The sequence below is a fragment of the Bradyrhizobium tropiciagri genome, assembly GCF_018130505.1.
Taxonomy (GTDB): Bacteria; Pseudomonadota; Alphaproteobacteria; order Rhizobiales; family Xanthobacteraceae; genus Bradyrhizobium; species Bradyrhizobium tropiciagri_B.
This window is the reverse complement of sequence record NZ_JAFCKH010000010.1, coordinates 56,762-114,308: the sequence shown is the minus strand read 5'-3', so window position 1 is coordinate 114,308 and position 57,547 is coordinate 56,762. Positions and strand designations below refer to the sequence as shown.

Annotated in this window: 50 protein-coding genes (1 of these 50 only partly in view); 24 read left to right on the top strand and 26 right to left on the bottom strand. The window is 65.3% G+C overall.

Annotated features, from left to right (window positions below; translation table 11 throughout):
* Window positions 1–49 precede the first annotated feature (49 nt).
* Entirely contained in the window at window positions 50–256 is a 207-nt protein-coding gene (locus JQ633_RS24795) for a hypothetical protein (protein ID WP_211987712.1), read from the bottom strand.
* Between the two features lie 42 nt (window positions 257–298).
* Window positions 299–1,303, bottom strand: a complete 1,005-nt coding sequence (locus JQ633_RS24790; protein WP_211987942.1) for a 2-dehydropantoate 2-reductase — start codon at window positions 1,301–1,303, stop codon at window positions 299–301.
* Window positions 1,304–1,454: 151 nt separating this feature from the next.
* Between JQ633_RS24790 and JQ633_RS24785 the strand changes: the two genes are divergently transcribed.
* Window positions 1,455–2,066: a YidB family protein gene (locus tag JQ633_RS24785; RefSeq protein ID WP_211987711.1), complete on the top strand. Its 612-nt coding sequence runs from the start codon at window positions 1,455–1,457 to the stop codon at window positions 2,064–2,066.
* A 31-nt stretch (window positions 2,067–2,097) separates the two neighbouring features.
* Entirely contained in the window at window positions 2,098–2,376 is a 279-nt protein-coding gene (locus tag JQ633_RS24780; protein WP_211987710.1) for a GlsB/YeaQ/YmgE family stress response membrane protein, read from the top strand.
* Window positions 2,377–2,495: 119 nt separating this feature from the next.
* Here JQ633_RS24780 and JQ633_RS24775 read toward each other — a convergent pair whose 3' ends face one another.
* Window positions 2,496–3,278, bottom strand: coding sequence for an SDR family NAD(P)-dependent oxidoreductase (locus JQ633_RS24775; protein WP_211987709.1), 783 nt, complete (start codon window positions 3,276–3,278; stop codon window positions 2,496–2,498).
* A 254-nt stretch (window positions 3,279–3,532) separates the two neighbouring features.
* On the opposite strand from JQ633_RS24775, the gene JQ633_RS24770 reads away from it, so the two are divergent.
* Genes JQ633_RS24770 through JQ633_RS24760 form a run of 3 tightly spaced genes read left to right on the top strand, consistent with a single transcriptional unit; the run spans window position 3,533 to window position 6,619 of the window.
* Window positions 3,533–4,600 (top strand): acyl-CoA dehydrogenase family protein, encoded by a 1,068-nt coding sequence (locus JQ633_RS24770; RefSeq protein WP_211987708.1) that lies wholly within the window; start codon window positions 3,533–3,535, stop codon window positions 4,598–4,600.
* 21 nt (window positions 4,601–4,621) lie between these two features.
* Window positions 4,622–5,782, top strand: a complete 1,161-nt coding sequence (locus tag JQ633_RS24765) for an acyl-CoA dehydrogenase family protein (protein ID WP_097671039.1) — start codon at window positions 4,622–4,624, stop codon at window positions 5,780–5,782.
* Window positions 5,783–5,818: 36 nt separating this feature from the next.
* Window positions 5,819–6,619 carry an enoyl-CoA hydratase/isomerase family protein gene (locus JQ633_RS24760; RefSeq protein ID WP_211987707.1) on the top strand — a complete coding sequence of 267 codons (801 nt, stop codon included), beginning with the start codon at window positions 5,819–5,821 and terminating at the stop codon, window positions 6,617–6,619.
* Window positions 6,620–6,892: 273 nt separating this feature from the next.
* Here JQ633_RS24760 and JQ633_RS24755 read toward each other — a convergent pair whose 3' ends face one another.
* From JQ633_RS24755 to JQ633_RS35250, 4 genes are all read right to left on the bottom strand, one after another.
* A complete protein-coding gene (locus tag JQ633_RS24755) occupies window positions 6,893–7,648 on the bottom strand; it encodes a hypothetical protein (RefSeq protein ID WP_211987706.1) in 756 nt (251 codons plus the stop codon).
* Between the two features lie 3 nt (window positions 7,649–7,651).
* Complete coding sequence (locus tag JQ633_RS24750; protein ID WP_211987705.1) at window positions 7,652–8,446, bottom strand: enoyl-CoA hydratase; 795 nt, start codon at window positions 8,444–8,446, stop codon at window positions 7,652–7,654.
* Between the two features lie 19 nt (window positions 8,447–8,465).
* Window positions 8,466–9,671 carry an ABC transporter substrate-binding protein gene (locus JQ633_RS24745; RefSeq protein ID WP_211987704.1) on the bottom strand — a complete coding sequence of 402 codons (1,206 nt, stop codon included), beginning with the start codon at window positions 9,669–9,671 and terminating at the stop codon, window positions 8,466–8,468.
* A 154-nt stretch (window positions 9,672–9,825) separates the two neighbouring features.
* Window positions 9,826–17,952, bottom strand: a complete 8,127-nt coding sequence (locus JQ633_RS35250) for an Ig-like domain-containing protein (protein WP_211987703.1) — start codon at window positions 17,950–17,952, stop codon at window positions 9,826–9,828.
* Window positions 17,953–18,290: 338 nt separating this feature from the next.
* On the opposite strand from JQ633_RS35250, the gene JQ633_RS24735 reads away from it, so the two are divergent.
* Together JQ633_RS24735 and JQ633_RS24730 are read left to right on the top strand one after the other, a co-directional pair.
* Window positions 18,291–19,031, top strand: coding sequence for a thermonuclease family protein (locus JQ633_RS24735; protein WP_211987941.1), 741 nt, complete (start codon window positions 18,291–18,293; stop codon window positions 19,029–19,031).
* Between the two features lie 67 nt (window positions 19,032–19,098).
* Window positions 19,099–20,595 carry a M48 family metalloprotease gene (locus tag JQ633_RS24730; protein WP_433995689.1) on the top strand — a complete coding sequence of 499 codons (1,497 nt, stop codon included), beginning with the start codon at window positions 19,099–19,101 and terminating at the stop codon, window positions 20,593–20,595.
* Window positions 20,596–20,607: 12 nt separating this feature from the next.
* Here JQ633_RS24730 and JQ633_RS24725 read toward each other — a convergent pair whose 3' ends face one another.
* Window positions 20,608–21,009: a c-type cytochrome gene (locus tag JQ633_RS24725; protein WP_211987701.1), complete on the bottom strand. Its 402-nt coding sequence runs from the start codon at window positions 21,007–21,009 to the stop codon at window positions 20,608–20,610.
* A 188-nt stretch (window positions 21,010–21,197) separates the two neighbouring features.
* On the opposite strand from JQ633_RS24725, the gene JQ633_RS24720 reads away from it, so the two are divergent.
* The gene (locus tag JQ633_RS24720; protein ID WP_211987700.1) at window positions 21,198–22,007 is read left to right on the top strand and encodes a transporter; all 810 of its coding nucleotides are present in this window, start codon (window positions 21,198–21,200) and stop codon (window positions 22,005–22,007) included.
* Here JQ633_RS24720 and JQ633_RS24715 read toward each other — a convergent pair.
* Window positions 22,004–23,314: an MFS transporter gene (locus tag JQ633_RS24715; RefSeq protein ID WP_433995688.1), complete on the bottom strand. Its 1,311-nt coding sequence runs from the start codon at window positions 23,312–23,314 to the stop codon at window positions 22,004–22,006. The two genes, JQ633_RS24720 and JQ633_RS24715, sit on opposite strands and share 4 nt — an antisense overlap.
* A gap of 181 nt (window positions 23,315–23,495) precedes the next feature.
* On the opposite strand from JQ633_RS24715, the gene cyoA reads away from it, so the two are divergent.
* Genes cyoA through JQ633_RS24680 form a run of 7 tightly spaced genes read left to right on the top strand, consistent with a single transcriptional unit; the run spans window position 23,496 to window position 30,385 of the window.
* Window positions 23,496–24,665, top strand: a complete 1,170-nt coding sequence (gene cyoA / locus JQ633_RS24710) for a ubiquinol oxidase subunit II (RefSeq protein WP_211987698.1) — start codon at window positions 23,496–23,498, stop codon at window positions 24,663–24,665.
* A gap of 9 nt (window positions 24,666–24,674) precedes the next feature.
* Entirely contained in the window at window positions 24,675–26,684 is a 2,010-nt protein-coding gene (cyoB, locus tag JQ633_RS24705) for a cytochrome o ubiquinol oxidase subunit I (RefSeq protein WP_211987697.1), read from the top strand.
* Window positions 26,681–27,310 carry a cytochrome o ubiquinol oxidase subunit III gene (cyoC, locus tag JQ633_RS24700; protein WP_211987696.1) on the top strand — a complete coding sequence of 210 codons (630 nt, stop codon included), beginning with the start codon at window positions 26,681–26,683 and terminating at the stop codon, window positions 27,308–27,310. Before cyoB ends, cyoC begins: the two co-directional genes overlap by 4 nt.
* On the top strand, window positions 27,307–27,684 hold the full coding sequence (gene cyoD / locus JQ633_RS24695; protein WP_211987695.1) for a cytochrome o ubiquinol oxidase subunit IV: 378 nt from the start codon (window positions 27,307–27,309) through the stop codon (window positions 27,682–27,684). Before cyoC ends, cyoD begins: the two co-directional genes overlap by 4 nt.
* Window positions 27,685–27,728: 44 nt before the next feature.
* On the top strand, window positions 27,729–28,505 hold the full coding sequence (locus tag JQ633_RS24690) for an SURF1 family protein (RefSeq protein WP_211987940.1): 777 nt from the start codon (window positions 27,729–27,731) through the stop codon (window positions 28,503–28,505).
* 28 nt (window positions 28,506–28,533) lie between these two features.
* A complete protein-coding gene (locus tag JQ633_RS24685) occupies window positions 28,534–29,859 on the top strand; it encodes an ATP-binding protein (protein WP_433995692.1) in 1,326 nt (441 codons plus the stop codon).
* Entirely contained in the window at window positions 29,849–30,385 is a 537-nt protein-coding gene (locus JQ633_RS24680) for a response regulator transcription factor (protein WP_211987693.1), read from the top strand. The genes JQ633_RS24685 and JQ633_RS24680 overlap by 11 nt, the downstream gene beginning before the upstream one ends.
* A gap of 134 nt (window positions 30,386–30,519) precedes the next feature.
* Here JQ633_RS24680 and JQ633_RS24675 read toward each other — a convergent pair whose 3' ends face one another.
* Entirely contained in the window at window positions 30,520–30,876 is a 357-nt protein-coding gene (locus JQ633_RS24675; protein WP_249159622.1) for a response regulator, read from the bottom strand.
* Window positions 30,877–31,051: 175 nt separating this feature from the next.
* Between JQ633_RS24675 and JQ633_RS24670 the strand changes: the two genes are divergently transcribed.
* Window positions 31,052–31,294 (top strand): hypothetical protein, encoded by a 243-nt coding sequence (locus JQ633_RS24670; protein WP_211987692.1) that lies wholly within the window; start codon window positions 31,052–31,054, stop codon window positions 31,292–31,294.
* 119 nt (window positions 31,295–31,413) lie between these two features.
* Here the strand turns inward: JQ633_RS24670 and JQ633_RS24665 are convergent, their stop codons facing one another.
* From JQ633_RS24665 to JQ633_RS24640, 6 genes are all read right to left on the bottom strand, one after another.
* Window positions 31,414–32,067, bottom strand: a complete 654-nt coding sequence (locus JQ633_RS24665; RefSeq protein ID WP_433995687.1) for a LysE family translocator — start codon at window positions 32,065–32,067, stop codon at window positions 31,414–31,416.
* A 162-nt stretch (window positions 32,068–32,229) separates the two neighbouring features.
* Entirely contained in the window at window positions 32,230–33,021 is a 792-nt protein-coding gene (locus JQ633_RS24660) for a CarD family transcriptional regulator (RefSeq protein WP_211987690.1), read from the bottom strand.
* 411 nt (window positions 33,022–33,432) lie between these two features.
* Window positions 33,433–33,771, bottom strand: coding sequence for a ferredoxin FdxA (gene fdxA, locus JQ633_RS24655; protein ID WP_211987689.1), 339 nt, complete (start codon window positions 33,769–33,771; stop codon window positions 33,433–33,435).
* A 128-nt stretch (window positions 33,772–33,899) separates the two neighbouring features.
* Window positions 33,900–34,169 (bottom strand): RNA-binding S4 domain-containing protein, encoded by a 270-nt coding sequence (locus tag JQ633_RS24650; protein WP_211987688.1) that lies wholly within the window; start codon window positions 34,167–34,169, stop codon window positions 33,900–33,902.
* 9 nt (window positions 34,170–34,178) lie between these two features.
* Window positions 34,179–37,718: a helicase-related protein gene (locus JQ633_RS24645; protein ID WP_211987687.1), complete on the bottom strand. Its 3,540-nt coding sequence runs from the start codon at window positions 37,716–37,718 to the stop codon at window positions 34,179–34,181.
* A 672-nt stretch (window positions 37,719–38,390) separates the two neighbouring features.
* Window positions 38,391–39,221: a DUF3108 domain-containing protein gene (locus JQ633_RS24640; RefSeq protein ID WP_211987938.1), complete on the bottom strand. Its 831-nt coding sequence runs from the start codon at window positions 39,219–39,221 to the stop codon at window positions 38,391–38,393.
* Between the two features lie 340 nt (window positions 39,222–39,561).
* Here JQ633_RS24640 and rpmB point away from each other — a divergent pair, with 340 nt between their 5' ends.
* The 4 genes from rpmB to JQ633_RS24620 all read left to right on the top strand — a co-directional run bounded on the left by rpmB (window position 39,562) and on the right by JQ633_RS24620 (window position 42,657).
* Window positions 39,562–39,870 (top strand): 50S ribosomal protein L28, encoded by a 309-nt coding sequence (gene rpmB, locus JQ633_RS24635; RefSeq protein WP_211987686.1) that lies wholly within the window; start codon window positions 39,562–39,564, stop codon window positions 39,868–39,870.
* A gap of 215 nt (window positions 39,871–40,085) precedes the next feature.
* Window positions 40,086–40,808, top strand: a complete 723-nt coding sequence (locus tag JQ633_RS24630) for an FRG domain-containing protein (RefSeq protein ID WP_211987685.1) — start codon at window positions 40,086–40,088, stop codon at window positions 40,806–40,808.
* Window positions 40,805–41,908 carry a DUF262 domain-containing protein gene (locus JQ633_RS24625; RefSeq protein ID WP_211987684.1) on the top strand — a complete coding sequence of 368 codons (1,104 nt, stop codon included), beginning with the start codon at window positions 40,805–40,807 and terminating at the stop codon, window positions 41,906–41,908. The genes JQ633_RS24630 and JQ633_RS24625 overlap by 4 nt, the downstream gene beginning before the upstream one ends.
* An 86-nt stretch (window positions 41,909–41,994) precedes the next feature.
* On the top strand, window positions 41,995–42,657 hold the full coding sequence (locus JQ633_RS24620; RefSeq protein ID WP_211987683.1) for an SOS response-associated peptidase: 663 nt from the start codon (window positions 41,995–41,997) through the stop codon (window positions 42,655–42,657).
* 84 nt (window positions 42,658–42,741) lie between these two features.
* On the opposite strand, the gene JQ633_RS24615 is transcribed toward JQ633_RS24620, so the two are convergent.
* Both JQ633_RS24615 and JQ633_RS24610 read right to left on the bottom strand, forming a co-directional pair.
* Window positions 42,742–42,939: a hypothetical protein gene (locus JQ633_RS24615; RefSeq protein ID WP_211987682.1), complete on the bottom strand. Its 198-nt coding sequence runs from the start codon at window positions 42,937–42,939 to the stop codon at window positions 42,742–42,744.
* 45 nt (window positions 42,940–42,984) lie between these two features.
* Complete coding sequence (locus JQ633_RS24610; protein WP_211987681.1) at window positions 42,985–43,452, bottom strand: hypothetical protein; 468 nt, start codon at window positions 43,450–43,452, stop codon at window positions 42,985–42,987.
* 104 nt (window positions 43,453–43,556) lie between these two features.
* On the opposite strand from JQ633_RS24610, the gene JQ633_RS24605 reads away from it, so the two are divergent.
* Together JQ633_RS24605 and JQ633_RS24600 are read left to right on the top strand one after the other, a co-directional pair.
* Window positions 43,557–43,781 (top strand): hypothetical protein, encoded by a 225-nt coding sequence (locus JQ633_RS24605; protein ID WP_211987680.1) that lies wholly within the window; start codon window positions 43,557–43,559, stop codon window positions 43,779–43,781.
* Window positions 43,782–44,092: 311 nt separating this feature from the next.
* Window positions 44,093–45,298: an ABC transporter substrate-binding protein gene (locus tag JQ633_RS24600; protein WP_211987679.1), complete on the top strand. Its 1,206-nt coding sequence runs from the start codon at window positions 44,093–44,095 to the stop codon at window positions 45,296–45,298.
* Between the two features lie 176 nt (window positions 45,299–45,474).
* Here JQ633_RS24600 and JQ633_RS24595 read toward each other — a convergent pair whose 3' ends face one another.
* From JQ633_RS24595 to JQ633_RS24585, 3 genes are all read right to left on the bottom strand, one after another.
* Entirely contained in the window at window positions 45,475–46,437 is a 963-nt protein-coding gene (locus JQ633_RS24595; RefSeq protein ID WP_211987678.1) for an alpha/beta hydrolase, read from the bottom strand.
* 70 nt (window positions 46,438–46,507) lie between these two features.
* Window positions 46,508–49,960 (bottom strand): acyl-[ACP]--phospholipid O-acyltransferase, encoded by a 3,453-nt coding sequence (locus tag JQ633_RS24590; RefSeq protein WP_211987677.1) that lies wholly within the window; start codon window positions 49,958–49,960, stop codon window positions 46,508–46,510.
* A gap of 293 nt (window positions 49,961–50,253) precedes the next feature.
* Window positions 50,254–50,511, bottom strand: coding sequence for a hypothetical protein (locus tag JQ633_RS24585; protein ID WP_211987676.1), 258 nt, complete (start codon window positions 50,509–50,511; stop codon window positions 50,254–50,256).
* 52 nt (window positions 50,512–50,563) lie between these two features.
* On the opposite strand from JQ633_RS24585, the gene JQ633_RS24580 reads away from it, so the two are divergent.
* Window positions 50,564–51,181 (top strand): TetR/AcrR family transcriptional regulator, encoded by a 618-nt coding sequence (locus JQ633_RS24580; protein ID WP_211987675.1) that lies wholly within the window; start codon window positions 50,564–50,566, stop codon window positions 51,179–51,181.
* Window positions 51,182–51,184: 3 nt separating this feature from the next.
* On the opposite strand, the gene JQ633_RS24575 is transcribed toward JQ633_RS24580, so the two are convergent.
* Window positions 51,185–51,604 carry a hypothetical protein gene (locus JQ633_RS24575; protein ID WP_211987674.1) on the bottom strand — a complete coding sequence of 140 codons (420 nt, stop codon included), beginning with the start codon at window positions 51,602–51,604 and terminating at the stop codon, window positions 51,185–51,187.
* Window positions 51,605–51,873: 269 nt separating this feature from the next.
* Here JQ633_RS24575 and JQ633_RS24570 point away from each other — a divergent pair, with 269 nt between their 5' ends.
* Window positions 51,874–53,556 (top strand): phospholipase D-like domain-containing protein, encoded by a 1,683-nt coding sequence (locus JQ633_RS24570; protein ID WP_211987673.1) that lies wholly within the window; start codon window positions 51,874–51,876, stop codon window positions 53,554–53,556.
* Window positions 53,557–53,806: 250 nt separating this feature from the next.
* Here the strand turns inward: JQ633_RS24570 and JQ633_RS24565 are convergent, their stop codons facing one another.
* The 4 genes from JQ633_RS24565 to JQ633_RS24550 form a co-directional block, all read right to left on the bottom strand.
* Complete coding sequence (locus JQ633_RS24565) at window positions 53,807–54,907, bottom strand: LLM class flavin-dependent oxidoreductase (protein WP_211987672.1); 1,101 nt, start codon at window positions 54,905–54,907, stop codon at window positions 53,807–53,809.
* A 216-nt stretch (window positions 54,908–55,123) separates the two neighbouring features.
* Window positions 55,124–56,236, bottom strand: coding sequence for an NADH:flavin oxidoreductase/NADH oxidase (locus tag JQ633_RS24560; RefSeq protein ID WP_211987671.1), 1,113 nt, complete (start codon window positions 56,234–56,236; stop codon window positions 55,124–55,126).
* Window positions 56,237–56,296: 60 nt separating this feature from the next.
* Entirely contained in the window at window positions 56,297–56,998 is a 702-nt protein-coding gene (locus JQ633_RS24555) for a hypothetical protein (protein ID WP_211987670.1), read from the bottom strand.
* A 53-nt stretch (window positions 56,999–57,051) separates the two neighbouring features.
* Window positions 57,052–57,547: the final stretch of an esterase-like activity of phytase family protein gene (locus JQ633_RS24550; protein ID WP_249159621.1), read on the bottom strand. It continues 596 nt past the right edge of the window; only the last 496 of its 1,092 coding nucleotides appear in the window; its start codon lies off the right edge, out of view; its stop codon occupies window positions 57,052–57,054.

Here is a 57,547-nt window from a genome sequence, read left to right as displayed (position 1 = left end):
AAATCGTCTGATCATGGTGTGTGAATGGTCGGCGCCGGAGAGAACCTATCTAGTGTCGCGGATAGCGCTTCTTGTGGTGCGGCTTGACCGGCCGCGTAACCGGCGCCATTTGCCCGCTCGATCTCGCCGACATCGCTGCGCGCTGTTCCTGTAGACGTGCATCATAACCCGGCGACGGCACGACGGTCGGCGGCGCGGCCTCCGCGGTTGTTACGCAAATCGCTGCAATCATCGCCAGTATGACAATCGGTTTCATGGCAACTCCCTCCGATCCGCGACGGTCGCGGTCATCGCTGCGTTACGCTCCACGGATCTGCTCCGGCGTCAGTCCGGGCGAGCCCTTGCCGCCGGCTTCCGCCTTGCGGATCAGGTCGATGATACGGCGCGAAAGCGGCACGTCCAAGCCGCGGCGGTCGGCGATCGCGGTGATGACGCCCTGCAGGTAGTCGATCTCGGTGCGGCGGCCGCGCTGCAGATCCTCCCACATCGAGGAGCGCGCTTCGGGATCGATCTTCATGGTGCGGCCGAGCAGCATTTCGAACAGCCCGTCCGGCAGCCGCAGCAACGATGGCATCCAGCTCGACGGCAGCGGCGTCGGCGACACCGGCTTGATGCCCTCGGCACGCACCGCGGTCAGTCCCTCGGTCATCTGGTCGGCGAACAATCGCCGCCAGTTGCGTTGCGCGAGCTGCTGCCGCAGCGGAATGTCGGCGAGCGCGTTGAGCGCATTGTTGAGATTGACGATCAGCTTGCCCCACTGCACGCCGTCGATGTTGTCGGTCGAGCGGATGGCAAGGCCGGGCACCGACAGGCGGGCCGCGGTTCCAGCATCATCCTGCGCGATCACGATGTCGCCCGAGGTCGAACGGTGAAAGCGGCCGCCGCCGAGCCCGACCACATTGAACGGCACCATGCCGCCGAGCACACTGCGGCCGGCGAGATGCGCGCGCAGCACCGGTACATTGCCGACGCCGTTCTGCAGGCTGACCACGACGGCATCAGCAGGCGCTTTGCGCGCAATCATCTCGGCCATTCCGGCGGTGTCGGCGCTCTTCACCGTCACCAGCACGACCTGCGCGTCCTTGAAAATCGACGGATCGTCCGACAATGTCAGTCTGTCCGCGGCGAGCCGCTGCTCGGTGCCGTCGAAATTGGTGACGTGGAGCCCGCCCGCGGTAATTTCCTGCACCAGGCGCGGCCGGGCCAGCAGCGCAACGCGGCGGCCGGAGGCGGCAAGCATGCCGCCGACGAAGCAGCCGATGCTGCCGGCACCCGCAATGCCGATCGGCCGGTTCTCGTTCATCTGGCCAAACGTCCGTTCATCCAACGATCGATAGCAGACCGCGTCGTGGATGCCCATCGACCCCGTCGTCGCGCCCGCAACGCTGCCTTGTAACCGTCATGGCCCACAGCTATGTTTTGGCAACGGGGCACGGTTGCGGCAGGAGACGATCATGGGTCTACTCGACGTACTCAACGGCATGCAGAACGGCCCGCGCGGTTCAAGCACGCCGAGCTCACAATCCGACAGCTCGAGCGGCGGCATGTCGCCGATGACGATGGCGATCCTGGCGCTGCTCGCCTGGAAGGCCGTCAAGCATTTCGGCGGCAGCGGCCAGCAGCCGACTGAAGCGGCGCCCGCCCCTGCGCCGCGGCCGACGCAGGCGCCGCCGCTGCCCGGCAACGTCACCGCGGGCCTGCCCGGCGGAGCTGGCGGCGGCGGACTCTCCGATCTGCTCAAGGGCGGACTGGGCGGCCTGCTTGCAGGCGGCGCGGCCGGCACCGTGCTGAGCGGCGGCCTCGGCGACCTGCTGAAGCAGATGCAGGACAAGGGCCAAGGTGACGCGGCCAATTCCTGGGTCAGCAACGGCCCCAACAAATCGATTGAACCCGGCGACCTCGCCAACGCGCTCGGCGCCGACCAGATCAACTCGCTGTCCTCGCAGAGCGGCTTGTCACGCGACGATTTGCTGCAGGGCCTCAGCCAGTATCTGCCCGACGTGGTCAATCACCTGACACCGGACGGACGGCTGCCGAGCGGCGACGAGCTGAACGGCCGGCTGTAACGCCGCCTGATTTTATCGGAGGTCGATCAACATGGGCGGCATCATCTGGATCATCATCGTCGGCTTCGTCGCGGGGATCATCGCGCGCTTCCTGTCGCCGGGGCCGAACAATCCGAGCGGGTTCATCCTGACCACCGTGCTCGGGATCGCCGGCGCGTTCCTCGCGACCTGGATCGGCCAGGCGATCGGGCATTACAGCCCGGACCAGGGCGCCGGCTTCATTACCGCCACGATCGGCGCGCTGGTGGTGCTGTTCATCTGGAACCGGCTGGTCGCCGCGCGGGTGATTCCAGACCTAGGCAATAAATAACAGCATTCGCCGTCATTCCGGGGCTCGCGAAGCGAGAACCCGGAATCTCGAGATTCCGGGTTCGATGCTACGCATCGCCCCGGAATGACGGTGCTTCAGTTTAATGGCGGTACTTCAATTCACTGAATCAGATGCATGCCGGCGTCCATGCGGACGAACTCGCCGGTCATGTTGCTCGACGCCGGGCTCGCCAGGAAGCAGACCAGATTGGCAATGTCTTCCGCGGTCGAGGCGACCTTGAGCGGCACCCGCGCCACCACCGCATCGCGCACCTGCTTGGCGCCGGCTTCGCCACGGCCCTTGGTGAACCACGGCGTGTCGATATAGCCAGGGCAGACTGTGTTGACGCGGATCAGCGGCGCCAGCGCGCGAGCCAGCGACTGCGTCATGGTGTTGAGCGCGCCTTTGCTCGCGGCATAGGCGACCGACGAGCCGCCTCCGGAAATGCCGGCGACCGAAGATACGTTGACCACCGCCGACGGCCGGCCCGAGGCCTTCGCGCCGGCTTCGAGCAGCGACCGCGCGGCGCGGACCATCTGGAACGGGCCGATGGTGTTGACGGCATAGATGCGCTGGAAATCCTCCGCGGTGAGACCATCCATGTCGTGATGCGGCACATGCTTGGTGGTGCCGGCATTGTTGATGAGCACGTCGACGCGGCCCCAGCCCTGTGCGGCGGCCGCGATCTTCTTGCAGTCCTCATCGCGCGAGACGTCGCCCTGCACCACGAGCACCTCGGCGCCCTGTTTGCGGCAGAGCTCGGCGGTCGCCTCGGCTTCCGCCTTGCTGTTGGAATAGTTGATGATGATGCGCGCGCCCTCGGTGGCGAGGATTTGCGCGGTGGCGGCACCGAGCCCCGATGCCGACCCCGTCACGATCGCGCACAAACCTTCCTTCGACATCTGCGTTTCCTTGTTGTTGTGAGCCAGATGAATTTTGGTGGCATACCATATCGCGCAGCCACCTCCGTGAAAATCTGCGAAATCCGCACTGCGGAATTAATTCTTCGCATGGCCGACCGCATGCCATCAGCGCAAGTGGCCCTGCGGGCAGTGCTTGTCACGGCTATGGCTTTTCCTCATCATTGAGCGCAAAGACAACACCGCAAGCGGGGTTCGCCGAACGGACCTTGCGCAAATCCAATACGAGGAACGCTGTGGCGGAGAGTGAGAACATCGTCGCCGAGACCGCGGAAAAGATTTTCGCCGATCTCGCGGATGCCCAGACCATCAATCACGACAAGCAGGGCGCGTGGAAAGCGCCGTTGTGGCAGGCGCTGACCGAAGCCGGCCTGCCGCTGTCCTGGGTGCCCGACGATCTCGGCGGTTCCGGCGCCAGCCTCGCCGAAGGTTTTGCCGTTCTCAACGTCGCCGGCCGCCATGCGATCGCTGTTCCGCTGGCCGAAACAATGCTGGCGGGCTGGCTGCTGACGCAGGGCAAGATCGCCTCCCCCGAAGGCGAGATGACCGTGGTGCCGGCCTCTCCGAAAGACCGCGTCACGCTGGCCGCCGACGGCTCGCTTTCCGGCCGCGCCCGCGGCGTGCCGTTCGCGAAAGACGCCAAGCATTTCGCGGTGCTGGCTGATGGCAAGGACGGTGTCTCGATCGCGCTGGTCGATGCCGCGAAGTGCCGGATCGAATCCGGCACCGGGCTCGGCGGTGATCACAGCGATACCGTCACGCTCGACAAGGTTCAGCCGGTTTCGATCAAGCCGGCGTCGAAGGGTTTTAATCAGACCACGCTGATGCTGATGGGCGGCGTCGTGCGTTCGCTGCAGATCGCGGGCGCGCTGGAATCGATGCTCGATATCTCCGTGCGCTATTCCAACGAGCGCGTCGCCTTCGAGAAGAAGATCTCGAAATTCCAGGCGGTGCAGCACAACCTCGCCCGCCTCGCCGGCGAATCCGCCGCCGCACTGGCTGCCGCGACCTCGGCGGCCGACAGCATCGTCAGCGCCAAATCGCTGGATACTGACGCGGTGTTCCTCGAAGCCGCCTCGGCCAAGATCCGCTGCTCTGAAGCGGCCGAGAAGGGCAGCGCCATCGCGCATCAGGTGCACGGCGCGATCGGCTTCACCATCGAGCACATCCTGCACCGCTACTCGCTGCGGGCGCTGGCGTGGCGCGACGATTTCGGCTCGGAGAGCCATTGGGCGGTCGAGCTCGGCAAGCTCGTCGCTATCAGGGGCGCCGACGAATTGTGGCCGCTGGTGGCTTCGCGCTGAGATCAGGATAGAGAAGACATCATGACTGCAGCCCTTCGTTTCGATCCGATCCGCCTGCCGGAAAAATGCGAGCAGCTTCGCAAAGAGGTGCGCGCGTTCCTCGCCGAGGAGATCGCCGCCGGCACCTTCGATCCCTACGCGCCGAACCGCGAAGACAACGACGCGCCGGAATTCTCCCGCCGCGTCGGCGCCAAGGGCTGGCTCGGCATGACCTGGCCCAAGAAATATGGCGGCCAGGAGCGCTCGTTCCTCGAGCGCTACGTGGTGACTGAAGAAATGCGGGTGGCGAACGCGCCGACCCGCCGCTTCTTCGTCGCTGACCGCCAGAGCGGGCCGGTGCTTTTGAAATACGCGCCCGAGCACATCAAGATGGACATCCTGCCGCGCATCTGCCGCGGCGAGGTCTGCTTTGCGATCGGCATGAGCGAACCGAACTCCGGCTCGGATCTGTTCGCAGCAAAGACGCGCGCGACCAAGACCGACGGCGGCTATCTGATCAACGGCACCAAGATCTGGACCTCATCGGCGCACATCGCCGACTACATGATCGCGATCTTCCGCACCTCGCCGCCGACCAAGGAAAACCGCCGCCACGGCCTGACCCAGTTCCTGGTCAAGATGAAGCAGCCGGGCATCCAGGTGAATCCGATCGGCCAGATCACCGGCCAGTTCGAGTTCAACGAGGTCGTCTTCACCGACTATTTCGTGCCCGACGATCACGTGCTCGGCGAAGTCGACGGCGCCTGGAAGCAAGCGACATCGGAGCTCGCCTATGAGCGCAGCGGCCCCGAGCGCTTCCTCGAGACCTATTACGTGCTGACCGAGCTGGTGCGCGCGGTCGGCAAGAACCCGGACACCCGCTCGGCCGAAGGCATCGGCCGGCTGGTGGCGCAGGTCCACACCATGCGCCGCATGTCGGTGTCGGTCGCCGGCATGCTGCAGGCCGGCAAGGAGCCGGTGGTGGAAGCCTCGATCGTCAAGGACATCGGCACGGTGTGGGAGCAACAGCTGCCACACCGCGTGCGCGATCTCGCGGCGTTCGTCGAGGAGACCGCGACCAATCGCGAGACGCTGGAGAAGCAACTCGATTTCGCCATCAAGACCGCGCCCAAGCTGACGATCCAGGGCGGCACCACCGAGGTGCTGCGCGGCATCATCGCCCGCGGACTCGGTCTGCGCTGACCGCGCGGACCTGCACCAATTCAACGAGGATAGATCATGACCAAATACACGGATATCGGCGTCGAGACCCACGGCCATGTCGGCCTGATCGAGATCCGCAAGCCGCCGCTGAATTTCTTCGACGTCGCGCTGATCAACCAGATCGCCGACGCGCTGGAGGAGTTCGACAACAATATCGAGATCCGCGCGTCGGTGCTCGCCGCGCAGGGCAAGGCGTTCTGCGCCGGCGCCAATTTCGGCGATCCGGCCCGCCAGGAGCAGGAGGAGCGCGCCAAGAGCGATCCGGCTTCCAACCTGCCGATCAACCATCTCTATGTTCAGGCGGTGCGCATCTTCCGCAACAAGAAGCCGATCGTCGCGGCGATCCACGGCGCCGCGATCGGCGGCGGTTTCGGCCTTGCCGTCTCGGCCGACTTCCGCGTCGCCTGCCCCGAGGCACGCTTCTCGGCGAACTTCACCAAGCTCGGCTTCCATCCAGGCTTCGGCCTCACCGCGACGCTGCCGGAGCTGATCGGCAAGAACAACGCCGAGCTGATGTTCTACACCAGCCGCCGCGTCACCGGCGAAGAGGCCTATCGCTGGGGTCTCGCCAACGTGCTGGTGCCGCAGGATCAGGTGCGCGATGCCGCGATGAAGCTCGCGCAGGAGATCGCCGAATGCTCGCCGCTCGGCCTGGTCTCGACCCGCGCCACCATGCGCGCCGGCCTCGCCGACCGCGTCCTCGCCGCGACCAACCACGAGCTCGCCGAGCAGACCAAGCTGCGCGCGACGGAAGACTTCAAGGAAGGCGTCAAGGCCACCGCCGAGCGGCGGGTGGCGAACTTCAAGGGGCGGTAGGGCGCGAAGACGGCACGCTCTGCGGGTCGTCCCGGCGAAGGCCGGGACCTATACGCCGCGGCCCGCGGAAGGGGCACAAGCGGAGTTTGCTCGCTCCTTCAACCACGTTCAGTGGTAATGGGTCCCGGCTTTCGCCGGGACGACGCTGGGGAGACAGCGGCGTAGCCCGGATGGAGCGAAGCGCAATCCGGGGGCGGTCTCGCCGCGGAGAGTGCGGTCCCGGATTTCGCTTCGCTGCATCCGGGCTACGGGTCTGCATCCGGGCTACGGGTCTTACGCCGTCAGGCGGAACTTCACACCGCACAAGAAGAACTCATCGCCTGACACGGTGCAGCCTCTGGCCTTCGCCGCGTCCAGCACCTTCGCCTTGTCGGCGACCTTGAACGTCAGTCCGGTCATGATCTCGGCGTCGCCCTGCACGAAGCGGAACGTAGCGTTCGGCAGCTTCACAATCGTGCCGTCGGCGGGAATGCCGATGATCCTGCCCCAGTGCTCCGCCAGCGCTTGCGGCGCCTCGCTCTGCATCTCGACTTCGGTCAGCGCCAGCGTCGTGTCCTTGCGGATCGACTTCTGCCAGTCCGGGCCGGCGGGCGGATACGGGCCGAGCACATCGTCGCTGCCGTCCGTGTGGTTGAACTCGATGAAAGCGGCGCGGCAGTCGCGCGGGTGCAGCTGCACGCCGTGATACGGCGCGTGCGTGATCACATTGGCGGTGCGCACGCCCATCGCATTGGCCCTGGCGCCGCGCGCGTCCGGGTCCTCGCAGCAGAAGATCGCCATGTAGCCGCCGCGGCCGCCGGTCTTCTCGATGAAGCGGCCGGCCGCCGTGCCCGGCCCCGGCTCGAACGGCGCGACCACCTCCAGCAGGATGGTGTCGACCGGCATCAGCGCGTTCTCGAGGCCGTATTTGGCGACGTTGCCGTCGCGGTAGCAGACGTCGAGGCCCATGATCGCGGAAATATCCGCGATCACGGGTGCAAGCTGCGGCGCCACCAGGCAGATCTGCCGCAGCCTCATATAGGCGGCCATCGCCTACTGCCCCTGGAAGGTGGGCTTGCGCTTCTCGACGAACGCTTTGGCCGCTTCCTTGTGGTCGGCGGTCTCGCCGGCGCGGGAGTGATGGATCGCCTCGCCGTCGAAGCAGGCTTCCAGCGTCATGGTCTCGGCATTGTTGATATTGCGCTTGATGTAGCCGAGCGCGACCGACGGGCCCTGCGCCAGCGAGCGCGCCAGCTCCAGCGCCTCGGCCTCGATATCGGCATCCGGCACCACCTTGGAGACCATGCCGAGATTGTAGGCCTCCTGCGCCGACAGCACCGGCGACATCAGATAGAGCTCGCGCGCCTTGGCGCTGCCGAGCATCTTGGTGAGGAAATAGGTGCCGCCGTAATCGCCGGAGAAGCCGACCTTGGCGAAGGCGGTGGTGATCTTGCAGGAGGCGCTGGCGACGCGCAGGTCGCAGGACAGTGCGATCGACAGGCCTGCACCGGCCGCGGCGCCATCGAGCTGCGCCACCACGGGCTTGGGCATGGTGTGCAGGATGCGCGAGACCTCCATGCCGCGGCGCAGATTCGCCATCTTGGTTTCGAACGGCAGCGGTGCGCGGCCGGCTGCCATCGACTTGACGTCGCCGCCGACGCAGAAGGTGCCGCCGGCGCCGCGGATCAGCACCGCGCGCACCTCGGGATCGCTCTCGGCGCGCCGCGCCGCCTCGACGAGGCCCTGCGTCATGTCGGGGTTGAGCGCGTTGCGCCGCTCGGGCCGGTTCATCGTGATGGTGAGCAGGCCCTGCTCGAGGGATTGAAGGACCATCTGATTGTCGCTCATGGCTGTTTGCCTTTCGTTGTTATTTCTTCACCAGCGGGCAGCGCGAGGCTTCCAGCGGCTGGAAGGCTTGGTCGCCCGGCACCGTGGCGAGCAGCTTGTAGTCGTCCCAGCGGCCTTTCGACTCCGACGGCTTCTTGACCTCGAACAGGTACATGTCGTGGATCATGCGGCCGTCCTCGCGGATCTTGCCGTTCTTGGCGAACATGTCGTTGATCGGGGTTTCCTTCATCACCTTCATGACCGCGGCGGAATCCGTGGTGCCGGCGGCCTTCACCGCCTTCAGGTAATGCAGCACGGAGGAATATACGCCGGCCTGCGCCGAGGTCGGCACGCGCTTGGTGCGCTCCATGAAACGCTTCGAGAACGCGCGGGTGTCGTCGTTGAGATCCCAGTAGAAGGCTTCCGCGAGCAGCAGGCCCTGCGCGGTCTCGAGCCCGACGCTGTCGATGTCGGTCACGAAGGCGAGCAGCGGCGACAACTTCTGGCCGCCCTTGGTGATGCCGAACTCGGCCGCCTGCTTGATCGCGTTGATGGTGTCGCCGCCGGCATTGGCGAGCCCGATCACCTTGGCCTTGGAGGCCTGCGCCTGCAGCAGGAAGGACGAGAAGTCAGAGGTGTTGATCGGGTGCCGCACATTGCCGAGCACCTTGCCGCCGGACTTCACGACGACATTGCTGGTGTCCTTTTCAAGGTCCTGGCCGAACGCATAGTCCGCGGTCAGGAAGAACCAGGTGTCGAGGCCGGACTTCACCGCGGCGAGGCCGGTGACGTTGGCCTGCGCGAAGGTGTCGAACACATAGTGCACGGTGAACGGGCCGCAGGCCTCGTTGGTGAGGCGGATCGAGCCCGGGCCGTTGAACATGATGATCTTGCCGCGCGCCTTGGCGATCTCGCCGGCGGCGAGTGCGGTCGCGGAGGCCGCGACGTCGAAGATCATCTCGACGCCCTGGTTGTCGATCATGTCGCGCGCGATGTTGGCGGCGAGATCGGCCTTGTTGAGGTGGTCGCCGACCACGACCTCGACCTTACGTCCGAGCACCTCGCCGCCGAAATCCTCCACCGCCATCTTGGCGGCGGTCTCGCTGCCGGAACCGGTGATATCGGCATAGAGGCTCGACATGTCGAGGATGCCGCCGAGCTTCAGCGGGGGTTTGTCCTGCGCCAGCGACACATTCGCCGAGATCGCAAACACGCAGGCCAGTGCACCGGCCAAAACTCGTCTCATCCAGAGCCTCCCATCAAGCACGGACCTCATTCCAGACGGTCCGTTTCGCCGGCGGGATCATGCCGCATGGGCCGCACTGCAGCAAGCTGCAGTGAGCCTCATTCGTTTTCCATCGAGCGGAATGACGCGGCGCGCGGATAGCAGTTCCGCGAAATCAGCCGTGCAGGTCAGGCGGCGGATACGGCGTTCCCGGCGGCAGGCCAAGATACAGGTATTCGATGCCGTATTGCCCCATGAACGCCGAGGCGGCCTGATCCATGATGATGTGGCCGCTCTCGTTGAAGTGCAGCTCGGGCCGCGTGATGCTGCCGATCGTGTAGGCCGGCGCCGTGGTCTGGTTGATCTCCAGCGCGTCGAAGGCCGCTGCAACGGTGGAGAGATCGGCCGCATTGCCGGCGATGTCGGTGACGGCGGCGCCGTTCGCAACAAAGCCGGTGACGGCCAGCGCGCCGGCGTGATCGGACGGCGACACCAGATGATCGAACACGAGCTTGGAGGAATCGCCGAGCAGCGCCGTCGCCGCGGCGTCATAAACCGCGCTGCCGCCGTCGTTCAATGTCAGCGTCGGCGTGCCGCCGCTGACATTGACCGCCTCGTCGAAGCCGAGCGTCAGCTGGACCATCGAGCCGGTCTCCGCGACTCCATCGGCGGGAGCAGCGGTGATCCCGGTGAGATGCGGCGCGACGGTGTCGAGCGTAAAGGTCAGGCTCGAGATTGCGCTGACGTTGCCGGCATGATCGACCTCCTGGATCGACACGGTGTGCGCGCCGTCCGCGAAGCTCGTCGGCATGTCGTTCGAGAAACTCGCCGCGCCGTCGACCTTGTATTGCAGGCTGTCAGCCGGATCGGACTTGACGTAGTCGATCAGCGGATTGCTGGTGACGTGATCGGTGCCGGACACGCCGCTGTCCTGGTGCAGCGCCAGCGTCGGGGCTGCGGGCACCTTGGTATCGCCGTCGAAGCTGATGGTGTTGCTGGCCGTATTGCTGTTACCGGTGGCGTCGGCATAGACCGACGAACTCACCTGCACCCAGCCCGACAGGACATCCGAGACGTCGGGCGTGAAGGTAGCGGTGTAGATGTCCTCGCCTGCCCCATTGAGGCCGACATGCACCAGATGGTCGAGCGTGCCGCCATGCACGGTGACATCGCCGAGCGCGAAGGCGGCATTACGGTCGGAGAACGTGAAAGTCAGGTGCGCGGTCTGGTCCGCCAGCAGCGAGGTGTGATCCGCTGTCACCCGAACGGTCGGCGCCCGCGTGTCGCCGCCGATCGCGGCGATGTTGCTCGCCGCACCTGCATTGCCGGCGGCGTCGGTGTAGCTCGCCGTGTCGACCTGCACCGACCCGGCTTCGCTGTTGCTGGCATCGGGCGTGAAGACGGCGCTGTAGATGTCGTGCGTTCCGTTGAGGCCGACATGGGTGAAATCACTCAGCGTCCCGCCGTGGACGGTGATGTCGTCGTTGGTGAAGCCGGTGACCGTCTCGGAGAAGGTGAAGGTCACCAGCGAGGTCTGGCCGGCGAGCAGCGTGCTCGGGGTCGCGACGGCGGAGACCGTCGGCGCCAGCGTGTCGCCGCTGAAATTGACCGTGCCGCTCGCGGCGCCGGCATTGCCGGCGACGTCGGTATAGCCTGATGCATCGACCTGCACCGAGCCGACTTCGCTGTTGCTGGTATCCGGCGTGAAGGTCGCGGTGTAGATGTCCTCGCCCGACTGGCTGAAGCCGACATGGACCAGATGATCGAGCTGGCCGCCGGTGACGCTGAGATCACCGGGCGTGAAGCCAGCGATCACCTCGGAGAAGGTGAAGGTAAGCAGGGCCGTGTCGCCGGCCATCAGCGCGGTGTGATCGGCCGCGATGGATACCGTCGGCGCCAGCGTATCGCCACCGACCGTGGCGGTGTTGCTGGCGCTGCCGGCATTGCCGGCCGCATCGTCATAGCTCGCCGCATTGACCCGCACCGAGCCTGCGACGAGATCGTTGATATCGGGCGTGAAGGTCGCGGTGTAGACATCTTCGCCGGCGCCGTTGACGCCGGCATGGATCAGGTTGTCCAGCGTGCCGCCACTGACGGTGGTGTCGCCGAGCGCAAAGCCGGTGACCGCTTCGGAGAAGGTGAAGGTGACGGTCGCGGTCTGGCCGGCCAGCACCGTGCCCGGATTTGTGGTGACGACGACTGTCGGCGCCAGCGTGTCGCCGTTGAAGCCGACCGCGGTGCTCGCCGTGCCGCTGTTTCCGGCGGCGTCGGCATAGCTCGACGCGGTGACCTGCACCGAGCCGACTTCGGCGCTGGTAGCGTCCGGCGTGAAGATAGCGGTGTAGACATCCTCGCCCGCGCCGTTGACGCCGAAACTGACGAGATGGCTGAGCGCGCCACCCTGCACGGTGACATCATCGAGCGCAAAGCCGGCGACCGCCTCGGAGAAGGTGAAGGTCACCAGCGCGGTATCGCCGGCCGTCAACACGGTGTGATCGGCCGTCACCGACACCGTCGGCACCAGCGTGTCGCCGTCGATCGTCGCGACGTTGCTCACCGCGCCGGCATTGCCGGCCGCGTCGGCATAGCTCGCCGCGTTGACCTGCACCGAGCCGGTCTCGGCATTGGCCACATCGGGAGTGAAGGTCGCGGTGTAGACGTCCTCGCCCGAACCATTGAGGCCGGCATGGACGAGGTTATCGAGCGTGCCGCCGTGAACGGTGGTGTCACCGAGGCCGAAGCCGGTGACCGTCTCCGAGAAGGTGAAGGTCACGGTCGAGGTCTGCCCGGCCAGCACCGTGCCCGGGCTCATCGTCACCAGGACGCTTGGCGCCAGCGTATCGCCGGTGAAGCTGACGGCGTTGCTGGCCGCGCCGCTGTTGCCGGCGACGTCGGCATAGGCGGAGGCGCCGACCTGCACCGAGCCCGCCGCGGCGTTGTCGGCATCGGGCGTGAAGGTTGCGGTGTAGACGTCCTCACCCGCGCCGTTGACGCCGACATGGGACAGGTTGCCCCGGATGCCGCCATGGACGGTAACATCGCCCAGCGCGAAGCTCGCGACCGCTTCGGAGAAGGTGAAGGTCACGGTGGCGGTCTGGCCGGCCAGCAGCGCGGAGCGATCCGCGGTCACGGCCAGCGTCGGCGGCAGCGTGTCGCCGGAGAAGCCGATGGTGTTGCTGGCGGCGCCGGTGTTGCCGGCCTCGTCGGTGTAGCCGGACGCGTTGACCTTCACCGAGCCGGTTTCGGTGTTGCTGACGTCGGGCGTGAAGGTCGCAGTGTAGATGTCATTGCCGTCGGCGTTGACGCCGACATGGACGAGGTTGCTCAGCCCGCCGCCGCTCACCGCGGCATCGCTCAGGGCAAAGCCGTTGACCGCTTCGGAGAAGGTGAACGTCACCACCGCGGTGTCGCCGGCATGCAGCGTCGCGTGATCGGCGGTCACCACGACTGTCGGCGCCAGCGTGTCGCCGGTGAAGTTGACGGTGTTGCTGGCCGCGCCCGCATTGCCGGCGCTGTCGGCGTAGCTCGACGCATTGACCTGCACCGAGCCGGTCTCGGTGTTGGTGACATCAGGCGTGAAGGTCGCGGTGTAGACGTCCTGACCTGAACCGTTGACGCCGACATGGACCAGATTGCTCAGCCCGCCGCCGCTGACCGTGGTGTCAGTCAGGGCGAAGCCGTTGATCGCCTCGGAGAAGGTGAAAGTGACGGTGGCGGTCTGCCCGGCGAGCAGCGAGGTCGGGCTCGCAGTCACCGACACCGTCGGAGCAACCGCGTCGACCACGAGGTGCAGGTCGGCGGCTGCATGGTCCAGCGTCGCATCCTGCCCGGCCGGATCCCTGATCGTGCCGCCATTCAGCGCAAGGCTCAGCACCTTGAGATCGGGCGTCGCATCGCCGGCCTGCACGGTGTAGCTGAACACCAGCGCCTGCGAGCCGCTGCCGCCGACATAGGTGGCCGCCTGGCCGTCGTTGAGCACCAGCTCCGGCGCGCCGGTGACATTCACCGCGGTGCTGAAATTGACCGTGATGGTGACGACCTTGCCGGTGTTCAGCAGCGTGAGGTGGCCGGTGGTGTCAGCCGTGACCGAGGTGATGTTGATCTCGGACCTGAGCTCGAGATGCGGCGTGGCCGCGCCGTCGGAAGCAAGCACGAGCGAGGCCGCCGAGCCGCCCGCCCCGAAGCTCAGGTTCAGCGAGGCGAGCGTGGCGCCGCCGCTGCTCTTCACCAGCAACACGCCGTTGGCATAGGACAGCGTCGCGGTGGCGCTGTAGGCGATGTTGGTGAAATCGATGGTGTCGCCGCCGGCGAATCCGGTGATCGACGTCGCAAACGACGTGCCCGAGAACGCCGCGGCGTCGAGCACGAGCTTCTCGGCGCTGCCGTCGGTGAAGGCGATCGCCCCGGTTCCCGCGGCGCCATTGGCGGCCAGTTCGAGGATCGAGCCAATGACGACGGTGCCGCCCGAATAGGTGTTGTGCGCTGCCAGCACCAGCCGGCCGCCGCCGGTGACCTCGACATCGCCGGCCGTCGTACCGTCGGAGATCACACCGCTCTGGGTGACGACCTCGCCGGCCGCGACGTTGAAGATCGGATCGCCCGCAACGGTGATGTTGTGGGCCTGCGTGAAGCCCTCCGTGAAGGAGATGCCGGTGCCGTCGCCGAGATTGAGGACGCTGGTGACCACGCCGAGATTGACGTTGGCGGAGATCGAAACGAACGTTCCCGCGCCGCTGACGACGGTGTTGCCGGTGTAGCTGTTGTTGCCGCCGAGCACGACGGTGCCGCCGCCGCTGATCGCAACGCCGCCGCTGCCGGCATTTGCCGCGGTGCCGCCGCTGCCGGTCTGGTCCGCGATGTCGTTGGCGATCGTCAGCGTCTCGCCGCTGCCGGGCGCGAAGCTGAGATTGTTGTTGCCCTGGATGAAGATGCCGGAGCCGTAGGCCGAGCCGCTGGCTTGGCCGATGCCGTTGGTGCCGCCCTTGACGGCGTCGAAGCCGGAGTCGTTCGAGAGCGAGCCGCTCTTGATGGTCAGCGAGCCGCCTTGCTCGACGAAGACCGTGCCGCCGGCGCCGAGGCCGCCACCGCCGCCCGGCGCGCCGTTGCCGGCGGTGCCGCCATTGCCGCCGCCGAAGCCGCCGACACCGGCGATGCCACCGCCGCCGCCGAAGCCGCCATCACCGTTGTAGCCGCCGCCCCCGCCGAAGCCGCCATCCGCGCCATCGCCGCCGCCACCACCGAAGCCGCCGTTGCCGCCATCAGCCCCGTTGCCACCACCGATACCACCGCCCGGCGCGAAGGGCGCGCGGACGGCACTGGCGACCCACCCCGTCGCGCCGCCGCCACCGCCGTTGGCGCCGCCTGATCCGCCATACCAGTAAAGCTCGGGCGCGCCCCCGATCGTGATCAGGTAACCGGGGCTTCCTTTGCCGCCTCCGGCGGTGTTGGGGACAATGCCGGGCGCACCGTTGGCAAAGAGATCGGAGTCTGCGCCTTGCGCGCCGAGGCCGATGCCGCCGCCGCCAGCGCTTCCGCCACGTCCGCCCATCCCGCCGCCACCGCCGTAGCCGTAGCCGTAGGCGATATTGCCAGTGCCGCCGGCACCGCCGTTGCCGCCGATCGCGGCGCTGTTGTGGAAGGTGACGTTGTCGATGGTGGCGCTGCCGTTCGACGCGACGAACAGCCCGCCGCCGAGCCCCGCGCCGCCGCCGCCACCGCCGCGGACGACGCCGCCGCCGGCGGCTACCGTGTTCTGGATCGTCAGGTTCTCGAGATCGACGTTACCCGAATAGACGAAGAAGCCGCGCTGGGCGTTGAGGCCGTCGATCGTGTACGAGCCGCCGTGACCATCGCTGCCGTTGATCGTGACGCTCGACCCGCTCAACAGATTGAGCGCGTACAGCTCCGACGTCAGGCTGAAATTGGCGGTGATGTTGATCGTGTAATTGGCATTCGGCGCGGCGTTCTGCCCGCCGGAATCCATCTGCAGGATGGCGGCATTGAGCTGAGCGACGTTGGCGACATTGAAGACGCGGGTCGAGACCACCTGCACGATCGTGCCGCCGTTCGCATCCTGCGAGAGCTGGAAGCTGGTCCCGGCGCCGACCCCGGCAAGGGTAAGCGTATCGGTCGTGCTGCCGTTCGAGACCGAGAGCGTGTTGCCGGACAGGCTGACCGTGTTGAGCGACGGATTCTGCGTGTTGTACTGCAGGCCGGTCAGATCGATGGACTGGCCGGGATTGAAATTCGAGATCGTGTTGGTGAACGCGTTGCCGGTCAGCGCGGCGTTGTCGACCTTCAGCGTGCCGACGATGCCTGAGGTGAAGGAGATGCTGCCGGTTCCGCCGGCGCCGGCCGCGGTGAGCCACAACGTGCCGGAGGAGATCGTCGTGCTGCCGTAGCTGTTGGCGGCATGGCCGAGTACGAGCGTGCCGCCGCCGTCGACGACGAGATTGCCGCTGCCGGTGACGAGGGCGGTGTCGGTGACTGTCGCGCCGTTCGCGATCGACAGCACCGAATTGCCACTGACCGAAAGCGTGTCGTCGAACGTGCCGCCCGTAGTCAGCGACAGATGCGCGCTGCTCAGGCCGAACGTCCCGGTCAACCCGGCGAGCTGACCCATCCCGAGCTGCAGGGTGCCGTTGCCCGACAGTGTGAAGGTGCCGGAGCCGCTGATCGAGCTGGTAGCCGCGATCGTACCGGACGATACGTCGAAGGTGCCGCCGCCGTTGATGAGCTGAATGGCGTGCGTGAAGCTGTAGCCGCCGGTCGTGGTCAGCGTGCCGCCGGCGTTGAGGATCAGCGCACCGGCCGAGCCGCCGATGTTGTTGTCGGCGGTGATCGAGACGGTGTTGCCGCCGTCGATCTGGGTGCCGCCGACATAACTGCTCGCACCGGTCAATGTCAGCGTGCCGCCGCCGGAGACCTGCAGCTTTCCGGTCGTACCGCTGCCGCTGATGCCCCTCTCGTCGGCGATGCGGTCGCCGATCGTGAGTGTGGTGACGGTTTGCAGGCCCTGCGAGAATGTCGGGACGGTGTGCGTCGGCACGACGACCATCGTGCCCTGGATGAAGGTGTCGCCATAGGCCGAGCCGTTGCCGGCGCCGTTGGCGCCGGTGCCGCCGGTCTCGGTGGCTCCCGACAGGCTGCCGCCGATGACGGTGAGCTTGCCGCCCTGCTGAACGAAGATGTTGCCGCCGGCGCCCAGGCCGCCGCCACCACCGCCGCCGAGCGAGCCGCTGCCGGCACCGAAGCCGCCGCTGCCGGGCGTGCCGTTCGAACCGCCGCCGCCACCGCCAAAGCCACCGTTGCCACCGGTGTGCGCGTAGCCGCTGCCGTTGCCGGAGCCGCCACCACCGCCGCCGAATCCGCCATTGCCGCCGGAGTAGATGCCACCGCCGCCACCGCCACCGACGCCGCCTGCACCGCCGTAGCCGGCTCCGCCAGGGCCGGTCGCCGCATTGGCGCCGCCTATGCCGCCGCCGCCACCGCCAACGCCGCCGCCGCCACCGCCGCCGTCCGCGCCACCACCGGCATGTGCGCCGAAGCCGCTGCCGCCGTAATTGTCGCCACCCTGTCCGCCGCCCGCACCGACCACCGCTGCCGGCGTGCCGCCCGCGTTCTGCGCGCCGGTCGAGGGGTGCTGGCCGTCCGAGCCAGCCTCGCTGTACCCGTTGCCGCCATTGCCGGAGTAGCTGTAGTAGTCTTGGCCGCCGAAGCCGCCACCACCGCCGCCGCCGCCATTGCCGCTGCCACCGTCGGCGCCGATGCCGCCGCCGCCCCCGCCACCGCCGGCCGGATCGACCGCGCCGCCATTGCCGCCCTTGGCGGTATTGCTGCCGAAATTGACGTTGTTCAGCGTGACGTCGGCATTCTGTCCGACGAACAGTCCGCCGCCGAGGCCCGCGCCGCCACCGCCGCCGCCCGGGCCACCAGTACCGCCGCTCGCGACGGCATTGATGATGGTGAGGTTCTTGAACGTGACCTTGCCGGCGACGACGACGAAGCCCTGATAGCCCCGGGCATCGATGACGTTGCTATAATCCTGGCCGCCGAGGTGATTGGTGTAGTCGGTGTTGCCGTCGAATGTGAGCGTCGAGCCGCTCATCAGGTTGATAGCCGGCAGGTCGTCCAGCAATTGCAGCGTTCGCGCGTCGAACGTCGTCGCGAAGTTGATGATGTAGTCGGTGTTGGCCGACGCCATGCCACCGCCGACGCTGATCGCCTCGATCGCGATGTAGAGCTGGAGATAATCGTGGAGCGGGTCGGTGGTCGTCAGCGTGAGAACAACGGGATCTGACACAACGTCCTCGGCAATATGCATGCGGGCAACGCCAACGCGCCGCCTTTACGAAAAATTAGGAGTAATTACGCTGCCGGGCTAAAGCCTTGCAAGGACAACGAATTCTCATTCCGCGCACGGATTTCAAAATGGTGAACGCGCGCGACTGCAGCCTTGCGTTGACTCCGGTCGCAGGATGTCGTCATCACGACTTGAGACCGAATTGCCGTCTCGTTTCGGCGATCCGGCTCGCATGATCTGTTCGTCAACTGTCAAACATGTAGCTGCGCATGCGACGACTGAAGGCCATGATGCGCGCGCGTGATCGAACATCGCTTCGCGGTCGCTGCACATCGGCGATGATTGCGTGCACCATGCTGATCAGCACGAGCATCCGCGCCGAGGCGGCTGCATGCAATTTCGAAAGCCAGGGCGAAGGGCGCGTCGCCGCGATTGTCGACGCGCGCAGCTTTCGTCTCGACGACGGCAGCGAGGTCAAGCTGGCCGGCCTCGAGATCGCGGACAGCGCGAAGGCCGCCACCGCGCTCTCGGCACTGCTGATCGGCCGCGAGGTGAGCTTGCGCGGCAGCGACGACACGCCGGACCGTTACGGCCGGCAACCGGCGTATGTCTTCCTCGCTGGTAGCGAAACACCCGTGCAGAGCGAGTTGCTGCGGCAGGGACTCGCTCTGGTGTCACCCGAGGTCACCGAGAAGGACTGCGCCACAGCGCTGATGGCAGCGGAGGCCGAAGCCCGGCTGGCCCGATCGGGAACCTGGGGCGGGTCCGTTGTCATAAAAAACGCCGAAAGTCCGGGCGATATTTTGGCCGGGATCGGGCGCTTTACGGTGGTCGAGGGCAGGGTTTTGTCAGTGCGTCAGGCTGGGTCAGTGACCTACCTGAATTTCGGCCGAAACTGGACTCGGGACTTTGCGGCGACTATTTCAAGGCGCATAGTCCCTGCGTTTGAGGCGGCCGGGCTTTCGCCCAAGTCCCTCGAAAATCGAAGGATTCGTGTCCGGGGCTGGGTGGAAGCGCGACGTGGACCACGAATCGAATTGCTCCGGGTGGCGCAAGTGGAATTGCTTGGCGGGAACTAGGGGACGTGGGACGCACTGCATCGGCCGCGCCCCGGTCAATTTCGCTCGAAAATTGTGGGTTTGGGACGTGATTGAGCGCGCAGGACGGCGTGGGGAAGTGACGGGTCGCTGCCTTGTGGCTGCGCCTGCGCTGATCTGCGCCGCTTTGACGCTCTCGGCCTGCGGCAATGTCGGCCGCTTCGAACAGCCCGGCCCCACCGCCGCTGCGCCCGCCCCGGCAAAGCCGAACCGGGTGGTGCAGCAGACGCCTGCGACCGAGCGTGAGCACGAGCGCATCCTGTCGACCTATGGCGGCGCCTATGACGATCCGAAGCTCGAGGCGCTGATCAGCAAGACCGTCGAGCGGCTGGTCGCCGCCTCCGACCGGCCCGACCAGGCCTACAAGGTCACCATCCTCAATTCCGGCGCGGTCAACGCCTTCGCGCTGCCGACCGGCCAGCTCTATGTCACGCGCGGCCTGATCGCGCTTGCCAGCGACACCTCCGAACTGTCCTCGGTGCTGAGCCACGAGATGGCGCATGTGCTGGCCAAGCACGCCGCGATGCGCGAGGACCAGGCACGGCAGGCGGCGGTGGTGACGCGCGTCGTCACCGACATGAGCACCGACCCCGATCTCACCGCGCTGGCGCTGGCAAAGACTAAACTGACGATGGCGAGCTTCTCGCGGCAGCAGGAGTTCGAGGCCGACGGCATCGGCGTCGGCATAGCGGCGCGCGCGCATTTCGATCCCTATGGCGCCTCGCGCTTCCTGACCGCGATGGAGCGCAATGCGGCGCTCAAGGTCGGCCGCACCGCGCTCGATCCCCGGGCGCAGGATTTCACCTCGTCGCACCCGGCGACGCCCGAGCGCATCTCCAATGCGCAGACCACCGCGCGGCAATACACCGCGCCCGACAACAACGAGCGCGACCGCGAAACCTATCTCGCCGCGATCGACAACATCGTCTATGGCGAGGACCCGAGCGAAGGTTTCGTGCGCGGCCGCCGCTTCCTGCATCCCAAGCTCGGCTTCACCTTCACCGCGCCGGAGAACTTCACGCTCGACAACACCGCGCAGGCGGTGATCGGCGTGCGCGAGGGCGGCAGCCAGGCGATGCGTTTCGACGTGGTGCGGGTGCCGGCCGAGCAGTCACTCGGCGACTATCTCAATTCCGGCTGGATGGAAGGCGTCGAGAAGTCCTCGACCGAGGACATCAACATCAACGGCTTCCCCGCTGCCTCGGCCACCGCACATGGCGACCAGTGGCAGTTCAAGGTCTATGCGCTGCGCTTCGGCAGCGACGTCTACCGCTTCATCTTCGCCGCCAAGCAGAAGACCACCGAGAGCGAGCGCAACGCGCGCGAGACGGTCGGCTCGTTCCGCCGCCTGACGCTCGAGGAGATCCAGGCCGCGCGCCCGCTGCGCATCAAGGTGATCAACGTGCAGCCTGGTGACACCGTGGAATCGCTGTCGCACCGCATGGCCGGCGTCGATCATCCCACCGAGCGCTTCCGCGTACTCAACGGCCTCGACGCGCACGCCCAGGTCAAGCCGCGCGACCGCGTCAAGATCGTGGTGGATTGAGGACGCTCTCCGCTATTTCGCATTCTGCTTGAGGAAGGCGATGATGTCGGCGCGATCCTTCGCATCCGGGACCTCGTAGAACATCTTGGTGCCCGGAACCATCGTATCGGGACCGGAAAGCCATTTGTCGAGATTCTGCTCGGTCCACACGATCTTCGACGCCTTCAGGGCGGGCGAGTAGCTGTAGCCCGCGGCGGTGCCGGCGAGGCGGCCGACGACACCCTTGTGCATGGGGCCGACATCGTTCGCATCGATCGAATGGCAATCGCCGCAGCCCTGATAGAGGGTCGCGCCCCGCGCCGGATCGCCGGCCGCGTTCGCGGCATTGGCTGCGCCGATGGTCACGGCAGCCGCCATCAGGGCGGCCTTGGCTTGTCGCAACGATACGGCGCGGACGATTGAACGTAATGTCATCGCATGAGCTCCTGCTTGCCACGAGGACAGGAGCGGTCATGCGACCGGGCTATTCCCGCCGTCGGTCATCGCGCGTGCCCGAATCTCAAACGAGAGAATCCTGCGGCGAGCGGGAATAAACGCCGGCGCGCACGATCCCTATCGAAGCTGCATGCCCGCAGCGGCGCCCGGCCCTTGGAGCATCCCCAGTGTTTCTCAATCGGCTCGGCGTTGTCGCTCGAACTGCTACGCTTGGGTTCCTGCTTGCCGTGCTCGCGACAACGGTCTCCACCACTGTGCGTGCGGCAAGCTGCCCCAAGCCGGGCGACGACATCGCGACCGACCGGCCCGACGTAACCAATTCGAGTATCGTCGTGCCGGTCGGGAGCTTGCAAAACGAGAACGGCGTCAACCTGACCGGCCGCGACGGCGGCCGCAGCATCGACGGCAGCAACAGCCGCTGGCGGCTTGGCATTGCGCCCTGCCTCGAGATCCTGATCGACCTGCCGAGCCATGTCGGCAATGTGAAGTCGCCGGGTGCGTCGGGCTTCTCCGACGTCGCGCCCGCGATCAAATGGCAAATGAGCCCGGTGCCCGGCAAGATCGATCTGGCCGTTACCGCCGGCGTCGCATTGCCGACAGGTGCGGTTGCGATCGCCGGCCGCGGCGCGCAGCCCTACATCCAGTTGCCATGGTCATGGGAACTGCACGACGGCTGGGGAGTCAGCGGCATGTTCACGGAGTTCTTTCGCCCCGACGAGCTCGAGGGCCGGCACATCTCGGAAGCGACCTTCGTGATCGAGAAGAAGCTGACCGAGCGGGTCAGCGTGTTCACCGAATATGTCGGCGACTATCCGGATGGCGCGCGGCCGACCCAGTCGATCAATTCCGGCGGCCTGTACCGGATCACGCCGACCCAGCAGGTCGACTTCCATGTCGCGTTCGGACTCAACCGCAATTCGCCGGACTATGTCGTCGGCATCGGTTATTCGTTCCGCGTCGACGGACTGTTCCGCTAGCCGTCGGCTTCGCGCAAGCCGCTGAGCCACAGCGCCAGCAGCGTCCACACCGCACCCGACAACAGATACGCGCCGGCCGAGATCAGGCCGAAATGCGTCGCCAGTAACAACGCGGCGAGCGGCGCGAAGCCGGCGCCGAACAGCCAGGCGAAATCCGAGGTCAGCGCCGAGGCCGTGTAGCGATAGGTCGGCGCGAAGCTCGAGGCGATCGCGCCCGAGGACTGTCCGAACGACAGACCCAGCAGCACGAAGCCGGCCACCATGTACACGGTCTCGCCGAACGCGCCGGCATCGAGCAGCTGCGGGGCGAAGCCGCTATAGACCGCGATCGCGACCGCCGATCCGAGCAGCAGCGGCTTGCGGCCGACGCGGTCGGCGATCACGCCCGAGGCCACGATCGCCGCGACGCCGACCATCGCGCCGATCATCTCGATGATCAAAAAGCGCACCGGGCTTTCCTTGGTGAACAGGAATACCCAGGACAGCGGAAACACCGTGACCATGTGGAACAACGCAAAGCTGGCCAGCGGCGCGAAGGCGCCGAGCAGGATGTAGCGGCCCTCCTCCTTGACGGTTTCGCCGATCCGCGAAGGCTGCAGGTCGCGGCTTTCGAACAGCTCGGAATATTCATCGGTCGCCACCATGCGCAGCCGCGCGAACAGCGCCACCACGTTGATGGCGAAGGCGACGAAGAACGGATAGCGCCAGCCCCAGTCGAAGAAATCATCCGCCGACAAATTGCCGGCGAAGAAGGCGAACAGCGCGCTTGCCACGATCAGCCCGAGCGGCGCGCCGAGCTGCGGCACCATCGCGTACCAGCCGCGGTGATGCGACGGCGAATTCATCGCGAGCAGCGAGGCGAGGCCGTCCCATGCACCGCCCCAGGCGATGCCCTGCAGGACACGCGCCGCGGCCAATAGCCAGATCGCGAAGACGCCGATGGTGTCGTAACCCGGCAGGAACGCGATCGCCACCGTCGAGGTGCCGAGCAGGAACAGCGCGATGACGAGCTTGGCGCCCTTGCCGTGGCGGCGGTCGACCGCCATGAAGATCACGGTGCCGAGCGGCCGCGCGGCGAACGCCAGCGCGAAGATCGCGAATGAATACAGGGTACCGGTCAGTTCATTGACGAACGGGAACACCAGCTTGGGGAACACGATCACCGAGGCGATCGCGTAGACGAAGAAGTCGAAGAACTCCGAGGTGCGTCCGATGATGACGCCGATCGCGATCTCGCCGGCTTTCGCCTGGCCGTGACCGTGGCGGGCTTCCGGGGGACCGAGAGTGGTTGCAGGGGCCTGTGCCATCGCCATTCGCGCCGTGAAATCTCGTTGAACATGAGGGCCGCGGACGGAATCCGCCAGCCGGTCCTGTGGACTGTCTGCGCCCTCATCCCGCACTGCAACATTGGACAAATTGTCCAATGTCCCGTTTGCTGCATCGCAGCTACCCCTTGTTGGAACTCATGAAATTCCAATGAGGTGAGCCGTGCGCGCCTTGAAATTACTGGCCATATTGCCGTTTGCGGCCCTGCTCGGCGGGTGCGATTTCGTCGTGCTGGCCCCTGCCGGAGACATCGCCGCCCAGCAGCGGGACCTCGTCGTCATCTCCACCGTGCTGATGCTCATCATCGTGCTGCCGGTGATGGCGCTGACCGTGCTGTTCGCCTGGCGCTACCGCCAGTCCAACACCGAAGCGACCTACGAGCCGGAATGGGATCACTCCACCCAGCTCGAACTCGTGATCTGGTCGGCGCCGCTGCTCATCATCATCTGCCTCGGCGCGCTGACCTGGATGGGCACGCATTTGCTCGACCCGTACCGCACGCTCGGCCGTATCGCCGCCGACAAGCCGATCGAGCAGAAGGATACTGCGCTCGACGTCCAGGTCGTCGCACTCGACTGGAAGTGGCTGTTCATCTACCCGCAATACGGCGTCGCCACCGTCAACGAGCTGGCCGCGCCGATCGACCGCCCGATCCGCTTCCGCATCACGGCCTCCTCCGTGATGAACTCGTTCTACATCCCTGCCCTCGCCGGCCAGATCTACGCGATGCCCGGCATGGAGACCAAGCTGCATGCGGTCTCCAACAAGGAAGGCACCTTCCGCGGCTTCTCCGCCAATTACAGCGGCGCCGGCTTCTCCGGCATGCACTTCGACTTCAAGAGCCAGTCGCCCGCCGAGTTCGACAAGTGGATCACCGCCGCCAAGGCCAGCAAGGACATGCTCGGCCGCACCGACTATCTGCAGCTCGAGCGTCCGAGCCAGAACGATCCGGTGCGGCTCTACGGCACGGTCGACCGCGACCTCTACAAGGCGATCCTCAACATGTGCGTCGAGCCCGGCAAGATGTGCATGAGCGAGATGATGGCGATCGACGCCAAGGGCGGCCTCGGCCGCGAGGGCCTCAACAACACCCTGCCGCTGACCTACGACAAATACGCCCGCCGCGGCGCGCCGCTCGGCACCGAGCCGACCTTCGTCGCCGGCATCTGCTCGATCGACGAATTGAAGGACACGCCGCTGCGCGAGGTCACCGCGCCGCTCGACCTGACGCCGCTGCGCGGCGTCGGCCTGAAGCGGCCGCCCTTCTCCCCTGCCCATCCGTCGTCGACGTCGCTGCTGCTGTCAGGCCAGCGTTCGAAATCAGAGTCCTGAGAGGGCCGCATGTTCGACAATCCTGAACTTCTCAAGCTGATCTTCGGCCGCCTCAACCTGGAAGCGCTGCCGATCCACGAGCCGATCCTGGTCGGCACCTTCGCCGTGGTCGCGACCGGCGGCCTCGCGCTGTTCGCCATCGTCACCTACTTCCGGCTGTGGACCTATCTGTGGCGCGAGTGGTTCACCACCGTCGACCACAAGCGCATCGGCATCATGTACATGATCCTCGGCATCGTGATGCTGCTGCGCGGCTTCGCCGACGCCATCATGATGCGCCTGCAGCAGGCGATCGCGTTCGGCGGCTCCGACGGCTATTTGCCCGCGCATCACTACGACCAGGTCTTCACCGCCCACGGCGTGATCATGATCTTCTTCGTGGCGATGCCGCTGGTGACCGGCCTGATGAACTATGTGGTGCCGCTGCAGATCGGCGCCCGCGACGTCTCGTTCCCGTTCCTCAACAATTTCAGCTTCTGGATGACGGTCGGCGGCGCCGTGCTGGTGATGATGTCGCTGTTCATCGGTGAATTCGCCCGCACCGGCTGGCTCGCCTATCCACCGCTGTCGAACATCGCCTACAGTCCGGACGTCGGCGTCGACTATTACATATGGGGCCTGCAGGTCGCCGGCGTCGGCACGACGTTATCGGGCATCAACCTGATCTGCACCATCGTCAAGCTGCGCGCGCCGGGCATGACGATGATGAAGATGCCGGTGTTCACCTGGACCTCGCTCTGCACCAACGTCCTGATCGTCGCCTCCTTCCCGGTGCTGACGGCGGTGCTGGCGCTGCTGTCGCTCGACCGTTACGTCGGCACCAACTTCTTCACGAACGACCTCGGCGGCAACCCGATGATGTACGTGAACCTGATCTGGATCTGGGGCCACCCCGAGGTCTACATCCTGGTGCTGCCGGCGTTCGGCATCTTCTCGGAGGTGACCGCGACGTTCTCCGGCAAGCGGCTGTTCGGCTACACCTCGATGGTTTACGCGACGGTCGTCATCACCATCCTGTCGTACCTCGTGTGGCTGCATCACTTCTTCACGATGGGCTCCGGCGCCAGCGTGAACTCGTTCTTCGGCATCACCACCATGATCATCTCGATCCCGACCGGCGCGAAGATGTTCAACTGGCTGTTCACGATGTATCGCGGCCGCATCCGTTTCGAGCTGCCGATGATGTGGACGGTGGCGTTCATGCTGACCTTCGTGATCGGCGGCATGACCGGCGTGCTGCTCGCGGTGCCGCCGGCCGACTTCGTGCTGCATAACAGCCTGTTCCTGGTCGCCCACTTCCACAACGTGATCATCGGCGGCGTGCTGTTCGGCCTGTTCGCCGGCATCAACTACTGGTTCCCGAAGGCGTTCGGCTTCAGGCTCGATCCGTTCTGGGGCAAGCTGTCGTTCTGGTTCTGGGTCTCCGGCTTCTACGTCGCCTTCATGCCGCTCTATGTGCTCGGCCTGATGGGCGTCACCCGCCGGCTCCGCGTGTTCGACGATCCTTCGCTGCAGATCTGGTTCGTCATCGCGGCCTTCGGCGCCTTCCTGATCTTCCTCGGCATCATCGCGATGCTGGTGCAGTTCGCGGTCAGCATCCTCAAGCGCGAGCAACTGAAGGACGTCACCGGCGATCCCTGGGACGCGCGGACGCTGGAATGGGCAACCTCCTCGCCGCCGCCGGACTACAACTTCGCCTTCACGCCCGTGGTCTACGACAACGACGCCTGGTGGGACATGAAGCGCCGCGGCTACAGGCGTCCGCTAACCGGCTTCAGGCCGATCCACATGCCCTCCAACACCGGCACCGGGGTGATCCTCGCCGGCCTCGCGACGGCGATGGGGTTCGGCCTGATCTGGTACATCTGGTGGCTCGCCGCGGTCTGCTTCGTCGGCCTGCTCGCGGTCGCGATCGGCCACACCTTCAACTATCACCGCGACTTCCACATCCCGTCGGATGAGGTGGTGCGGGTCGAAGAGGCGCGGACGCGCGCGCTCGCCGCGGGAGCCCAGTCATGAGCATCGCAACCGTCCCCACGCAAGGCGCCGATCCGGTCTTCCACGTCATCGACGAGCACGCGCATCCGGAAGGCGCCAGCACCATGCTGGGCTTCTGGATCTACCTGATGAGCGACTGCCTCATCTTCGCGATGCTGTTCGCGACCTACGGCGTGCTCGGCGGCAACTATGCCGCCGGCCCGGCGCCGAAGGACCTGTTCGACCTCAAGCTGGTCGCGCTCAACACGACCATGCTGCTGCTCTCCTCGATCACGTATGGCTTCGCCATGCTGACGATGGAAAAGTCGAAGCTCGGCCAGACCCAGTTCTGGCTCGCGATCACCGGCCTGTTCGGCCTCGCCTTCCTCAGCATCGAGCTGACCGAGTTCCACCACATGATCCATGAGGGCGCGACGCCGCAGCGCAGCGCCTTCCTGTCGTCGTTCTTCACGCTGGTCGGCACCCACGGCCTGCACGTCACCTTCGGCCTGGTCTGGCTGGTGACGCTGATGGTGCAGTCCGCCCGTTACGGCCTGACCGAAGCCAACCGGCGCCGCCTGATGTGCCTCTCGATGTTCTGGCACTTCCTCGACGTGGTCTGGATCGGCGTCTTCACCTTCGTCTATCTGCTGGGAGTGCTGCGATGACCACCAACGCTCATGCCGAGGCCGGCGACCACCACGACCATGGCGGCGCGGCGCACGGTTCGCTGAAGAGCTATCTGATCGGCTTCGGCCTTTCGGTGATCCTCACCGCGGTGCCGTTCTGGTTGGTGATGACCGGCGCCATCGCCGACAAGGCGATCACGGCGCTGATCGTGCTGGTGCTGGCTGCCGTGCAGATCGTCGTGCACATGGTCTACTTCCTGCACATGAATACGCGGTCCGAGAACGGCTGGACCATGATGGCGATGATCTTCACCGTGGTCATGGTGGTGATCGCGCTGACCGGCTCGCTGTGGGTCATGCATCACCTCAACGTCAACATGATGCCGGTCCACGACATGAGCCAGATGCCGTGACCAGACGCACTGCCGGAACGCCGTTCCTGCTGCTCACGCTCGGCATGCTGGGCGTGGTGCTGCTGACGGCGCTCGGCATCTGGCAGATCGAACGCAGGACCTGGAAGCTGGCGCTGATAGCACGGGTCGACCAGCGCATGCATGCTGCGCCGGTCGCGCTGCCGGCCCCGTCGTCATGGCCGGCGATCACGGCCGCCGGCGACGAGTACCGCCGCGTCACCGTGAGCGGCACGTTCCTCAACGACGACGAGACGCTGGTGCAGGCGGTGACGGCGGAAGGCCCCGGCTTCTGGGTGCTGACCCCGCTGCGCATGGCCGATGGAACCGCGGTGCTGGTCAACCGCGGCTTCGTCCCGCCGGATCGCCGTGATCCCGCGACCCGGCGCGGCGGCGAGCCGCAAGGCCCGGTCAGCGTCACCGGCCTGCTCCGGATCTCGGAGCCGAAGGGCGCCTTCCTGCGCAACAACGACCCTGCGGCCGGCCGCTGGTACTCGCGCGACGTCGCCGCGATCGCGGCCCTGCATGGATTGCCGCGGGCCGCACCCTTCTTCATCGACGCCGATGCGACGCCGAATCCCGGCGACTATCCCCTCGGTGGGCTCACGATCGTGCGTTTTCCAAACAACCACCTGATTTACGCACTGACATGGTTCACGCTGGCCATTATGCTGGCGGCCGCGCTCCTGCGCACGGCCCGCGGCAGGGGCCGCGCCGGCGCCTCCACGTCACGACGCGCCGGCGTGCGCCATCTGATCGGCGCGGCACGCAACCTGTCTCGCAACCCAGGCCCAGATGCTCGAGCGCACGTCGGATCTGCATGACGAGAAACCGGCCGCAGGCAAGGCGCTGATGCCGCCTGCCGGCGTCGCCGGTGCAGTGCCGTTCGACCTCGCCACGCCGGCCGACGTTGCCACCAACCGCAAGAACATGGCCCTCTTGGTCCAGCTGCGCTGGACCGCCGTGATCGGACAGATCGTCACCATCGCCTTCGTGCAGTTCTGGATGGGCATCCAGCTGCCGCTGCTGCCGATGGCGGTCGTGATCTGCGGGCTGATCGCACTCAACGTGGTCAGCCATGCCTGGGTGCGCTATCGCGCCGACGTCAACAACCGCGAGCTGCTGATCGCACTGACCCTCGACGTCGCCGCGCTGACCGCCCAGCTCTATCTCAGCGGCGGCGCCACCAATCCATTCACGTCGCTCTATCTGCTGCAGGTGACGCTCGGCGCGGTGCTGCTCGACGCACCCTCGACCTGGTCGCTGGTCGGGCTGGTCTGCATCAGCTTCGCCTGGCTGACCGGCGATTACCGGCCGCTTTCACTGCCGCAGCACGGGTTCGCCGACGCCTTCCAATTGTACATTGCCGGCACCTTCATCGGGGTCGTGCTCGATGCCGTGCTGCTGGTCGTGTTCGTGACCCGCATCAACCGCAATCTGCGCGACCGCGACGCCCGCCTCGCCGCGCTGCGCCATGATGCCGCCGAGCAGGACCACATCGTCAGGATGGGTCTGCTCGCCTCCGGCGCCGCGCACGAGCTCGGCACACCGCTGGCCTCGCTCTCGGTGATCCTCGGCGACTGGCGTCGGATGCCGCAGTTCGCCTCCGATCCCGAGCTGTCGCAGGACCTGTCCGAGATGGAGACCTCGCTGCAGCGCTGCAAGACGATCGTGACCGGCATCCTGCTGTCGGCCGGCGAGGCGCGCGGCGAAGGCTCCGCGCCGACCACGGTGACGGCGTTCCTGAGCGCACTGGTGGAGGAATGGCGCACGACGCGGCCCTCGGCCACGCTGTACTTCCGCAACGCGTTCGGCGCCGACCTGCCGATCGTCTCCGACATCGCGCTCAAGCAGGCGATCTTCAACGTGCTCGACAATGCCGCCGAGGTCTCGCGCGACTGGATCGAGCTGACGGCCGAGCGCAACGGCGACACGCTGGTGCTGCTGGTGACCGATCGCGGCCCCGGCTTCTCGCGCGAGGTGCTGCCGCATATCGGCAAGCCCTATCAATCGACCAAGGGCCGGCCCGGCGGCGGGCTCGGCCTGTTCCTGGTGGTCAACGTCGTCCGCAAGCTCGGCGGCGTGGTGACGGCGCACAACCGGGCCAACATCGGCGCGGCGGTCAAACTCGAACTGCCGCTCGCAACGCTTGCGATCGGAGACCATCTTGACGGATGAACGCCAGCTCCTGATCGTCGAGGACGATGCCGGCTTTGCCCGCACGCTGAAGCGCTCATTCGAGCGCCGCGGCTACGGCGTCGCCGTCGCAACCTCGCTCGACGAGGTCCGTCCGCTGCTCGAGCAGCAATCGCCCGGCTATGCCGTGGTCGACCTCAAGCTCGCCGGCGGCGCCTCGGGCCTCGCCTGTGTCGAGGCGCTGCACGCGCACGATCCCGACATGCTGATCGTCGTGCTGACGGGCTTCGCCAGCATCGCCACCGCGGTCGAGGCGATCAAGCTCGGCGCCTGCCACTACCTGGCAAAACCGTCGAACACCGACGATATCGAAGCAGCGTTCCAGAAGGCCGCCGGCAATGCCGACATCGAGCTCGGCGCGCGCCCGACCTCGATCAAGACACTTGAATGGGAGCGCATCCACCAGACCCTGATCGAAACCGATTTCAACATCTCCGAAGCCGCGCGAAGACTCGGCATGCACCGCCGCACGCTGGCGCGGAAGCTGGAGAAGCAAAGGGTGAAGTGAGTCCGGCTTCGTAGCCCGGATGAAGCGCAGCGCAATCCGGGACAGCTGCATCCGCGGTTAGAGCGCCCCGGATTTCGCTTCGCTGCATCCGGGCTACGCAATCTCGCGATCGTTCAGATTCCGATCAGCAGCAGTTACAGCGCGGCCTCGCGCAACAGCGTGAGCGGATACACCGGTTTTTCAAGAAACTTGACGCCGTCCGGGAGAGCGCCGGCCGGAGGCTCGCCGGAGATCACCACCACCCGCATTCCACGGTCGCAATCGAGCGCGAATTGCGCGAGCTCGATCCCGGTCATCTTGCCCGTGAGCTTGATGTCGGTGATCACCAGGGAAGGATGACGCCGCTTGATCGCAAGCGCGGCGGTCTCGGCATCCTCACACTGGATCACATCGAAGTGACCCTCGTCCAACAACAGCGCGATCATATCGCGCTGGATTGCGTCGTCTTCGACGACAAGCGCGACTTGGCGTAACATTTTGCCGTGGGTCATGAGCAATCTCCTTCGATTAACTTATGATAATCGCCGAGATCGCTCCTGGTTCGGTTCGGGCCACAAACCCTTCCACATTCCTCCTGCGAGTTCCGCGCCGGTTCCGTCGGAACAAGACCTGAGGTTCGCGCGTCATGAAAGCCGATCGGTATCACGACCGAAGGAACCCAAGCTCATGCGGAACTCAGTTCTCCTCGCTGAAGAGTCTTATGCTGCTGCGGATCGTGTTGACGGCGCGGTGGCAGCGACCGGCCATCAGACTTCAGTCATTGGCGATCACGCCCCCAATCAACACCGGATCGGCCGCCCTCCGACGACCGAGCAACTCGCCAGCGCTCGCCGGATGCAGGAGATCATGTCCGACATGGAAGCCGAGTTGAAGGAGCAGGTCGAGAAGCTGGTTGCAGAGCGCCACTAGTGGAATCGAGCGCATGCTGCGCAGCCCGGATGGAGCGCAGCGCAATCCGGAATCGGTTCAACCGCGGGGACAGTCCCGAATTTCGCGGAGCGCGTCTTCAGGCGTGCGTTCGCACGTAACTAGTTGGCCTTTTCGGTTGCCAGCTTCAGCCCGAGACTAATGAAGACAACACCGCTGACGCGGTCGATCCATTTGCTTGCGCGGGAAAAGGCTGCTCGCATCCGGGGTGTTGTCATGAAATAGCTGACGCCGACGAACCAGACGATCAGGCAGCTTGCCATCACCAGGCCGTAGCCAAATCTGATCATGGCTGGAGTGTGGACGCTCACGACGGTTGCGAACACCGAAAGGAAAAAGAACACCGGCTTCGGATTGAGGGCATTGGTGGCAAAGCCGAGGACGAAGGCCTTTATCATCCCCTGCTCAGGGACCGAGTTTTGCTCGGCCGCAACATTGCGGTTCGGCGGCGAAGCCTTTTGCACCGTACCGGCACGCAGAGCTCTAATTCCTATGTAGACGAGATAGGCAACGCCGCACCATTTGACGATGTTGAACAGCGCGACCGACCTGGAGATGATCACCCCAAGACCAAGGATCGTATAACTGATGTGAAAAAGCAGAGAGATGCCCAAGCCGAATGAGGTGATGATGGCCGCTTTGCGGCCATGAACCACCGACTGACGCAGGACCATCGCGAGATCGGCGCCGGGCGAGACGATCACAAAGGAAAAGATCGTCATCAGGGTAGCCAGTTCCACAGCGTAAGCGCTCACATCAAGGTCCTCTGTTCGAGATGCTCAAGCCGGCGCATCGTCGTGGTCATCCGCGAGGCGCCAATCGTGCAACGTGGGCAAGTTCAACACCGACAACCAGCGCGGCGAAAAAAGGCCCGGTCGTTTGACCGGGCCTTTTCATCTGAACTCTGGCAGTGCTGCTTACGCAGCCTCGTCCTCGACGGTGGCGTCGTCGCCGTCGGAATCGAGATCCTCACCGTCGGCATCGCCCTCGGCGTCGCCTTCAGCGGTCTCGGCCTTGGCACCGCGGCGCGGGCTCTTGGCGAGCTGGGCCTCGATCTCCTTGACCGCCTCGGTCTCGGTCGAGTGTTGCACCACCGCGATTTCGCGCGACAGGCGGTCGAGCGCCGCTTCATAGAGCTGGCGTTCGCTGTAGGACTGCTCGGGCTGCGATTCCGAGCGGTAGAGATCGCGGACCACCTCGGCGATCGCGACGATGTCGCCCGAGTTGATCTTCGCTTCGTATTCCTGGGCGCGGCGCGACCACATGGTTCGCTTGACGCGGGCGCGGCCCTTCAGCGTCTCCAGCGCCTTCTTGACCAGCGCCGGGTCCGACAGCTTGCGCATGCCGACATTGGCGACTTTCGCCGTCGGGACGCGCAGCGTCATCTTGTCCTTCATGAAGCTGATCACGAACAGCTCGAGCTTGGCGCCCGCGATCTCCTGCTCCTCGATCGCCATGATCTGGCCGACACCGTGAGCCGGATAGACCACGAATTCGTTGGCCTTGAAGCCCTGGCGCTGGGTCACGACCTTCTTCTCTTCCGGGCGCGGCGCGGCGGCCTTGGGAGCGACGGGGGCGGCAGCAGCCTTCGGTGCTGCCGGCTTCGGCGCTGCAACAGGCTTGGCGACCGGAGCCTTGGGGGCGACCTTCGCAGCAGGGGTCTTCGCAGCTGCCGCTTTCGCGGCAGTCTTGGCAGTCTTTTCTGGCATCAGGCTTCTTTTGTTCTTTGAGGACTTTGCGGCCGAAGCCTTCCGGGCGACCTTCACAGGCGCCTTGGCACGGCCCTTGGATGCGCTGCGAGCAACTACAGCGGCTTTCTTCGCGGTCTTTGAAGCACTCTTTTTACGCGTTTTCTGTGACACAGCCTGCGCGTGGATACTGCCACGCCCCTGTTCGATGTTTTGCGGGAACCTCGAGGCCACAGGATACGCGTGGCAGGGGGTTCTTGGCCTGTAATGTGTCCCATATAACACATTTTCCGCAAAAATCAATGATTTACGCCCGATTCCAGACATAAGCGGCCGCAGCCGGGTCATATGTCCGTCATTAGGGTTAAATCAACAGGGCCGATCAGGCCTGAATTGCCCGGAGCTATTTACCTCCGGCTAGGGACCAGCGAATCAGTCGCCGGCGCCGGCATTCGGAGAAAAATATTTCTCGAACTTGCCCTCTTTGCCTTCCCACTCCTTGGCGTCCTCGGGGGAGTCCTTCTTCTGGGTGATGTTCGGCCAGCTCTTGGCGTAGTCGCGGTTGACCTCGAGCCACTTCTCGAGGCCCGGCTCGGTGTCCGGCTTGATGGCGTCCGCCGGGCATTCCGGCTCGCACACGCCGCAATCGATGCATTCGTCGGGGTGGATGACCAGCATGTTCTCGCCCTCGTAGAAGCAATCGACGGGGCAGACCTCGACGCAGTCGGTATATTTGCACTTGATGCAGGCTTCAGTGACGACGTAGGTCATCCAAAACTCCGGAACGTTCTCTTTTTCTCGGGTTGCCTAGCGCAGGAATACCGCAGCCGCAAGGGAAAGCGGCTCCTCAAAAAAGGCAACGATTCCACCGCGGATCGGAATTTTCCGCTTCTAGATAGCTATTCCCCGCCGCCTTGCAAATCATCGTACAGCACGCGCGCCGAGGCCGCATCGCCGCGCCGCTCGGCAAAGCCGGTCACCTTCAGCACGCGGACACTGTTGTCGAGCGCGACGGTGACGACGTCGCCGAGCTTGACCGCATGTCCCGGCGATTTCTCGCGCGTGCCGTTGATGCGGACATGGCCGGAGGCGACCAGTTCGGCCGCACTGGTGCGGGCTTTCACCACCCGCGCGTGCCACAACCATTTGTCGAGCCGCTGCCGGTCCAAGTTTGTTGATCAGTCCTTTCGGCCGGCCAACTGCTCTTTCAGCGCGGCGAGCTTTGCGAACGGCGAGTTCGGATCGATCGGCCGGTCGCGCTCGCGCGGCGCGCTCGAGGCGTAGGGCCGGTGCGATGGCCCGTTCTCGCGCTTGTCGCGCCCACCCTTGTCGCGGCCGCGATCACCGCGGTCACGATCGCCGCGCTCGCCCTTGCGATCGCCGCCGCCACCGAACTTGTTGTCGCGACGCCGCTCGTTGTTGTCGCGATCGCGCCCCTTGTTCTCGAAGCGCTCGCGGCGCTCGCCACGCTGCTCGCGGTTGTCGCGGGCCGGCGCGGCGCCATCGGCAGGCGCGGCCGCAGCCGTAGCCGCAGTAGCCTCGGCAGGTGCGCCCTCGCGCGGCTTGTGACGGAAATCCTGGTGACGGCGCGGACGGCGATGCTGCTCGCGCTTGGCGCCCTCGGCTGCTTCGGCGGCCGGCGCACCGGCCTCGGCCTGCTGGCCCTGGTGACGGCCGCGATTGCGGTCGTGCCCGCGATGGTGCGGACGGCGCTCGTCGGAACGGCCGCCGGGCCGCCAGACCTCGACCAGCTGCGGCTCGGCCGGGGCTTCCGGCGCGGCTGCGGCGACGGTCTCGGCCGGTGCAGCTTCGGCGCTTGCGGTCTCCGCGGGCGCGTCAGCGGCAGCCTCAGCCGGTGCCTCGGCAGCTTCTGCGGGCTCAGCGGCGGCTTCAGCCGCAGGCGCTTCGGCGACAGGCTCCGGCGCGGCTTCAGCGGCCGGCTCGGGCCGCGTCTCGAGGACGACGGGTGTTGCCTCGCTGGGAACGACGGACGCGAAGCCGACATCGGGCAGCAGCGCGGCTGACGGGGCGGGATCGCCGGAGACCGGCAACTCGGCGGCAGCCTCCGCCTCCGGCGCGTCGGGCGCTTCGGTGGCGGCAATCTCGACAGGAGCGGCTTCGACAACCGCTTCGGCGCCGGCATCGACCGGCGCGTCCACGGCGGCTTCAGTGGTCGCCTCAACCGGCTGAGCTTCAGCGGCGACAGTCTCGGTGATCTCGACCGGCACAGGCGCGGCCTCGACCGGCTTGGGCGGCAGCGGCGGACGGCGGTCCATCCGGTAGCCGAGCGCGCGCAGGATCGAGGCGAAATCTTCGCCCGCCGATCCGGTCAGCGAGGTCATCGCCTGGGTCACGACAAAACCGCGGCCGTCGAACGCGCCGGCGGGCTTCTCGCCCGGCGAGGTCTCGCGCCAGGCCAGCGCCGGGCGGATCAGATCGGCAAGCCGCTCCAGGATGTCGACGCGCACCGCGCGCTCGCCGGCCTGGCGATAGCCAAGCACGCGATAGCCATCGCGCGGCAACGCCTTGTCGACCGGGAACGAGGTGCGGCCGCTGGAAGCGAGATGCTGCACGTTCGAGAGCGCAGCCATGTCGACATTGCTCTGCTTCTCGGCCCACAGCAGCGAGGCCAGCGAGCGCGCCGCAGGCTTCAGGAGCTGCGGGAAGTAGATGTGGTAGGCGCCGAACCGCACGCCGTATTTACGCAGCGTCGCGCGCGACGGCTGGTCGAGATCCTTCATCTCGGTGGAGATCTTCGAACGCTCCAGCACGCCGAGCGCCTCGACCAGCTGGAAGGCGATGCCGCGGGCGATGCCCTGCAGGTCCTCGGCCTTGGAGAGTTCGAACAGCGGCCCGAGCAGCTTCTCGATATGCGTCTTGAGCCAGAGGTCGAGCCGGGTCTGCACGGCTTCGCGCGCGGCGCCGGTCAGCCGCTCGTCGGAGATGATGCGCAGGCGCGGATGCAGCGCGTCATCGGCCGCGACCAGCTTCGCCACCGCATCGCCGGTCCAGCGGATGGTGCCGTCGGAGGTCAGCACGAACTGCTCGTCGGGCGCGGCGCCCAGTTTCTCGGCACGCGCATCGATCTCGCGCGCCAGCACCTGCTGCGCGGCCGCCTGCAGCGCCTTGGCGTCGCTGCCGGCCTCCGCCGCATCGGGCGCAAAGGTGAAACCATCGAGCCGGCCGATCACATGACCTTCCACGATCACTTCGCCGGTCTTGCCAATTTCCGTATTCAAAACTGAGTTCTCCCGCAGGCGGCGCATCAATACACTGGTCCGCCTGTCAACGAAACGCTCCGTGAGCCGTTCATGCAGCGCATCGGATAATTTATTTTCGAGATCTCGCGTGATCCCCTGCCAGTGCTCCGGGTCATACAGCCAGTCCGGCCGGTTGGCCACGAAGGTCCAGGTCCGGATTTGCGCGATCCGGCCCGACAGCGTGTCGATATCGCCGTCGGTGCGGTCGGCCTGGTTCACCTGGGCTGCGAACCATGCGTCAGGGATACGACCCTTTTGCATCAGGAAGCCGTACAGCGTGGTCACGAGTTCGGCATGGGCGGCCGGCGACAGTTTTCGGTAGTCGGGAACCTGGCAGGCCTCCCAGAGCCGCTCCACTGCCTTGGCGCCGTGCGCCATCTCGCGCACCTCGGCGTCGCGCGCGACGTGCTCGAGCACGCGCATGTCCTCGGCGACCGGCGCCCGCGTCAGCACCTCGTGCCCGGGCGACAGCGCCAGCGACACCTGGAGCGCGCCGAGCGAGGCGAAATCGAGTTTTGCATTCCGCCATTGCAGCATCTTCACGCTGTCGAAGGTGTGGTTCTGCAGCGCATTGACCAGTTCGGGCTCGAACGGCGCGCAGCGGCCGGTGGTGCCGAAGGTGCCGTTGCGCGTGGCGCGGCCGGCGCGGCCGGCGATCTGCGCGAACTCGGCCGGGGTCAGGCGGCGAAACTGGTAGCCGTCGTATTTGCGGTCGGAGGCGAAGGCGACGTGATCGACGTCGAGATTGAGGCCCATGCCGACGGCGTCGGTGGCGACGAGATAATCGACGTCGCCGTTCTGGAACATGGCGACTTGTGCATTCCTCGTGCGCGGCGACAGCGAGCCCAGCACCACGGCCGCGCCGCCATGCTGGCGGCGGATCAATTCGGCGATCGCGTAGACTTCGTCAGCTGAGAACGCAACGATCGCGGTGCGGCGCGGCTGCCGCGTGATCTTGCGGTCGCCGGCGAATTCGAGCTGCGACAGGCGGGGACGCGTGATGATCGAGGCGCCCGGCAACAGCCGCTCGATGATCGGGCGCATCGTCGCGGCCCCGAGCAGCAGCGTCTCGTCGCGGCCTCTGCGGTTGAGGATGCGGTCGGTGAAGACGTGGCCGCGTTCGAGATCCGCCGCGATCTGGATCTCGTCGACGGCAAGAAACGACACGTCGAGATCGCGCGGCATCGCCTCCACGGTCGAGACCCAGAAGCGCGGCGCCTTCGGCTTGATCTTCTCCTCGCCGGTGATCAGCGCGACGCTGTCCTCGCCCGTGCGCGCCACGATCTTGTTGTAGACCTCGCGCGCGAGCAGCCGCAGCGGCAGGCCGATCAGGCCGGACGAATGCGCCAGCATCCGCTCGATCGCGAGATGCGTCTTGCCGGTGTTGGTCGGCCCGAGCACGGCGGTGACGCCAGCGCCGGGCGCGCGGTCAGTTCCGAACGAGGATGAGAAGGCCATTTTCTGCAGGTGTTTCTTATATTGGTGCTGCGGTCAAATCTGGCGCGAAGCGCGAAGGGCGTCCCGAAGGAGGCACGGTCGGGCACGTCCCGCCAAAATGGCGAAAACAACCCCATGCACAGTAGCCGGCGGTTGCGGTGGGCATCGTGTTTCGCAAGATCTGTCTCACAATGCGACGCTTTCCGCTCTCCGCTTAAGCTTCGGAACGAGCCACGAACGAATCGCGGCCGAATCGCTGACTCCCTTCCAGGCCTGAAACGTTCACCGCAACATCTCGGGTGCGGCCCAGGCGGCGGCACTAGATCAAGTTTGAAAGGGCTCCACAAGCGCAGGATAGGCGGACTGAATTCCTTAAGTTCCAGAGGTCGTTGAGTCGAATCAGAACCGGCCGGGAGTCAACTGGATTCCGATGACGTTTGTTGCATGCACCGACCCGTAGCCCGCATGCAGCGCAGCGGAATGCGGGGACCAGTCGACCCGCGGAGAAGGCGGCCCCGGATTACGCTCCGCTCCATCCGGCTACGAAGCCACTGCCAGTCCCGTCATCCTGAGGTGCGAGCGGAGCGAGCCTCGAAGGATGCACGGCCACCAGCCGGGCCGTCGACCCTTCGAGACGGCCGCTCCGCGGCCTCCTCAGGGTGACGGTTCAGGCAGCAGCGGCTGCGTCGAATCTTACTGCGTCTTCGCCACGCGCGGCGGCGCGGCCGTGGTCACGAACGACGTCGCCTCCAGCATGGCCTGGCCGAGCGGGGTCGGGATCGTCATGCGGAACGGCACAAGGAGGCGCGTGCCGGCGATCGGCACGAAGGCGATCTCGATGCTGCGCTGGGCGGCGAGATATTTGATCACGGGGCGATCGGGGATGTAGCCCGAGATCGGCACGAAATACACCGCGCAGACCAGCGCCGGGCCGTGATAGCCTCGCTCGGCCTTCACCATCTCGACGCGCTTGAAATCCAGCTTGAGGTCGTAGCGCATGCGGCCGTCGAACACGCCGGCGGAGGTGCGGCAGACATCCGGGCTCATCAATTCGGCATTGCCGGGCACGCGGAGCAGCGAGCCGGTCATCGGATCGAACACGCCCTTCTTCTGCGCCTCGGTGACCGGGATGCGGTCGGCATCGACCGGCGGCTCCGGCTCGATCGCCGAGTCCTTGATGGCGCCGCCGGCCAGCACCATGCGGATCGTCTCGGACTTCTTGGCGGTGGTGGTGGTGGCGGAATAGGCGTTGGCGACCGGCGAGCCGTTGACCATGCGCCCCTGCGAGGCGCCCGAGCCGCTGCCGCCGGAGAATGCTTTCAGGAGGCCCGCGGTGCCGCCCTGGGCCGAGGCCGAGAACGCCTCGTCGCCGATCTCGACGGTCCAGGTGCCCTTGCCGACCGGGATACCGGCGAGCGTCGCTTCATACTGGGCGTCAAGCCGCCCCTGCGCGCGCCCCTCTTCGGAGCCGAACAGCAGAAACGCGCCGGCCAGAAGGCCGACCAGCCACCCGAACGGGGGCAAAATGGCAATCGGGGTGGTCACTTACCTGACGGTCCTGCTATCGGCGCGGCGTTCTGTCATGAGGCACATCTATCGGCCCGACAACGCGCGTCCTTATGGAACCGAGCGTTGCAGCCGAATACGCCCTTTATATGGTTGCCATATCCGCCGTTAAGTGGCTGGAACAGCTTATGAACCGGGAATCCGACGCGCGCCATTGGCCTTTAGAACCTTGACGCTTCGGCATTCTGCCCCTATACACCCGCGGTTCCTGGAAAATGGACGCGAATTCAAAACCCCCGCGCGGGCCGTGCGATTGCACGCCTGGCCAAGAGGCGGGGATGGAAAAGGATTTTGTGACATGTCGCGGCGCTGCGAACTGACGGCCAAGGGCCCCCAGACGGGCCACAAGGTGAGCCACTCGAACATCAAGACCAAGCGGCGCTTCCTGCCGAACCTGGCCAACATCACCTTCATCTCCGAAGCGCTCGGCCGCAACGTGCGCCTGCGCGTCTCGACCAATGCGCTGAAGAGTGTCGACCACAATGGCGGCCTCGATGCCTACCTCATGAAGGCCAAGGCCGAAGTGCTCTCGCCGCGCGCCCTCGATCTCAAGCGCGCGATCGAGAAGAAGGTCGGCAAGCCGGCGCCGGTGAAGCAGGCGAGCTAAGGCGAAGGCGGCGGATAGCTGCAAAGAGCTGAGAGAGTTTTGAACGGCCGGGTCGGATGACCCGGCCGTTTTTGTTGTTGGTCGAAAACTTCAGAACTGCACCCTCGCCTCGCCTACTACTTATTCGCAGCTTTACTAGTGCGAGAACTTAGATAAAGACTCTTCCAATGGTTGAATAATTTGGGGGCGAGGGAATAGCTGTGACCGTGCGGAGAGTGAAAAGTATTTCGACTTTTCTTGAGGCGTTGAGAGCGGATCAGGACGGGACTACCACTTGGTTTCGAGGCCACGCCAAAGCGAATTGGCCGCTACTTCCCGGAATCATGAGATCAAAATCAGGCCTTTCCGAAGGCTCCGCGCTGGCTCGCTTTAAGCAGAGCGCGGCCATGCTAACAGAGCGATCTCCAAGCTCGGCCTTCGATTGGACTTTCCTGATGCAACACTACGGTGTGCCAACACGCCTATTGGACTGGAGCGAGAGTCCACTAGTCGCTCTTTTCTTTGCTGTAGATACCTTCCAAGCTCATAGGAATACTGACGCTGCCGTGTGGTGTTTGAAGCCAACTGCTCTCAATAAAAACGCGAACATTTCGAATGCGCTTGAAGCAAATTATATCCCTTCCTTCGAAGCAGAGGAGTTGATGCCGTACGCAACCGACAAGCTTAAGGCCACAAACGTTGAATTGCTCCCGGTTGCAACAATAGCGACGAGAAATAATCCTCGCATTCAGGCTCAGATGGGGACGTTCACGATCCATCACACAAAAAAAGTGCCGGTCGAAGCGGTCGGAGATAAATCCCATGTGATCAAATACATCATCCCGAGCAGCGCACGCGAACCACTCAAGAAAGAATTGCGGTTGCTCGGCCTCAACCAATTCAGCCTGTTCCCGGAATTGGCTAGCGTCGGAGCTATTCTTCGGGAGATGATGCAATGAGCTATATTGAAACTGCTACGATGAAGAACAGCACAATTATGTTCTTGTACTCGGAGCGAGAGGAAATCAATCTTAGCCCATCTTACCAGCGCCAGGGAGGCGTATGGACTCTCGAGAAGCGGCGCCTCCTGATTGATTCGATCTTAAATGACTACGACCTTCCTAAGATTTATTTTCACTCTCTTGATGCTGCAGCCGCCTCTAAGACTGGCAAACGCTATGCCGTGATTGATGGCCGGCAGCGGCTCGAGGCTATTTGGGACTTTCTCGATGGGAAATTCACCCTGGCTTCCGATTTTGAGTATCAACGGGACCCTTCCATCGATTTGACTAAGCTCAGCTATAGCGACATCGCGAAGCGGTATCCTAAAATAAGAGTGAAGTTCGACTCGTTCTTGCTGCCCGTCGTTACTGTCACCACACATGACGACGATCTTGATCTAATTGAAGATATGTTTTCACGGCTGAACGAAGCCGTCCCGCTGAATGCAGCTGAAAAGCGGAACGCGTTCGGTGGGCGCATGGTTGCTACCATCACGGAAGTGTCCAAGCATCAATTCTTCCTGGAAAAAGTGCGCTTCGGAAACGGCCGATACCAGCACAAAGAGGTTGCTGCCCGTTTCTTGCTTGTAGAAGACAGCGTGAGAGAGCACGCAAACCTAGTAGACACCAAGAAGGTCTATCTAGATGCGCTCGCGCATAAATATAGCCGAGATAAGAAGAAGGCAACCGAGCTCAGGCAAAGCGTATGCAGCGTGCTCGATGTGATGTGCGAGGAGTTTGTCGAGAGAGACGAATTGTTGCAAGCCCAGGGCATCATGGTTGTCTACTACCTCCTTTTTAAGGGTGCGATCGAAGCCGGCGAGACACAGAAAATCACGAGGAGAAAACTCCTAAACTTCCGGCAGAAACTCGCCGAGAATCGCGAAACGGCGATCAAACAATATCCGGAGGCATCGTTCGACCTGCTTGAGTTCGACCGGCTAAACCAACAGGGGACAAACGATGCATCGAGCATCAAGGAGCGCTATCGAATTCTATCAACGTCGCTTCGAATCCCTGCTCTACAGTTGAGCGGCCCGACGACCACGGGCGAATAGACGATCTGCACTAGCAGCACGGTCCTTTGGCTTCCCCAAAACGCAGACCGCTGATGCCAGCAAAGGCAAGAGGCACAGCTCGCTCAATGTGCAACCTCTATTCCATCACCACTAACCAGGAAGCGATCCTCCGCCTCTTCCGCGTGGTCAATCGCTACGTCGGCAATCTGGCGCCGATGCCGGGCGTGTTTCCGGATTTCCCGGCGCCGGTGGTGCGCAACGCGGGCAGCGAGCGTGAGATGGTGATGATGCGGTGGGGCATGCCGCCGCCGTCGCGCGGCGGCGGGCCGCCGGTGACCAACATCCGCAACACGTCATCGCCGCACTGGCGCGGCTGGTTGAAGGAGGAGCACCGCTGCCTGGTGCCGCTCAACAGTTTTGCGGAGTACGCGCCGGAGCCGAACCCGGCGACGAAGAAGAAGGACGTGGTGTGGTTCGCGCTGTCGGACGATCGCCCGCTCTGCGCGTTTGCCGGCATCTGGACCGAGACGAAAGCCGATCGCGGCACCAAGTCGAAGCCGATCCCCGGGCCGCATCTCGTCTATGGTTTCCTCACCACGGTGCCGAACGCGATCGTGGAGCCGATCCACGACAAGGCGATGCCGGTGATCCTGACGACCGACGAGGAGCGCGACGTCTGGCTGCGTGCCCCGTGGAGCGAAGCCAAGGCGTTGCAGCGGCCGCTGGATGATGATGCGCTGAAGATCGTAATGCGCGGCGAGGACAAGGAAGACAAGCCGGCGGCGTAATCGCGATTCCTTGTTTGAGCATGATCTTGTCGGAAAACCGCTTCGCACTTTGCGCTAACGCGGCCCTTCGGGTCCGGATCATCCTTACGTCGGCGCCTTCAATCCCCGTGAAGCCACCCACGCGTTGATGCGCGAGGCGGTCTGGGCCTGGCGGGCCATGCGGATGAGGCGGTCGCGGGCGACGCCGGGGGGCATTGCTTCGGCCTCGACGCGCAGGCGGATCGATTCTTCCGCGAGGTGCTGCTGCGGGGATCGACGGGGATTACGAAGGTTGATCTGCATCGCGCTGCTCCATTCCGTGAGGGGGCGGGAGCGCGACCGGCGTTCTCAGTCACCGATAGCTGCCAGAAGGTCCGTGCGGTGATGGCGGAACGGTACGCCTGCCGGCGCGGCAACACTGTCCACTAGTGCACATAGCGGCGGGAAAATTTCGATGCCGTGCCGCGGCATGGCGCCGCGCGGCGATGGGTGAATTCTTCTCCGTGCGCGGGATGACGGAGCAAGACGATCCACCGCATCACGCATGAAGAGATGGATTGCTTCGTCGCTATGCTCCTCGCAATGACGGCAGGTGCGTTGGCAGCAGATGTCACGCACCACATCACACTGCGCGATGCGGCGTGCGGTGAAAGAATGCTTAACGGAACGGAGTTGCTCACGGCATTGCGAGCACATGAGGCGCATGCAAAACGCTGCGGTGTCATCTCGCGCGGTGTGTGCGAACGAGGCGGTCAACCACGCTTGCGATTCGATCGAACGCTCTTTGGAAGCGTTCGAGCGTTGCAAGAAGATCACGGTCGGCACAACTCATTGTGAGGCGCACGCGCCGCACTCTTGGGAAGATGCCGCACCGCACATAGATCAACTCATAAGAACGATCTCGATAAAGGATATCGATAATGCAAGTTCGCGCAGCCGATCCGCGCGGAAGACTGGTGCCTGCGATCGCCGCCGCCGCTGTGGCGGTGCTGGCAACGACGGCGCTGTTTCTCCTCGAATTCCATCCGCCCCGCAACGTGACCGTCGGCGAGACCGGCATGATCACCTCCGCCGCCGCCAGCCGCGCCGGCGCCACCGTGCTGCCGACCGATCCGGTCACGACGGGCAGCATCCGCGTGCGGTAAGAGACTCCCCCTCTCCCCGTTCTTCACGGGGAGAGGGTTGGGGTGAGGGGCTCTCTCCACGAGCGTAGTTCGCGGAGATACCTGTACCCCCTCACCCGGATCGCATTTCGCTACGCTCATGCGATCCGACCTCTCCCCACAGGCGGGGCGAGGTGACGTAAGCGGCAGCATTCCGCGCGACGGCAATCACCACACACACACACTCGAGCAATTTCGCATCCCTGCCCCGGCGTCTCGCCGCAAGCCGCACCCCCACGACGTCGCTAAGCTCGGCCTCCCAACAACAAGAACGCCACAGGGAGGCTCTTACGATGACATGGAAGGCCATCACCGCCGCAGCCGTGCTCGCACTTGCGACGCAGGCGCACGCCGCCGAGAAGAAATACGGCACGGGCGCCAGCGACACCGAGATCAAGCTCGGACAGACCTCGCCGTTCTCCGGCGCGGCGTCGGCCTACAGCGTGATCGCGAAGACGCAGGCCGCCTATTTCAAGATGATCAACGACCAGGGCGGCGTGAACGGGCGCAAGATCAACCTCATCACGCTCGACGACGGCTACTCGCCGCCGAAGACGGTGGAGCAGACCCGCAAGCTGGTCGAGCAGGAGGAAGTTGCCGCGATCCTCAATCCGCTGGGCACGCCGACCGGCCTTGCCGTGCGCAAATATCTCAACGACAAGAAAGTGCCGCAGCTGTTCGTCGGCGCCGGCGCCACGCTGTGGGGCGACTATCAACATTATCCGTGGTCGATCGGCTTCCAGCCGTCGTACCAGGCCGAGACCGCAGTCTATGCGAAGTATGTGCTGACGCAGAAGCCGGACGCCAAGATCGCGCTGTTCTACCAGAACGATGACGCCGGCAAGGATTACGGCAACGGCTTCAAGAAGGGGCTGGGGCCGGAGAACACCGCGAAGATGGTGGTGGCGGAAGCGACCTATGAATCGACCGATCCGACCGTCGACAGCCAGATCGTGAAGCTGAAATCATCTGGCGCCAACGTGCTGTTCATGCACGCGATCCCGAAACAGGCGGCGCAGGCGATCAAGAAGATCGGCGAGATCGGCTGGAAGCCGGACCTGTTCTTCCTCGCGGCGACCTCGACCTCGGTCTCCTCGGTGCTGAAGCCCGCCGGCTTCGAGCACTCGAAGGACATCATCTCGTCCTATTCGCTGAAGGATCCGAACGATCCGCAGTGGAAGGCGGACCCGGACGTCATCGCCTGGCAGGACTTCATGAAGAAGTATTTTCCCGACGGCAACCAGCAGGACCAGCTGATCGTCTACGGCTACGTGGTGGCGGAGGCGACGGTGCAGGTGCTCAAGCAGTGCGGCGACGACCTCACCCATGAGAACATCATGAAGCAGGCGGCGAACCTCGACATCGCGTTGCCGATGTTCCTGCCCGGCATCAAGCTGAAGACCTCGCCGACCGACTATTTCCCGGTCGAGGCAATGCGGCTGCAGAAATTCGATGGCGAGACCTGGAAGCTGTTCGGCGACACGATCGGGAATGATTGAGAGTTGTTGAGCGCTGAACTACCAACATCGTCGTCCCGGCCTAGTGCGCAATTGCGCACGGGGGCCGGGACCCATTACCCCAGGATGTGGAGATGGCACGAGCTGGGGCCACAGCGTCGCGCGACAACTGCACCCTGTGGTTATGGGTCCCGGCCTTCGCCGGGACGACGGTGTGGCTATATCCCCCTCACCAGCAACGCCTTGAAATCGGCCCGCGCGCGCTGCGCTTCGGCACGCGCGGTCTCGGAGGCATCGCCGAGGCCGAAATAGCCGTGAATCAGGCCCTCGCCGGTGTGATACGTCACCGGCACGCCGGCCGCCTCCAGCGCCTTCGCGTAGGCATGGCCCTCGTCGCGCAGCGGATCGAACCAGGCGGTGGTGACCACCGCCGGCGCGACGCCGGCGAGAGACGTCGCGCGCAGCGGCGAGACGCGCCAGTCGGCGCCGTCGGCCTTGTCGGCGAGATAATGGCCGCAGAACCACTCCATCGTCGCGCGCGTCAGGAAGTAGCCCTCGGCATTCTCCGCGCGCGACGGGAATTTCGCATTCTCCGCCGCATCGGCGAAATTGCCGACGACGTCGGTGACGGGATAGACCAGGAGCTGGGCGGCAAGCTTGATCCCGGCGTCACGGCAGGCCAGCGCAGTGACGGCGGCGAGATTGCCGCCCGCGGAATCGCCGGCGACGCCGATGCGCGCGAGGTCGCCGCCGAACTCGCCGATCCGGCTGGTGACGTCGCGGATCGCCGCGAACGCGTCCTCGAACGCGCCGGGAAAGCGCGTCTCCGGCGGGCGGCGGTAATCGACCGAGATCACGACGGCGCCGGTCTCGATCACGAGGTTGCGCGCCTGGCGATCATGGGTTTCGAGATCGCCGGCGACCCAGCCGCCGCCATGGAAGAAGATCACCGTCGGCGCCTTGCCGCTACCGTTGCGATAGAGCCGCGCGGGACGCTTTCCGGCACCGCCGTTCACCTCGATATTGCTGACATGGTCGACTGGCGGCGGCGGCACCGCGGCGCGCGCATCGGCGAGCGCGCGCAACGAATCGCGCGCGCTCTGCGGCGTCATGGTGGTGGGATCGCGCAGCGGCAGCAGCGGGATGATTTGTGCGACGACAGGATCGAGGGGAAGCGGCATGAGGGTGCTTTCTTTCGGGAGCAGTTGCCAGCCATCTGACAACATGCTCCCGGAAAGCACAACCCGTCCGTCATGCGACGTGCTGCTGCGGCTCCGCGTCGGCCTCGTCCGCAGGTTCAGCCTGCGGCGCGGCCGCCGATTGCTCGGCGAGTTCCTTGGCCAGCACGGTGGCGCCGACATAGTCGGTCTTGCCGGTGCCGAGCAGCGGCACCTTGTCGACGACACGGATGTCGGCGGGCACCGAAAGCTCGGAGGCGCCGATGCTCTTGGCCTGGCGCTGCATGGCGGCGCGGTCGGCATCCTTCTGCGTCGTGAGCAGCACGACGCGCTCGCCCTTGCGCTGGTCGGGCAGCGTCACCGCGACCGACATCGCCTGCGGCCACAACGCTGATGCCATCGCCTCCACCGCCGACAGCGACACCATTTCGCCGGCGATCTTGGCGAAGCGCTTGGCGCGGCCCTTGATGGCGATGAAGCCCTGCGCGTCGACCGTGACGATGTCGCCGGTGTCGTGCCAGCCCTCGGGGAGCGGCTCCAGCACGCCGGGATTTTCCGCGCGGAGGTAGCCGAGCATCACGTTCGGGCCCTTCACCGACAGGCGGCCGCCCTCGGCGATGCCGGGGACCGGATCGAGGCGGTATTCCATCAGCGGCGAGATGCGGCCGACGGTGCCCTGGCGGTTGGCCATCGGCGTGTTCATCGCCAGCACCGGCGCGGTCTCGGTGACGCCATAGCCTTCGAGGATGCGGATGCCGTAGCGCTCCATGTAGACCTGCCGGGTGCGCTCCTTGACCGCTTCCGCGCCGGCGATCACGAGCCGCAGCGTGCGGAAGTCATAGGCATGCGCCGAGCGGGCGTAGCCGGTGAGGAAGGTGTCGGTGCCGAACAGGATGGTGGCGCCGGTCTGGTAGATCAGCTCGGGCACGATCCGGTAATGCAGCGGCGACGGATACATGAAGATCGGGATGCCGCCGAGGATCGGCATCATCATGCCGCCCGTCAGACCGAACGAGTGGAACACCGGCAGTACGTTGAACACCTTGTCGCGCGCATTGGCGTCGACCCGCGCCAGCGCCTGCGCGGCGTTGGCGAGGATGTTGCGGTGGGACAGCACGACGCCCTTCGGCGTGCCCTCCGAGCCCGAGGTGAACAGCACCACCGCGGGATCGTTCGCCTTGCGGGCGACGCGCGGCGCGATGCCGGCGCGGAAGCCGGCGATCTTGTCGCCGAGCTTGATGCTTTCGCGAACGTCCTCGAGATAGACCACGCGGGCGTGGTCGGAGATCGCGGCGACCAGTCGCTCGAGCTTGCCCTTCTCGATGAAGGCCTTCGAGGTCAGCACGGTCTTCACCTGCGCCGCCTTCATCGCGGCCACCACGTTGACCGGACCGGCCGAGAAATTGAGCATCGCCGGCACGCGGCCGATGGTCTGCAGCGCCATGAACACGACGGCGACGCCGGCCGAGTTCGGCAGCAGCACGCCGACATATTCGCCGACTGAAGTCCCCTGCTCGAGCTTGCGGCTCAACACCTGGGCGCCGAGGATCAGCTTGCGATAGGTCAGCTTGGTGCCGAGTGCGTCCTCGATGATCGGCTTGCCGGTGTCGCGGTCGCGATAGGCGTGGCCGAGACCCTCGAACAGCGTCTGGTCGAGCATTCCGTTCTTGACCATGGCGTCGATCATGACGTCCTGCAGCGCGGCGCCGGCGGCGTTGCGGCGCGCCTTGCCGCGCAGCGCCTGGTCGACCGGCAGCTTCACCGGCGGCAGAATGGTGATCGTCACCTTGGGGAACCAGGAGCGCTTGATCTCGCCATTGGTGAGATAGCTGAGATGCGAGCGCTGCGCGCCCTCGATGCGGACCGGCACGACCACCGCATCGGCCTTGTCGGCGATCATCGCGGTGCCGTCATAGACCTTCATCAGCGAGCCCGAGAGCGTGATGCGGCCTTCCGGGAAGATCACGACCGGCTCACCGGCGGCGACCAGCTTGATCAGGTCGCGCGCCGCCAGCGGCTTCGACGGGTCCATCGTGTAGTGCTTGATCATCTTCAGGAACGGCTTGGCCCACCACGCCTTGGAGATGCCGGTGTCGACCGCGAAGCTCGCATCGATCGGCAGCGTGGCATGCAGCAGCGGACCGTCGACCAGGCTGACGTGGTTGGGCGCGATCAGCATGCGGGTGCCGACGGGCGGCAGGTTCTCCATGCCGCGGACCTCGACGCGGAACAGTGCGCGGAACAGCAGCGCGCCGAAATCGCGCACGCCCTCCTTGCCCCACTTGCTCAGCACGAACCACACCGTGCCGAAGCTCGCGATCGCGAGGCCGAAGAAGATCCAGGCGATCGCAAGTCCGGCGGACTGCAGGCCCGCAACAAGCAGCGCGCCGGCGACCATGAAGCCCGCCTGCAGGATGTTGCCGGCGGCGATGATGCGGGCGCGCTCGGACGGCGCAGTCCAGGCCTGCACGGCGGCAAAGGACGGCACCACGAACAGGCCGCCGCCGAAGGCGAACAGGAAGAAATCGAACAGCATGCGGAAGCCGCCGAACGAGGTCGCGAACGCCGCCGCGCTGACGTCCTTGCCGAGCGAGGTGTGGCCGATCGCCCAGGCGAGATCGAGCCCGACCACGCCCATCACGATGGCGCCGATCGGCACCAGCGCGAGATTGGGACGGACATGGCTGAGCTGGGCGGCAAACAGCGAGCCGGCCGCGATGCCGATCGCGAACACGGCGAGGCACAGCGTCACGACGCCTTCGGTGCCGCCGACGCCTTCCTTGATCAGCGCGGGCAGCAGCGACAGCACGATCGCGCCGACCATCCAGAACCATGACACGATCACCATGCCGTCCCACAGCCGCGGCTCGGCATAGAGCGACTTCAGCAGCCGAACGGTCGAGGTCCACGGATTCTTGGTGATCGGCAGATCCGGTGCCGACGGCTGCGTCACCGGGATGCGCGACGCGAACGCCCAGGACAGCACCGACAGGCCGATCACGGCGGCGCAGATCCAGCCCATGTGGCTGGCGCCGGCGACGAACAGGCCGCCGGCGATGGTGCCGATCAGGATCGCCATGAAGGTCGCGCCCTCGACCAGCGCGTTGCCGGTGGCGAGCTCGGACACCGAGAGCTGGTCCGGCAGCACGGCGTATTTCACCGGGCCGAACAGCGCGGCGACCGTGCCGAACAGCGCCAGCGCGACGAACAGCAGCGGGATCGAATGCAGGAAGAAGCCGGCGGCGGCGAAGGCCGCGGCAAAGATCTCGAAGAACTTCAGGCGCCGCGCGACCACCGACTTGACGTATTTGTCGGCGAGCTCGCCGCCGAGCGCCGACAGCACGAAGAACGGGAAGATGAACACCGCGCCCGCGACGGTCACCAGCATCGGGCCCTTCTCGTTGGCGACGCCATAGAGCAGCATGATCACCAGTGCGTTCTTCAGCACGTTGTCGTTCAGGGCCGAGCAGAACTGCGCCCAGAACAGCGGCGCGAAGCGGCGGGACGACATCAATTCCTTGATCATGACCGTTTCCTTGGGTGCGCGCACACGGCGCTAAGGGATCTGCGAGCGGGCGCGTCCGGAGATCGCGAGGGATATGAGATGAATGAGATGCCGCAGCCTTTAGTCTTTTTCGTCACGTATCGGTTCGAACCGGCGCAAATCAGCCGCACCGGGGCGCCGCGAGATTGCCCGGCAGAGATGTATGAGACCTTATCCAGGCCCGGGACCGGCTGACGCGGCGTTCGACAAAGGCGGGACATGGTGAGTGCTTTGTTGAGGATTCGACGACAATTCCCGGGTGGTCCGCCCGGCCCTCAGGTCAGTTCGCTGAGGCCGCCGAACGGCGACATCAGGCAGTTGCGCTGGTTGCAGCGGCCGCCGCCGGATGCCGCGGGGCGCGAGGCGCGCCGGGTGGCGCGCCGCTGCTCCAGCACGCCGGCGACGTCGCTGGCGCGGGCGATCCGCTCGATCGGGGCGGTCGCGAGCTCGACGATCGAGCGGGCAAGGCCCTTCACGAGGTCGATCGCGTAGTCAAAGAAGGTGGTGGTCGGCTGAAGTGCTAGGGTCTGCATGTGAATGGCCTCCTAAGCCAGTTTGAGCAACGCTCAAGTTAGTAGCTCGAAAATGAACAATGTTCAAGATGAATCGCGACGCGACCGAAAAAAGATTGCGCGGCGGGTCCTGCTGATCGAGATCGGGCGTCGCTTAATCGCGACTAAGGGACTGAGATCGTTGAAGGTTCGCGATGTCGCCGAGGCCGCCGAATGTTCCATCGGCAGCGTCTATAACGAGTTCGGCGACTTCGACGGGCTGATCCTGACGGTGAACCGGGAGACGGTTCAGGCGCTCACCGCCCGGCTGCGGGCCGTTCCGGCCGACGACCCGGTCCGCCAGCTGCACGGCCTTGCCGATGCCTATCTCGGCTTCGCCACCGAGCGCGCCAATCTGCTGCGCTCGCTGTTCGAGCACCGGATGGAGGACGACCGGCCGTTTCCGGAAGACATCCTCGCCATGGTGATGGAGGCGTTCGCGCTGATGCATGCGCCGCTGGTGCGGCTGTTGCCCGACCGCGACGCGAGCGATGTCGCGCTGCTGTCGCGGATGATGTTCTCCGCGGTGCACGGCATCATCTCGCTTGGCCTCGAGGAGCGCATGGTCGCGGTACCGCCGGAGCGGCTGCGCGAGCGGCTTGCGCAATTCATCGACACGCATCTGGCGGGCCTCGGCGTGCCGCGCGGCTAATGGTCAGGCGCGGCTGCGCGCGATGGTGCCGGCGACGATCTGCATGGCGACGCCGAGCACCCAGCCCGACATGATCGCCGCGGTCCAGCTGAAGTCCGGCTCGGTGCGCAGCACGATGACGCCGACCGAGAAGAATGCGACCAGCGTCGCCAGGAAGGTGCCGATCGCGCTGAGCAGCTCGGCCGCGTCGATCTTGCGGGTCGAGGCGGAGTCCTTCGGGTGGAACAGCTTCGGCGGCGTATCGATGCCGAGATAGAAGCCGATCGCACCGCCCAGCATCATGATCAGCAGGAAGGCCTGCGAGGTCAGCGCCGCGACGCTCGAGCCGACATGGATGGCCACGAACAGGCCGCTTGCGGCGCCTGCCATGGAAAGGCCGACGCGCTCCAGGACATGGGCAAATTTTCTGACGCGAGCCCGCATCGTGCGCCCTCATCGATCTGCCGCACCGATCCGCCCCCCAAAGCGAAGGCTAGGCCGTTTTGCCGGGTCTTTAAAGCAGGATCGGCTCACATGAGCGCGACTTCGGCGCGCAGCCGCACAGCTGCAAATGTGTGAACCAACCGATAGTCCTGGTTGTACGCCACCTGCCATACTTCTCCTGCTGGAGATTGCGGCATGAGCGGCACCAATCGCGCCACGCGCCGTTCATGCTGGTCCGCTACGTCTCCCACCCGATTGGAGCATCACCCATGATTTCCAGGATCCAGGCGTTTCCGACCACCGACGGCATCTTCGTGGTCTGGGACGTACCGGCGATGATTCCGGATTGCCTCGGCTTTGCGCTCTACCGCCAGCCGAAGGGCAAGAGTGCGAAGGTGGTCGATACCTGGGTCGGCTTCGAGGACCAGGCCGAGGGCCACACCGACGGCGAGCATCGGCCGAGCACCGAATGGCCGGTGCAGAAGACCAGCTGGACCGACTTCCTCGCACCGGTCGACGCGCCGGTGCGCTACGGCGTGGTTGCCGTGCTCAAGGATGGAGCCACCAAGGTGAAGCCGGCCGCCGGCGCGCCCTCGGAATGGACCGATTACGTCTCCGCGATGCCTTCGGGCCCGCTGAAACCGTGGTTCAACCGCGGCACCATCTCGGCGCAATGGCTGGCACGCGCAATCGGCGGCGACCCCAAGCCGGCGCAGACCCTGGACAAGGCGATCTCCACCAAGGGCAACAAGATCCGCGACTTCCTCACGGGGCAGCTCGGCGCACGGCTGCTCGCGCTGCTGGCCGAGGCCAAAGCGAGCAAGCATGACGTCTATCTCGCGCTCTACGAGCTCAACGATCCCGAACTGATCGCGGCACTGAAGGCGCTGAAAGGCAAGGCGCATGTCGTGCTCGGCAACAGCACCGGAAAATCCGACGCCACCGCGGAGGACACCGAGACCAATGCCGGCGTGCTGAAGCAGGCGGGCGTCGACATCGTCCGCCGCAAGATCGCGCCGAGCCGCTATGCGCACAACAAGTTCGCGGTGTTCTGCGACGGCGCCCAGAAGCCGAAGGTAGTGTGGACCGGCAGCACCAACTGGACCCGCACCGGGCTCTGCACCCAGAACAACAACGGGCTCGAGATCACCGACGACAATATCGCCGCGGCATTTCACGAGCATTGGACGATGATCCACGCCGATGGCGACACATCGCCGAAGGCGCTGGCCGTGGCCGGCGACAAGGAATGGCCGTTCAGCATCGGCCAATCCAAGGTCAGCATCTGGTTCACGCCGACTACCAAAAGCGGCGATCTTGCCGAAGCGACCAAGCTGATCGAGGACGCCGAGCATGGCGCGGTGTGCCTGATGCTCAATCCCGGCAACAACGGCCTGCTCGGTCCATTCCTGCAGAAAGCGCAGGACAAGAATCTCTATGTGCGCGGCGTGCTGAACAATTTTCCGGCGCAGGGCAAGGACAGCCCGAAGGATCAGCTGCAGCTTTTGACCAGCGACGGGCAGCAGCAGGTGTTCACGGGCAAGCAGATCGTCGACGTGATCCGGCCCGCGGGGATCGACAAGACCGCGGACTGGTGGCAGCGCGAGATCAAGAACACCGGCAAGTTCATGATCGCCGTGCACAGCAAGGTGATCGTGCTGGATCCTGCGGGCAAGAACCCGGTGGTGATGACCGGCTCGCACAATTTCAGCGACCGCGCCAGCACCAAGAACGACGACAATCTCGTCATCATCCGCGGCGATTCACAGCTGGCGCTGACCTATGCCGCTCGCATCGTCAGCATCTACGGCCAGTACCGCTGGCAGGCCTGGCGCAACACGACGGAAGGCCAAGAGGACAAGGGCCTCAAGCGCAACGACGACTGGCTGAGCAAGCGCATCGGCAAGGGCTGGGCCAAGACCGAGACGCAGTTCTGGCTCGGTACGACGTGAGCGCCGGACCATCCACGGTGTCGTCCCGGCGAAAGCCGGGACCCATAACCACCGAAGGTCATTGCTGCGCAACGCTTGGGCCACAGCTCGTTTCGATAACCTGACCCTGTGGTTATGGGTCCCGGCTTTCGCCGGGACGACGCGTGGAGAGATGTTGCCAATCCCCGGCTCGCTCCGCTCGCGCCTCAGGATGACGGTTAAAGAAAAGCGCGGGGACAAGCATGAATTGCCGCCCCGCGTTCTCCCTCACTTACGCCGCGCGTCCGGCCGAGGCGTCGAGATGCTTCAGCTTCGGCAGCACTTCCTGCTTCAGGAGCCGCAGCGAATTGTGCCAGGCCTCGGGCTTGTGCTTGTAGTCGAAGCCGAACACCAAGAGCACGCCGAAGCCGCCGACCTCGCGGTAGATCTTTTCGATCTTCTCGACGACGGTTGCGGGCGAGCCGACGATCCAGTTGTGGCGCGCGCAATATTCGACGGTGACGTCGCTGTCCGGCACGTCGGGCGTTGCCTTCAGATAGTCCTTGAAGCCGAAATGGCCGAGCAGCGGCAGGAAGTATTCCCCCATCATCCGGCCCATCATGTCGCCGGTCGAGAGCCTCCAGGCTTCCTCGTCGGTATCGGCGACGAACACCTCGCGCACCATCCGCCAATCCTTGCGGCTCGGCGTACGGCCGGTCTTCGCGGCTCCGGCTTCGACGGAATCCCAATGGCTGCCGACATAGGCCGGGTTGAGGTTGAGGCTCATCGGGATGAAGCCGCGCTCGCCGGCGAGCTTCAGCGTGTCGGAGTTCTTCGACAGTCCCGCGACGCCGATCGGCGGATGCGGGCCCTGTAGCGGCTTGAGGTGGGGTTTGAGGAAATCGAACATGGTGTCCGGCTTGGTCACCGTCCAGAACTTGCCCTTGTGGGTCCACGGCGCCGGCTCCGTCCACATCTTCAGGATGATCTCGAGCGCCTCGCGGGTCATGTCGCGGTTCTGACCGCTCATGCCGTCGACATTGAACATCGCCCAGTCGCTCGGCAGGCCCGAGGCGGCGACGCCGAAGTTCAAGCGCCCGTTCGAGAGGTGATCGAGCACCGCGACGCGGTTGGCCAGTTCGGCGGGGTGATGATACGGCAGCAGGAAGCCGCCGGGCCCGATGCGCAGATTTTTGGTCTGCAGCAGCGCCTGCGCGATCAACAGGTCGGGCGACGGATGCGGCTCCCACGGCGCGGTGTGGTGCTCGCCGATCCAGGCTTCCTGATAGCCGAGCTCATCCAGCCAGCGCAGCACCTGCAGGTCCCAATCGTGGCCCTCTTTCAATCCGCACTCCGGCGGATGCGACGGCATCGCGAAGTATCCGAGTTCCATGGGTTTCCTCTCACCTTGTTCGATGCGTGTCTTGCGCACGCGATCGAACAGTAGCTGCGTTGGTCGCGGCGGAACAATGGCTTTCCGCGCGACCCGCCCCGGACAATGCTGCGTAGCCCGGATGGAGCGAAGCGCAATCCGGGACAGTGCATCCGTGGAGATCGCGGCCCCGGATTTCGCTGCGCTCCATCCGGGCTACAAGCAGCCGGTCGTGGTTCAGCGCGCCCCGAACGTGGTCTTGCCGAACAGCGCCTTCTGCGTCGACGGCTGCGAGCGCCAGTATTGCGGCGGCGCGGCCACCTCGCCGCCGAGTTCGGCGGCGGCGTGCCAGCCCCAGCGCGGGTCGTAGAGCATGCCGCGGGCCAGCGCGACCATGTCGGCCTTGCCGGACGAGACGATTTCTTCCGCCTGCTTCGCCTCTGTAATCAGACCGACCGCCATCGTGGTGACGCCGGTCGCCTCCCTCACTGCCTGCGCCGCCGGCACCTGATAGCCAGGCCCGAGCGGAATCTTCTGCAGAGGCGAGACGCCGCCCGAGGAGACATCCATCCAGTCGACGCCGCGCTTCTTCAGCTCCTTGGCGAATTCGACGGTCTGCGCGAGATCCCAGGCGCCCTCGACCCAGTCGGTCGCCGACACCCGCATGCCGATCGGTTTGCGATCCGGGAATACGGCGCGCACTGCGTCGAACACCTCCAGCGGAAAGCGCATCCGGTTTTCGAGCGACCCGCCATAGCGGTCGGTCCGCTTGTTGGCGATCGGCGACAGGAACTGGTGCAACAGGTAGCCGTGCGCGCCGTGCAGCTCGATCGCGTCGATGCCGAGCCGGTCGGCGCGCTTCGCCGCCGCGACAAACGCCTCAAGGATGCGCTTCAGGCCCGCATCATCGAGCGCCGTCGGCGCGGCCTCGCCGTCCTTGTGCGGCACGGCCGACGGCGCCACGGTCTGCCAGCCGCCTTCCGCAATCGGGATCAGCTGGCCGCCGTCCCAGGGACGGTTGCTCGAGGCCTTGCGGCCGGCATGGGCGAGCTGCATCGCCACCGCCGCGTTGGAATGCTTGCGCACCGAGGCCAGGATCGGCTTGAGCGCGGCCTCGTTGGCGTCGTTGTAGAGGCCGAGGCAGCCCGGCGTGATCCGTCCGATATCCTCGACATGGGTGGCCTCGATGCAGAACATCGCCGCGCCCGACAGCGCCAGCATGTTGATGTGGGTGAAGTGCCAGTCGGTGGCCGAGCCGCCATCGGCCGAATACTGGCACATCGGCGAGACCATGATGCGGTTTGGCAGTTTCAGGCCACGCAGTTCGATCGGAGAAAACAGGGTGCTCATACGGGGAAATATCCGGACCGGAGGAAAGGGGCCCGGTTAAGATAGAGCCGGCGCGCGCGATCACCAACCGTCGGCGTCGCTGAACGGGCCCGGGCGCAGATCAGCAATGCGGTAACGGTGGCCCACCGCCAGCACGCAATCGGCCTCGGCCGAGAATTCCACCAGAAACCGGCCGCCGTCATGCCGCTCGGCGATGCGAGCAAAGCGGCCGAGCCGGCGGGCGAAGCCGGCATCCGCAGTCATCAGCAGCATGCGCTCGCGCAGCACGAAGCGCTTCGCCGACCGCCATTCGACCGAAGGGATGCTGCGGCGGATATCGTCGCCATTGCCGAGATCGCGCCCGGTCACGTCCCTGAACAGGCTCGAGCCTGCGATGAGGTGCGGACGATCCTTGTCGATGCTGTAGAGATTGAGTTGCAGCTCATGCCGGTCGCGGCGGAACCAGACCGCGACGTGGCGTGAATCCGGCGACCATTCGGCATGATAGGCATTGGCCTTGGTATCGAGATTGTTGTCGTCGCCGATCGCGTCGAGCATCGCGATCCTGCGATGCGCGGGCTCGGCCATCAGCCAGACATGGAAATTGCCGCCGCCGCTATCGGCATGCGCCGCGAGCGAGATCTTGGTGTCCCGCGAAAGCCCGCCGTCGATGATGACGTATTCATCCGCGCCATAGTCATACTCGGCCGTCGCGCCCGCCGGGCTGGCGGCGCAGGCGACGAAGGCGGCAACGAGGATGGAGATGGCATGACGGAGCTGCATGGCCGTTGGTCGAGCCGGCCGAACATTCGGTTCGAATGCGCTGGCAGGCCGGCTTACTCCACCAGCGTGAACTGCAGCAGCAGATTGCGCTGGATCAGGGAGAAATTGTCGTCGGAGATCAGCGTCAGCACGGTCTCGCCTTCCGGCGTCACGGTAGCGTCGATGCCTTCCATGTTGTCGATCTCGTTGCCGAGGTCGGCCTTGAAGATCACGGGGCCATCGACCAGCGCGCCGGGTGCGATCTGCGCCAGCGGAATGCGCCGGATACGAATGCCGACGCCGCCTAACCAGGAGAACTTCCGCTCCAGGATCAGGACATCGCCCGACGGCAGCAACACGGCATCGCTGATGTCGAAATTCTCGGTGCGGTGCACGCCGAACTGGCCCGGCGTCTTGCCGCCAACCAGAAACGCAATCAGATTGCCGGTCGGATCGAGCCCGCGCTCGGAGAACGCGATCAGCGTGCCGGCAAGCGGAAACGGCTTTGGCACGAAGACCAGCGCCTCGAGGCCCTTGTTCGAGGGCAGCTTGCGCGCCGCCGGCGGCAAC

Bases quoted from the DNA above. Each gene is read 5' to 3' on its own strand.
- JQ633_RS24605 (WP_211987680.1), top strand. From the start codon at position 43,557: ATGCAAGTTCGCGCAGCCGATCCGCGCGGAAGACTGGTGCCTGCGATC.
- JQ633_RS24790 (WP_211987942.1), bottom strand. From the start codon at position 1,303: ATGAACGAGAACCGGCCGATCGGCATTGCGGGTGCCGGCAGCATCGGC.
- cyoD (WP_211987695.1), top strand. From the start codon at position 27,307: ATGACCACCAACGCTCATGCCGAGGCCGGCGACCACCACGACCATGGC.
- JQ633_RS24750 (WP_211987705.1), bottom strand. From the start codon at position 8,446: ATGAGCGACAATCAGATGGTCCTTCAATCCCTCGAGCAGGGCCTGCTC.
- JQ633_RS24725 (WP_211987701.1), bottom strand. From the start codon at position 21,009: ATGACATTACGTTCAATCGTCCGCGCCGTATCGTTGCGACAAGCCAAG.
- cyoC (WP_211987696.1), top strand. From the start codon at position 26,681: ATGAGCATCGCAACCGTCCCCACGCAAGGCGCCGATCCGGTCTTCCAC.
- JQ633_RS24620 (WP_211987683.1), top strand. From the start codon at position 41,995: ATGTGCAACCTCTATTCCATCACCACTAACCAGGAAGCGATCCTCCGC.
- JQ633_RS24755 (WP_211987706.1), bottom strand. From the start codon at position 7,648: ATGGCCGCCTATATGAGGCTGCGGCAGATCTGCCTGGTGGCGCCGCAG.
- JQ633_RS24565 (WP_211987672.1), bottom strand. From the start codon at position 54,907: ATGGAACTCGGATACTTCGCGATGCCGTCGCATCCGCCGGAGTGCGGA.
- JQ633_RS24560 (WP_211987671.1), bottom strand. From the start codon at position 56,236: ATGAGCACCCTGTTTTCTCCGATCGAACTGCGTGGCCTGAAACTGCCA.
- fdxA (WP_211987689.1), bottom strand. From the start codon at position 33,771: ATGACCTACGTCGTCACTGAAGCCTGCATCAAGTGCAAATATACCGAC.
- JQ633_RS24775 (WP_211987709.1), bottom strand. From the start codon at position 3,278: ATGTCGAAGGAAGGTTTGTGCGCGATCGTGACGGGGTCGGCATCGGGG.
- JQ633_RS24760 (WP_211987707.1), top strand. From the start codon at position 5,819: ATGACCAAATACACGGATATCGGCGTCGAGACCCACGGCCATGTCGGC.
- JQ633_RS24715 (WP_433995688.1), bottom strand. From the start codon at position 23,314: ATGGCACAGGCCCCTGCAACCACTCTCGGTCCCCCGGAAGCCCGCCAC.
- JQ633_RS24670 (WP_211987692.1), top strand. From the start codon at position 31,052: ATGCGGAACTCAGTTCTCCTCGCTGAAGAGTCTTATGCTGCTGCGGAT.
- JQ633_RS24735 (WP_211987941.1), top strand. From the start codon at position 18,291: ATGATTGCGTGCACCATGCTGATCAGCACGAGCATCCGCGCCGAGGCG.
- rpmB (WP_211987686.1), top strand. From the start codon at position 39,562: ATGTCGCGGCGCTGCGAACTGACGGCCAAGGGCCCCCAGACGGGCCAC.
- JQ633_RS24780 (WP_211987710.1), top strand. From the start codon at position 2,098: ATGGGCGGCATCATCTGGATCATCATCGTCGGCTTCGTCGCGGGGATC.
- cyoB (WP_211987697.1), top strand. From the start codon at position 24,675: ATGTTCGACAATCCTGAACTTCTCAAGCTGATCTTCGGCCGCCTCAAC.
- JQ633_RS24555 (WP_211987670.1), bottom strand. From the start codon at position 56,998: ATGCAGCTCCGTCATGCCATCTCCATCCTCGTTGCCGCCTTCGTCGCC.
- JQ633_RS24625 (WP_211987684.1), top strand. From the start codon at position 40,805: ATGAGCTATATTGAAACTGCTACGATGAAGAACAGCACAATTATGTTC.
- JQ633_RS24795 (WP_211987712.1), bottom strand. From the start codon at position 256: ATGAAACCGATTGTCATACTGGCGATGATTGCAGCGATTTGCGTAACA.
- JQ633_RS24590 (WP_211987677.1), bottom strand. From the start codon at position 49,960: ATGATCAAGGAATTGATGTCGTCCCGCCGCTTCGCGCCGCTGTTCTGG.
- JQ633_RS24595 (WP_211987678.1), bottom strand. From the start codon at position 46,437: ATGCCGCTTCCCCTCGATCCTGTCGTCGCACAAATCATCCCGCTGCTG.
- JQ633_RS24570 (WP_211987673.1), top strand. From the start codon at position 51,874: ATGATTTCCAGGATCCAGGCGTTTCCGACCACCGACGGCATCTTCGTG.
- JQ633_RS24575 (WP_211987674.1), bottom strand. From the start codon at position 51,604: ATGCGGGCTCGCGTCAGAAAATTTGCCCATGTCCTGGAGCGCGTCGGC.
- JQ633_RS24745 (WP_211987704.1), bottom strand. From the start codon at position 9,671: ATGAGACGAGTTTTGGCCGGTGCACTGGCCTGCGTGTTTGCGATCTCG.
- JQ633_RS24765 (WP_097671039.1), top strand. From the start codon at position 4,622: ATGACTGCAGCCCTTCGTTTCGATCCGATCCGCCTGCCGGAAAAATGC.
- JQ633_RS24585 (WP_211987676.1), bottom strand. From the start codon at position 50,511: ATGCAGACCCTAGCACTTCAGCCGACCACCACCTTCTTTGACTACGCG.
- JQ633_RS24580 (WP_211987675.1), top strand. From the start codon at position 50,564: ATGAACAATGTTCAAGATGAATCGCGACGCGACCGAAAAAAGATTGCG.
- JQ633_RS24690 (WP_211987940.1), top strand. From the start codon at position 27,729: ATGCTGGGCGTGGTGCTGCTGACGGCGCTCGGCATCTGGCAGATCGAA.
- JQ633_RS24685 (WP_433995692.1), top strand. From the start codon at position 28,534: ATGCCGCCTGCCGGCGTCGCCGGTGCAGTGCCGTTCGACCTCGCCACG.
- JQ633_RS24615 (WP_211987682.1), bottom strand. From the start codon at position 42,939: ATGCAGATCAACCTTCGTAATCCCCGTCGATCCCCGCAGCAGCACCTC.
- JQ633_RS24660 (WP_211987690.1), bottom strand. From the start codon at position 33,021: ATGCCAGAAAAGACTGCCAAGACTGCCGCGAAAGCGGCAGCTGCGAAG.
- JQ633_RS24645 (WP_211987687.1), bottom strand. From the start codon at position 37,718: ATGGCCTTCTCATCCTCGTTCGGAACTGACCGCGCGCCCGGCGCTGGC.
- JQ633_RS24675 (WP_249159622.1), bottom strand. From the start codon at position 30,876: ATGACCCACGGCAAAATGTTACGCCAAGTCGCGCTTGTCGTCGAAGAC.
- JQ633_RS24600 (WP_211987679.1), top strand. From the start codon at position 44,093: ATGACATGGAAGGCCATCACCGCCGCAGCCGTGCTCGCACTTGCGACG.
- JQ633_RS24785 (WP_211987711.1), top strand. From the start codon at position 1,455: ATGGGTCTACTCGACGTACTCAACGGCATGCAGAACGGCCCGCGCGGT.